We start from the raw sequence: 57671 nt of genomic DNA, 5'->3' as shown, positions 1-57671 counted from the left end.
CTCGCTCTTGATGTTTTTAATAAATAACTTGTCGCTCCGGCCTCAATAACAGGATACAATTTCTCATCATCTAAAAAGCTCGTTACAACTACAATTTTTGCTTCTGGCCATTCTTGAATAATAGCACGTGTTGCTTCAACACCATCCATCTCATCCATGACAAGGTCCATCAAAATAATATCCGGCCTTAATTGCAAAGCTAACTCTGAACCTTTTCTTCCATTTTCAGCTTCTCCAACTACTTCAATATCTGGCTGCGTTGATAAATATGCTGATACACCCATTCGAACCATTTCATGATCATCCACTAGTAATACTTTAATCATGATTCTCCCCCTCTCTCAATCATAATCGGTACTTTTACTTCTATTTGTGTACCTTTATTTGGAAAACTAAGTACCTTTAATGTCCCACCAATTTCATGAACACGCTCTTGTATTGACCTTAATCCGTAAGAACCAGCCTTATTCACTCCTACTTTAAAACCTACACCATCATCAATAATTTTCAATATTGCATATTGATCAATTTTTCGAAGACGCACTTCCGTTTTCTTTGCCTTCGCATGACGTAAAGTGTTAGATAGCGCCTCTTGTACAATGCGGAATAAGTGATCTTCTACACCTTTTTTTAATTGAATCGGTTCAATTAACCATTCAATTTTCATATGTTGCTTTCTAGATAGTTCTGTTAATAATTCTTCTATACCTTCTGTTAGTTTCTTACCTTCTAACTGTACTGGGCGTAAATGAAGAAGCAATGCTCTCATTTCTGACTGTGCATTTACAACCATATTTTCAACGAGCTGTAACTGCTTTTTCGTCGTTTCTGGAAATTCAGCTACTTGTTCATTAATAGCCGACATCATCATCGACATTGCAAAAAGCTGCTGACTTACAGAATCATGCAGCTCCCTCGCCAATCGATGCCTTTCTTGGGAAATCGCTTCTTGTCTCATCTCTTCATTCCAATGAGCTCGTTCATTCGTTACTTTTTGAAAGAGTCCAGCTTGCTCCTCTAATCGACGAGCCAGACCGATTACTTTTCGTTCCACTTCATGAAATTCATCATCTGCAGTAAACGAAACATCGCTTGGAAAATTCCCTCGCTCCACTTCAAATAGAAACGTATTTAACCCTTGTATACGCTGCTCTATATAGTAACCGATTGCATATCCTACAATTCCCCCGATAAGTAAACTTGTAGTCATAATAAACAAGCCAATTGGAACAGAAGCGATGGATTCCTTCCATAATAAATCATATACTTGTTGCTCACTTTTCCATACATATACAATTGTACAAATGAGTGCGATACTAACTGAGGACAACATAGAATAACGAATATACATCCACGAAATATTTTTTTGTTTCTTCATTATACTTTCCTCACTTCCGTATCGCCTACGACAAGCGAAGAAATAATTTTAATACGACGAGGAGCCTCTTTATACTGCTCTGTTCTAAATGTAACATTGCGGTTAAACCCTGTCTCCTCATGACCTGGCAAGAGCACACGTCCGACAATAACAGAATGATTTAAAGACAGTTCAATATCATATGGCACATATAAACGAATATTACCAACGACACCCCGAATAACAATTACCGTTTCTCCTTCTGGAATCATGGCAGTTGTTAAATCTATTTCCACATCACAAGCACCATATTGAACATTTATATCCTCAAGTTCATAAATATGATCCATCATTCGTACATTGCCTACAAACATATTTTTCAAATATGGTTCTGTACGATATATTTGCTTCTCTTCGTCTATAATCCCTTTTTCTTTAATTTCAACCTTCATTGCCTTTTGCTTATGTCCTTGTTGAATCAATTGATAACCAATTAAAGCTAAACAAGCAAATACGACAAGAACAAATGCTGCTGATGAAAATAAGAAGAATAAAAATACGATACCACCAATAAATAAAAATACATTTCCCCGTACATAACGATTCTTTTTACGATAATGTCTTCCAAACATAAGCATAATAAATGCAAAAATGAGACCACCTGGTTCAAAATGTCCAAGTATCATATCAAGAAAAAGACCGAATCCAAATATGATGAGGAGCATCCCCATTAATTGTGTCTTTGAAAAATGTTTCTTCATTTCAGCTCCCCCCTTCTTGTCACATATACATAGAAGAAAAGGCATTGCTTTCCAACACCTTTTCTCCTATCACTATATCATAAGCCTGTTTTATAATATACTACTATTATTTTGTTAACTCTTTCGTTAACGATACATCATTCTTTTCTTTCATTTCACGCTCAAGCTTTGCAATCTTCATATCAAATGTATCACGTTCATGCTCCTCATTCATACGAGTTTCTAAGTCGCGAATATGATCTTCAATTTCTTCAAAGCGTAAGAATGGATTATTTTCATCCATTTTATGCATCGCAGTATTCATACGACGATTTGCATGTGCCATATTTTCACGTGCCATTAATTCCATACGTTTTGCGTGCATTTCTTTTAATTTATTTTTCATTTCAGAAAGACGACGCTCTAACTCATCAATTTGTTCTACAACACCTGTATACATTTCTTCTAATCGAGTTACTTGCCCTTCATAATAAGCTACTTCTTCTAATGCACGCTCATGTAGTTGTAATTCGCCTGCTTCTTGAGCGATGATCGCTTGGTTAGATCTTTTATTCACGAAATAACGTGCTTGCTCAAGCTCACGGGCAAAGTTAGATTTTAATGTTTTATGACGCTGAATTAACTTCTCAATTTTTGTTATTTCACGCTCACTATCACGTAAATATTGGTTTAACATAGCAATTGGATTTTTTCTTTCTTTCTCATCTAACACATTATGAAAATCTGCTAAAATTGCATCGCGTACACGTCCGAATAAAGATTGTTTCATTATAATCTTCCTCTCTTCTACTTTATAAATTTGATTGATTTTATATTAGTTTTTCATTAACTTGTTCCACTCATCTTCAAAGTTGCTATATGGTTTAGAACTTTCTGGAGCAGAATCAACAACTACATCTTTTTCTTTTTTCCACTCACGGTATCCGTAGTATAAAACTACTAATGCTGCAATACCAATTAATGCTGGGGAATGAGAAAGGGCGATGGACAAGCCGATCAAACCAACAATACCCCAAGCTAACTTTCCAAAAAATGATTGTGCTCGCACAAATGATTTATAGCTCCAGTACACAACTCCTGCTCCGATTGCGAATCCTACAATACCAGCAAGACTACCAAGAGCAATTAAAGCTAAAATACCAGCCGCGATAAACGCTAGAAATTGTTTCATCTTGTGCTTGCCTCCCTTCGATTTGATACTCTTATCTTAACTATTTTTTCTTTTTTCCATAACGAGCTTAAGAACCGTTTTTAACTCAGACTTAAGACCGAGTTGCATTCAGCCTTTTGTAAAAACATACGGTAGCATGGGATCATTCACTCTTTTCCCGCACATAAAAAGCCGTACAGAGAACATTCTCTGTACGGCTTTCGTTACTTTTCATACACTTCATTTTCATTATGCTGTTTTATGATACTCTTTCTTTTCCGCTACTTTAGAAAACCTCGGGAAACCAATTAATATAGAAATGATTCCACATACTCCAACTAAGATTGGATAAAACGCATATGGTAACAGTTCAATTGGAGATAACGCCGCAAATCCTGCTGCTGTTAACATTTGCGCACCATACGGAATTAACCCTTGCACACAGCACGAGAAAAGATCTAATACACTCGCTGATTTACGAGGATCAATTTCATATTGATCTGCAATGTTTTTCGCAAGCGGACCTGTAAATATAATAGAAATGGTATTATTCGCTGTACACATATTCGTCATACCTACTAAACCAGCTATACCGAACTCTGCTCCTTTTTTTGAACGAATGTTACGCGTTAAAATATTCATTAAATATTGAATGCCACCATTATATTGAATCAATTCGACCATACCGCCAATTAAAATAGCGAGTAATACTAACTCCATCATACCGCCCATTCCAGTCGTTACACTTTTAAAGAAACTCTCTAACGTATAACTTCCATCTAAAAGACCGATAACCCCAGATAGTACAGTTCCACCAGTTAACACGATAAGTACATTCCAACCAAGTAGCGCTGTAATAAGTACTCCTGCATACGGTAAAATCTTTATCCAGTCAAAGCTATGCGTTTTAATCTGCGTATCACTTCCTAAAGTAATGATTACTAATAGTACGATTGTAATAATAGCCGCTGGTAATACAATTAAAAAGTTCGTTTTAAACTTATCTTTCATTTCTGTTCCTTGTGAACGTACAGCTGCGATTGTTGTATCTGAAATAAATGATAAATTATCACCAAACATCGCTCCGCCAACAACAGTAGCCATCGTAAGTGCAATTGAGATATCAGTTTGCCCACTAATACCTACAGCAATTGGTGCTAATGCAGCAATTGTTCCCATTGAAGTTCCCATCGCTAATGAAATAAATGCTCCTATAACGAAAATGCCAGCTACGATAAATCCTTGTGGTAAAATTGATAGCGCTAAGTTAACTGTAGAATCAACGCCACCCATCCCTTTTGCTGTTTCAGAAAATGCTCCTGCCAGTACAAAAATTAGAACCATAATCATAATGTCTGGGTTCCCTGCACCTTTAGCAAATCGTTCCACTTTTACATGAAAACTTTCTTTACGATTCATTGCTAAAGCGACTCCTACAGCAATTGAAATTGCTACAAGTATCGGCAATTTATAGAAATCACCTGTAATAATTCCAGAACCAATAAATAGCGCCAAAAATATCCCAAGTGGTAATAATGCCAAACCATTTCCTCTCGTTTCTTTCAAAGTACCATCTCTCCCTAGTTTCAACCTTTTTCTAATGAATAACAAAAGACCTCTTCCAACGAGAAGAGGTCTTATACATCTATAAGAAACGCTCTTCTCATCTTTCAAGCATATGCTTGCTGGATTTGGCACAGCACTCTGAAATCGAGTCCGCTGCCGAGGCATCGTAGGGCCAGTCCCTCCGCCTCTCTTTATAAGAAGGTTTCATATTTATTTTTTAATAATAATTTCTTCCCTAACTTTACTCGCTTACAAAACAAAAGTCAATTATTTTTTGTATAGATTTTTTTGGTAATTATACAAAAATTTGAATACAATAATCATTTTAACTTTTTGATTTCTTCTTCCAATATTGAAATCCAATAAAATTCATTATTTTTTATTGCAGCTATAATCCACTTTGTAGTGTACCAAGCTAACTCATACTCTTCTTTTGTAACATCGCCACTTTTATAAGCATCCTCTAACTCATCTTCATCCAATACATAGATTTTACCATTCGGTAATAATACTACATCTAAATATAAATCATCAAAATACGGTAAACCACGCTCGTCTATTTCATAGTCTTTCGCCACATCGATATAATATTGCACTAATTCCTTTTGATCATCTAACATAGCGGTAATCGCAAAGTTTTTCTCGTCTATGAAATATTGAATCCACGTATACTGATTGCCAGCAATACATAGCTCTTTACCGTCATATTCTTTACAACTAGGTTCTCTCACCTTTTTTATTTCCAGTATTCCTAGCATTCCTTCTTCTATTTGCTTAACAGTATAATCCTTCTCTAGTAGTCGCTTCCACGAAGAACCGTCACCATATTTACGTTTCATTACGTCTGCTCCCCTTCTATATAGAAAAGCCCCCACATATTATGTGAGAGCTTGTTCAAATTATAATTAAGCTGCTTGCTTATTAGAAATTTCTTTCAAGTAGGCTTGTCCTTTTTCAGCGTCATATTGACCTTCCCATTTAGACATAACTACAGCTGCTAAAGAGTTACCTACAACGTTAACTGCTGTACGAGCCATATCTAGAATACGGTCAATACCTGCAATAAACGCTAAACCTTCAGGTGGAATACCTACTGTACCAAGTGTCGCTAATAATACAACGAACGATACGCCTGGTACACCTGCGATACCTTTTGATGTAACCATTAATACAAGCAATAATGTAATTTGTTGTGTAATGGATAAATCAATACCGTACATTTGCGCTAAGAAAATAGCCGCAATTGCTTGATATAAAGTTGATCCATCTAAGTTAAATGAATAACCTGTCGGAATAACGAAAGATGTAATTGCTTTCGGACAACCGAACTTCTCCATCTTCTCCATGATTTTCGGTAAAACTGTTTCTGAACTCGCTGTAGAATATGCTAAGATCAGCTCGTCTTTTAAAATCTTAAAGAATTGGAAAATGTTAATTCCAAATATTTTCGCTGTAAGTCCTAAGACAACTACAACGAAGAAAATCATTGCCCCGTATACTACAATTAATAATTTCCCTAATGGAATTAACGAAGCAAGACCAAATGTAGAAACTGTAACTCCAATTAGTGCAAACACACCAAATGGTGCAAATTTCATAACTTGATTTGTTACGTAAAACATCGCATCAGCTACACCTTGGAAAAATTGAAGAACCGGTCTTCCTCTTTCACCAATTGCTGCTACACCTAAACCAAATAATACAGAGAAGAAGATAATAGCAAGCATATCTCCGTCAGCTAATGACTTTACAATGTTTGTTGGAACAATATTTACAAATGTATCTGCAAACGAATGACTTTGTACTTGCTCTGTCGTATGTGTATATTTCGAAATATCTGTCTTTGTTAACTGCTCCATATTTACGCCTTTTCCTGGTTGGAAAATATTCGCAATTAATAGACCGACAATAATTGCAATTGTTGTAATAATTTCAAAGTAAATAATTGTTTTTCCGCCTAGTCGACCTAATTTTTTAACATCGCCAACACCAGCAACCCCAACAACAATACTTGCTACAACAATCGGTACTACAATCATTTTAATTAGTCGGATGAAAATATCACCAATTGGTTGTAAGTAACTCACCACTGCTGGATTGCCAAAGAAAATCGCACCAACCGCAATACCAAGCACAAGTCCTATTAATATTTGCCATGCAAGTCCTATTCTTTTCATATTTGTTGTAACCCCCTCTTCGATGTGTCACTCTACCTCTCATTCTATATCTATAAAACTTGAAATTAAGAGTATTACATATTATTCGACAATTCACTACATTTTGTCCCTGTTAAAAATCATAAATCAAAATTTAAAATCTGACAACAAAATAAGTTTGCCCGAACGCAAATAATTTTCTTGACAAAAATAAAACCCATGTCAGAAAACCTAACATGAGAACGATTCCTTACTAGTATTTTATTGAGTTTCCAAATTAAATTTCACTACATAAAATAGATCTATTTATTCCTTTATTTAACAAAACGCAATCCAGAACACACCTTTGTTACACAAATTAAGAAAGAGAATCACCATTACAATTACCGTAAAAAAATGATAAATTCCGACAAAACTTAGTAATTTTATAAAATTTTCTTTACATTATGGTTACAACGATAGACACTCTTCTTCTTATGATATATAACATTCATAGGGAAAGGAGCCAGACAACCATGAAAAAGAAATTTGTAGCGTTCAGCGTTTTAGCAGCAGGAACGATTTTTGCTTCCCCGTTACTTTCACCCGCATACGCTGAAACGAATCAAGATAAATTATCTAATATTCAATCTGAATTAGAAGGAAAACAAAATGACTTACAAAATAAATCAGCCGAGAAAGAACAAATAGAAAAAGAAATTCAAGAATTACAAAAGAAAATCGACGATTTAACTACTTCTATTAATAAAAACGAAGCTGAATTAAACGATACAAAAAAAGAAATTAGTAAGACACAACAAGTAATTACTGAAAAAAAGAAACATATAGAGCAATTACAAACAAACATAGATACGCGTCAGGAAGTTATTAAGCAACGACTGCAATCTATGCAAGAAAAACCTCGCACAAATATCATTACGGAAGTATTAACAAATTCTGCAAACATTGCTGATCTTGTTGATAATATGTACTCTGTCAGTTTAATTTTAAATAATGATACTGATATTGTGAAAAAACAAACAAATGACCAAGATGCTGTGACGAAAGAAAAAGAGGCTGTTGAGAAAAAAGAGCAACAACTGAAAGAATCCGAGCAAAAATTAGAACAAAAACAACAAGAATTACAAAACAACCAACAACAGCAACAAACTCTTATTAGCGATCTACATACGAAAGTAGCAAAAGTAGATTCAGAGATTGAAGGATTAGAAGAATCTAAAGGTATTTTAGAAAATCAGCGTCAAGCTGTTCAAAAGGCAATTGAAGAAGAAAAACGCGCAGAAGAAGCTCGTAAAGCTGAGGAAGCTCGCAAGGCGGAAGAAGCTCGTAAACAAGCTGCTACATCTGCTCAAACAGCTCAAGCGGCCCCAACACCACACGATACAAACATCGGAGGATTTATTAAACCAGCAGCTGGATCAAAAACTTCTGGTTTTGGCGTACGCTCTATAGATAACCATAAAGGAATCGATATCGCTGCTTCAGGAACTGTTCCAATTATTGCCGCTGCAGATGGCGTTGTTATTCGCTCAGAATTATCATCTAGTTACGGAAATGTTGTGTACTTATCTCACCGTATTAACGGAAAAACATATACAACAGTATATGCTCATATGAGTAGCCGTTCTGTATCAAATGGACAAACTGTAAAACAAGGAACTCAACTTGGATTTATGGGGAATACTGGCCAATCATACGGACAACATTTACACTTCGAACTTCATCTGGGAGAATGGAATGTCGGCAAGACAAACGCAGTTGATCCATCTCCTTATATCGGATTATAAAAAAACTCGGTGCATACCGAGTTCTTTTATTTCCACTTCACACACTATAGGCATTCTACATAGACTATAACTAAATGCCTATAGTTTACGGGGTGAATTATATGAATACACAATTACAGCAAGAAATACAAGAAGCTAGAGAGACTTTTATTGGCCGGATATTTACATTTGGTGGCTCAGTTTTATTTTTAATCGGATCATTCCTCGCAGTCATCACAGCCTACAAAGCATATAATCGCTTACTAAATACACCTACAACATAATAAAAAGACGGAGATTTCTCCGTCTTTTTATTATGCAAACATTTTAAATACACCTATCACATTTAAAAATACAATAATTACAGTTACTGGAATAACATAACGAAGTAAGAAGAACCAAATATTAAATAATGTTTTCCCTTTCGTTTCCGTAACTTCTAATTCTTTCATTAACATTTCTTTACTCATTTTATTTGGTACGAATAGCGAAATAGCTAGTACCCCTAACGGCAGCAATACGTTACTTACTGAGAAGTCGACTAAGTCAAAGAATGTTTTCCCAAATATTTTCACATCACTCATAATACCAAACGATAACGCTGACGGAATTCCAACCGCAAAAATTAGAATACCAATTAATAATGATGCTGACGGACGCTTTTTCTCATTATCTTTCGCAACAGATGCTACTACAATTTCAAGCATGGAAATCGCAGATGTTAGCGTTGCAAAGAAGAATAACACCAAAAACATAATGAAGAAAAATTGTCCAAATGGTATTTTCGCAAATACCGCTGGAAGGACGATAAATAGTAACCCCGGTCCTTCAGTCGGCTTAACACCTAATGCGAAAATCGCTGGAAAAATCGCTAATCCTGCAAGTACTGTAATAAAAACAGTTAAACTTACAATAGATGTTGCTGATTTTGCTAAATGTTCTTCTTTCTTCAAATAAGAACTATACGTGACCATTACCGAGGCCCCAACTGTTAGCGAGAAGAATGATTGTCCCATCGCGTATAAAATCGTATCTGCTGTCAACTTTGAAAAATCTGGTTTTAAGAAGAACTCTACCCCAGCAAAAGCACCATCCAGTGTTAACGCACGAACAATAATTGCAATAAACAAAATAAATAATAGCGGCATCATATACTTACTTGCTTTTTCTATCCCTTTCTCTACACCTTTACTTACAACAAAAATCGTACAAAGCATAAAGACAAATTGCGCTCCAATCGCGCTTACTGGATTTGAAATCGTCTCACCGAATAATTGCCCATAATCAGTCACTCCATTCCAGAAACTTCCTGTCACACTATAGTATAAGTAAAGTAAAATCCATCCACCTACAACACTATAAAAAGATAGTACACTAAAACAAGTAACAACTCCCATACGACCAATCCAAGGATATAACTTGCTATTTGGCACCAATACTTTATACGCTGTAACTGCCTCTTTTTGCGTACTACGTCCAATAACAAATTCAGCTAAAAGGAGTGGCATACCTATAAATAAAGTTAATAGTAAAAATACAAGGAAGAATGCGCCTCCCCCGCCATTACCTGCAACATATGGAAATTTCCATATTGCACCAAGACCTACTGCGGCTCCGGCTGCTGCGAGTACAAAGCCTATTTTCGACGTCCATTGCTGTGTTTCTTTCATCATAAATTCCCCTTTTCTGAATATTTAAACTTTTATCAATTATACACTTTCATTTCATACTCGCACACCTCCTTTAGAAAATAAAAAAGTCCCCTACACGCAAATATGCATGTAGAGGACGATATATGTAATGTTAATACCGTGGTACCACCTCAATTGGATTGATAAATCCCACTTGTTCAAGTACAGGAAAAACTCCGATACTCTATCCTTTTAACGGCGGAACCCGGGTTGCCTACTACAATGTTCAACATACCTCTCGCAAGCCCATTCTGTATATCTTATCGTACCGGGCTCACACCTTACCCCAGCTCTCTGAACGTATCAAATATACATACTCTTCTTGCTCATCGATTTCATCTATTGAAGTTACTTGTGATTATAAATTATATTTTTATAGTTGTAAAGTACAATTTACTCATTATCCTATATGAACTCTTCTCTCTAATTCTTGTAAAAACAATTCTCTTTTTTGTTCATTTTGAACATATATCGACTTCAATACCTCTTGCAACAATATATTTTTCTCTCTTTTCTCTATTTGTAATTCTTTCACCTTTATTCTAACTTCGTATAAAAAATCAAGATACGATTCATACGTCTCATCATATTTATTTGCGATATCATCTCGAATTTTTTTTGCAAGTTTTGGGCTCGCTCCGCCAGTAGAAACAGCCACATTCAGTAATCCACGATGAATCGCTGCCGGAAAATGAACATTACCACTTTCCGGATTCGTAATAACATTTACTAATTGATTCTCTGCGACATCTTCAGCAATTTGTTCATTCAATACAGCATCACTACTCGCTGCAACAACTAAAAAGGCGTCTTTAATATCACTTTTTTCATACTCCCTTTGATACCAACGAATTTTCTTTTCTTCTACAAGTTTCACTAAATTTGCATCCAATTCAGGACTTACCACGACTATATCTGCACCTTGTTTGAGTAAAGGAATAATTTTGAATCCCGCGACTTTCCCTCCACCAATGACAACAACACGTTTCTTCTCAACTCGCACTGTAAGTGGATACATATTGATCTCCCTTCAATAATTTCTTCGTTTTCTGAATTAACATATACTGAAACGCTTCATTCTTCCCTAAATATGGACTTATTTTTATCTCATCTAGCTCATATTGGCGTACTTCTTTTTCAATATGCTTCATAAGCAAACCTGTAAATAACAAGTAAGGCAGTACAACGATATTCTTTTCTTTTCGTTCTACAACTTCCTTTAACTTCTCCTCAAATTTCGGCTCGGCAGCTGCTAAATAACAAACTTCTACTTTTTTAATTTTCTCTTCCGTTTGAAATAAAGAAGCGATCCAGTTTATATCTTTTAGTACTTCAGGATCACTGCTCCCTCTTGCAACGAGAAGTAACGTCACTTCATTCTTATCTTCCTGTTCAATGCCACTTCCGCTATACACCGATTTAACAAGTGTTTCTGATACACCAAACGGATTACCATAGGTCACTTTAACATTCAAAAATTGATTAGTTAACTTTTCCAATTCAAACGGAATATCTTTTTTCACATGACCTGCCGCTAATAAAAAAACTGGAATAACAATAATCTCTGTAGCACCACGCTTCACACATGTACGGAAGCCTTCATCAATAGTTGGACTCGCTAACTCTAAAAAACAAATTTCTTGAATACTTGCCTCTACACGGTTCATACATGACGTAATAAATGCAACCGCTTCTTCTTTCGCTGCTTTCAAGCGACTTCCATGACATATATATAAGATGGCTTTCATTTTATAACACTCCACTTACTTGATACGTACTTTCTGTCTGTTTCTCAAACCAATGAATTTTTTCTCTAAAACGGACGACTTCTCCAATTACAATCATGCTTGGATTTTGGATTTGTTCTTTTTTCGCAACATCTACAATTGTTCCTAACGTCCCAACAACTGTGCGCTGCATAGATGTCGTTCCCCGCTCAATAATAGCAGCAGGCGTACTTTTATCTTTTCCATGCTTTATCAGTTGCTCACATATGTAGGGTAAATTGCTAACCCCCATATATACAGCTAAAGTCTCTACACCTTTCGCTAAATTTTCCCACTTCACTTCCTCTTCAGCATCTTCTTTTCTATGCCCTGTCACAATAGCAAAACTTGCACTTGCATCACGATGTGTCACTGGGATACCCGCATAAGCAGGTGCAGCTATTCCAGCTGAAATACCAGGAACAATTTCAAACGGTACACCTTGCTTTGCTAACGCTTCGGCCTCTTCTCCCCCTCTACCAAATACAAATGGATCCCCACCTTTTAGCCTCGTTACAATTTTTCCTTTTTTCGCATATTTGATAAGAAACGTGTTAATTGTCTCTTGCTTCATCGTGTGATAATTTGGTAGTTTTCCGCAATAAATTAAATCCGCTTCAGGCTTTGCATAAGAAAGCAATTCTTTATTCACGAGACGGTCGTATAAAATAACATCTGCTTTCTCAATGCATTTCAATCCTTTTACAGTAATTAAATCTGGATCACCAGGGCCCGCTCCAACGATATATACTTTTCCCATCATCTCTCCTCATTTCTACTATTAAAGTGAAACTTCCATCCTTATATAGGAATGGAAGTTTTCATTTCTTCATATTTCAATGTTCCTTACTCATGAATAACAAAGGCTGCGCTTTTTCGAATCTTCTTTTTTTCAAATAAAGCAATCTCCTTTACTTCTGGTAACGGTAAAAAATGTTTTTCAAGTTCAATCTCCGCCATCTTAAATGCCTTTTCTTCACTTTCAGCAACAACAACAATTGGAACAATACTATTCTCTAATACAGCTTCAAATCGATATAAATCCATATTGTCCCTCCTAAGACGCTATTACTTCTTCTAACACGTTATTTAACGCTGTTTGTAATGTCTCTACACCAACACGGCCTACAAAATCATAAAACGTTTCAGCTGGTAATTTATTTTCTTTGAAATAACTTATAAATGATGCGAGTACATCAGGTAGATCCTCGCCATCTATTTTTCCTTTTAACTTTTGATTATAAGCACCACCATCTAACAACGTTCCACCTACATATATTTCAAAGGCTTCAACAATTCCTTTTTCCTTCGTTTTCATTTTTACACCTTGTAATCCAATGTCAGCAATTTGACGTTGACCACATGAATTCGGGCATCCTACCATATGAATACGAATCGGAACATCGAGTGCAATTTGCGTATCTAAGTATTCGGCAATTTTTCGTAATCTTTCTTTCGTTTCTACTAAAGCAAGATTGCAATATTCAATACCAGTACAAGAAACCGCGTGACCAATAAACGATTTCGGATTTGCTGATATCGCTTCAAACAACGGCTCATTTAGCAAGCCAGTTACATTTTCTGGCGGAACATTCGGAATAATGAAGTTTTGTGAATTACATGTACGAATTTGTCCATTTCCATATTGTTTAGCAATTCTTGCAATCTCAAACATTTCTTCTGCATGTAGGCGTCCTACCGGCACATTAAAACCTACATATTTTAGTCCCTCTTGTTTTTGGTCTTGGACACCATAAAAGTATCCCGCATTCCAGCCTTTAAGAGCACTTTCTCCTTTACTTTGTAATGGTCCTGTATATTCTACTAGTTTCTCTTTAAACTTCTCTGCTCCCCAGTCTGCAACAAGAAATTTCAAACGAGCTAAATGACGTTTTTCACGATATCCAAAATCACGGAATATCGTAGCAATTGCAATCGCTACCGCTTTGACTTCTTCTGGCAAAACGAATACATCTAATTCATCAGCTAAATATGGACGAGCCGATAACCCACCGCCTACTTTTATATGAAAACCAACTTTTTTCTCACCATCTATTTCTTTCGTAGCAGGTGTAAATGCAACACAGTTAATCTCTGCGTTTGCTGCGTTATAAATGTTAGAACTAATAGACATTTTAAATTTACGTGGTAAGTTAGAAAACTCTTCATTATGTTGGAAGTAGTCATATACCTCTTTCACAATATGCGTTGTATCAAATAATTCATTTGCATCAATGCCAGCAAGTGGATTTCCCGTAATATTACGCGTTATATCACCACACGCCCCAGCTGAAGATAACCCAACTCTTGCTAACCTTTTAAAAATATCTGGAATTTGATGAATTTCTAACCAATGAAACTGAATCGCCTGTCTTGTCGTAATATCGATTACGTCACGTCCATAATCCTCAGCGATAGAAGCAAGCACTTCTGCCTGTGCATTCGTAATAATTCCAGAAGGAATATTTACGCGCATCATAAAATAACCCGCTTCTTTCGGTCTTTGCAAATACAACCCTGCCCATTTGAATGCGTCCCACTCTTCTTTCGGAATAGATTCGAAGCCATTCTCTGCATAGTAAGGAATATCATTAAAGATTTCCAATCCATCTTTTTTTAATTTATTTTTCTCAGTTTGATTTAATTTTTCATTGTTAGCCCATACTTTTTCATAACTCATTTTTTATCCCCCTATATAAAACTACGCTCTTGTAAGTATTTCACGATTTGTTCTGCACATTCTTCAATAGAATACTTATTCGTTTCTACAATTAATTCCGCTTTTTCTGGTTCCTCATACGGTGAATCGATACCTGTAAAGTCTTTAATATCACCTTTTCTTGCTTTTTTATAAAGCCCTTTCGGATCACGTTTCTCACACTCTTCAATTGGACATTTTACAAACACTTCTATAAATTCATCTGCAGCTAATAGATCTCTAACTTGTTTTCGGTCTACTCGAAACGGTGAAATAAACGCTGTAAGAACAACAGTCCCTTGATCTACAAATAACTTCGCCACTTCGCCAATCCGTCTTATATTTTCCATACGATCACTTTCAGAAAAGCCTAAGTCTTTATTTAAACCGTGGCGTATATTATCTCCATCAAGTACATAGTTTCCAATATTCTTTTCAAATAGTTTACGAGCAACCGCGTTCGCTACTGTAGATTTACCCGAAGCTGATAAACCAGTAAACCAAATTACAAAACTATGATGCCCATTCTTCACTCTTCTCTCATCTTTTGAAACAGAAGTTGTATGCCAAGTAATATTCGTATCCATCTCATTCTCTCCCTATTCTGTTACTACTTCTTTTTTCAAACCTTTAATTAGTACCTCTACTACCTCTTTACGACTAAATGTACTTGGCGGAATCTCACCGTTTCTTAATAGTTCTCTTACTTTCGTACCCGATAAAATAACATGATCTTCTTTTCCGTGCGGGCATGTTTTTGTCGAAGCCATCGCTTCACATTTCGTACAGTAAAAACTATGTTCAAAAAATAACGGTGTAATCCCTAACTCTTCCACTGTAAAGTTTGTAAAAATTTCTTGTGCTTCATAAGTTCCGTAATAATCTCCTACCCCAGCATGATCGCGCCCTACGATAAAGTGGGTACATCCAAAATTCTTTCTAACTAACGCATGGAATATTGCTTCCCTCGGTCCTGCGTAACGCATTGCCGCAGGAAATACACTTAAAAAGACACGATCTTTCGGATAATAGTTTTGAAGTAATACTTCATAGCTTTCCATCCTTACATCAGCTGGAATATCATCCGACTTCGTTTCCCCAACGAGTGGATTTAAAAAGAGTCCATCTACAATTTCAAGGGCAGATTTTTGAATGTATTCATGGGCACGATGCACCGGGTTCCTCGTTTGAAATCCTACTACTGTTTTCCAACCACGTTTTTTAAATTCTTCTCTCGTTTCAATTGGGTCTAAATGATAAGCAGGAAACGGATTATTTCCAAAGCGTTTCGTAAGAACAATAGCCCCACCGACATAAACGTTCGGTCGTTCATATAATTTTTTCACTCCCGGATGAGCCTCATCCGTCGTTTTATATACTAGTAACGCTTCTTTTTCCTTATCAGGCACAAAAATATCTTCTATTTGAATGACACCATATACATTTCCACCGTTAACAAGTTTTACTTCCTCTCCAACTTTTAGCGTCTCTGCTACTTCTTCTGTTACTGGTAATGTAATGGGTATACTCCAAATGCTCCCATTAGCTAAACGAAGCGTTTCTACAACCGAATCATAATCTTTCTTTCCTAAAAAACCAGTAAGCGGGCTATATCCCCCTGTCGCTAATAGTTCTAAATCACTTAACGCAATGTTATCTAGCCCAATTTCTTTTTCAATTTGTAATACGTCATATGTCTCGTCTACACGGTTTACTAATTCGTTTACTGTACTCATGTTCTATATCCCCTCTTAGTTTTATTTCAAGATTCATCTTATTGATAATGAAGACCACATTCAGTTTTCACTTTCCCAGCCCATCTACCATCTCTTGAATCGCCACCCTCTCCTACAGGCAACGTACACTTCTCACACCCAATACTTGGATATCCAATATCATGTAATGGGTTATACGGCAAGCTATGCTTGTATACATATCGCCATACCTCTTTCCACGTCCAATGAATGAGCGGACAAACTTTAATAGATTGAAAGCGATGATCTTGATTTATAAACTTTGTATGCTTACGCGTTTCTGATTGTTCCCTCCTCAACCCCGAGATCCACGCTTTTTCATTCGCTAATGATTCTTCTAACGGTAAAATTTTCCTAATCTTACAACAAAGATTAGGATTGCTTTCCCATAGCTTGTTACCATGCAATTTGGCTTGTTCATCAAGTGTAAGTTTTGGCTGTTTTTCTATAATATTTAATGAAGGAAATCGTTCCCGCACTTTTTGAATTAATTCATACGTTTCTTGAAAATGTACGTTAGTATCTAAAAAAACAACTTTAGCAGATGGATTTACTTGGTTAATAAGATGCAGCAGTACCATCCCTTCCACTCCGAAGCTACATGCGTATACAATTTCATTTTCATATTCTTTATACGCCCAACTTAATACTGATAGCGCGCCTTTCGTTTCATCTTCTTCTGAAAATGAAACATCATTTTCTTCCCACGTTTCATACGTCAACATGTTTTTTCCCCCTGTAAAAGCAAAAAGACGGTTTTAACCTAATAAAATAGGTTAAAACCGCCTCTAGTTTTTCTAGTCAGCGCTTTTTACTTTAAACGTACTTTTTCACTTTTCTCTAATTGAATGACTTTTCCATCTTGCACAACAATTGTAATTGAACCATATTTCATATCAGCAAGCATCGCTTCAATTTTCTCAGATACTTCCTCAAAATGTTCCCGTACGCTCACGCGAACAGCCCCCCTTTTTATTCATAAAAAAAATCTTTCCCATTTCGAAAAGACTGTTCGGTAATATATTTTACCTTATCTTTCAAAATGGATTCCATTTTGCTGGATTTAGCACCTTGCTTTCTATAAGCAGGTTGCCGAGCTTCGCCGGGCCAGTTCCCTCCGCTTCTCTTGATAAGCTTTGTATTTGTATTTTATCACAATTCTGATTTTTTTCAATCCTAGTTTTCCGATATATTTTAATTATTTTATTTTACAAAAAAGGAATTGCCCATCCGAACAACTCCTTTTTCCTCATTTAAACAAGTTCTTTAATACGTATGCGATCGTTCCCAATAATATTTTCATATGTTTCGCGCTCTACAACAATTTGTGATGTACCGCCTTTCACGAAGACGACAGCTGGTCTACGAATCCGATTATAATTATTCGCCATCGAGTACCCGTATGCCCCTGTACAAGAAATCGCTAGTAAATCGGCAGAGGCAACTTTCGGTAAAGTAATATCCCAAATTAACATATCTCCACTCTCACAGCATTTCCCTGCAATCGAAACAACTTCCTCGTTCTCATCATTCCCTCGATTCGCTAACATCGCTTCATAACGAGCGTTATATAAAGCAGGTCTTAAATTATCAGTCATCCCACCATCCACTGATACATATTTCCGAATACCCGGAATGTCCTTCACAGATCCGACTGTATAAAGTGTCGTTCCAGCATCACCTACAATGCTACGGCCTGGTTCAACCCATATTTCTGGCAATGGATAATTACATAACGTAAATTGTTCTCTCACCGCACTTGTTACAGCTCGCACATACGTCTCAAGAGTTAATGGTGTATCGGACTCTGTGTAGCGTATTCCGAATCCTCCCCCTACATTTAGCACTTTTACTACATAGTTTGTTCGCTCTCTCACTGCTTCTAAAAATTGACGAAGAACTTCAATCGCTCGCACAAAGCCAGCCGTTTCAAATATTTGTGATCCGATATGTGAATGAATTCCTAACACGTTATAATTTGATTTTTGTAAAGCAAGCTCAATTGCCTGCATCGCTTGACCATTTGACACGCCAAATCCAAATTTTGAATCATCTTGACCTGTTGTAATATATTCATGTGTGTGCGCCTCTACTCCGGGCGTTACACGAATTAATATGTTCACAAATTTCCCATGTTGCACTGCTAAATCATGCAAAATTTCTAATTCTAAGAAGTTATCTACGACAAAACAACCAATATTCGCCTGAAGAGCCATCACAATTTCTTCATCTGTTTTGTTATTTCCATGAAAATGAATGCGCGATGCAGGAAATCCTGCTTGTAGTGCAGTATATAATTCTCCTCCAGAAACAACATCTAATGACATATTCTCTTCACGAGCTACTCGGCACATCTCCATGCACAAGAACGCCTTGCTTGCATATGCTACTTGATAAGAGAACCCACTTTCTTTAAAAGCACGATGAAACGCGCGGCACTTTCCTCGAATCGACTCTTCATCGTATACATAAAGTGGTGTTCCATATTGTTTTGCTAGCTGCGTCGTGTCGCACCCTCCAATTTCTAAGTGTCCTTGCCCATTGATTCGGCTTGTGCCGTGTAAATACATTTGAATTCCTCCCTTATTTCCTCTAAAACTCATAACCCCAATCTTCTATTCATTGCAGCACGCTTTTAGATAGACAAAAAACGCGCGGAACAATGTTCACACGCGTTTCTTATTAGGAAAAATATATATTGAAAAAATAAACGAGTTGTTATCTCCTCAAAATAAGAAACCGCATCAACATCTCCAAATAGCTCTCCATAAAATAAATCTTATGACAGTACTACATTTATTCAATGCAGTCCCAATATATGAATAAGATGGTTATTCTTATATTTCGGCAATAGTCCCTTTCAACCTATGATCACAGATTCCATTAAATCTCCCATAGCTTACTCTTTCCTATCGCGGCCTCTACCTTTGAGAGTAGATGAGGTAAGTCTATTTAATTTTCAAACATCTAATTGTTGCTATTAACAATACCAAAGGACCATTTTATTTGTCAAACAATTTTTTATATTGCTTTTTGACAGTTTAGTTTCGTATCGTTTGGTAAGCGCTTTACTGAAACCTTTGTCACTTCCCATTCACCTTCTTCGTTATTAAATGTAATCGTTACCTTCTCAAATGGTGGCGCAATTTTCCCTGCAACACGTTCATACTTAGTCACTTCAATACTCGCTTGAAATAAATATGTACCGCTATACACTTTTTTTAAACTAATAATTTTCGGGCATTGATAAGGCTTCAAGCTCCCATATTGTTTTTCGATTGCTTTATTTATTTTCGGAAATAACACAGAATAAAGGGCATCTTCCATAAGAGGTGCATCATACTCTGCTACCGACACACTTGGTGAAGCAAAAAGTATAACACTACTGCATACTATAAAATATAATAATTTTCGCATTATAACCTCCGTATTGTTACACGATTCTTTCCGCGCACGATAATAATCATACATAGACACTCCATTTTATTGTCTCCTACTGCCCTTTTTCTACTCAATTGTTATAAAAAAGTCCACAACTCTCTTTTATTTTCGTATAATGATACTCATAGTATAATAAACATAATAATAAAGGACTGTTCGTATATATAAAATGAGGAGCTAATCAAATAGGCCCACAAGAACCGTCATGCTTTTTAGGAGAGGAGTATATTATGCTACAACGTCTGTTTCCAAAACTGCGATTCGCACTCGTTGCAGTCGTTTTATTATGGATAAAAACATATATTGTGTACAAGCTAGCGTTTGATATTAAAATTGATAATTTCTTTGAAGAATTTATGCTTTTTATGAATCCACTAGCTGCGTTACTTTTATTTTTCGGTTTTGCATTATTTGCATCTAAACACCGAAATCGCATTATAGTTGGAATTAGTTTTATACTGTCATTCATTTTATTTGGAAATGCAATGTTTTATGGGTTTTATAACGATTTCGTTACGTTCCCAGTATTATTTCAAACAAATAATATGGCTGATTTAGGGACGAGTATAAAAGAACTCTTTACGTATAAAACATTACTGTTATTCGCAGATGCGATCATCTTAATGTTTCTTTCGCGTAAATTCCCATCATTTTGCGACAAAACGCCGCTTTCTCGCTCTGAGAAGAGAACTTTCTTTAGCGGTGTAACAGCTCTATTAGCACTACAAATTGTTGTTTCTGTTATTTATAAACCACAAATGTTCTCACGCTCATTCGATCGTCAAACTGTCGTGAAAAATTTAGGTTTATACACATATCATCTATTTGATATTACACTGCAATCAAAATCTTCAGCTGAACGTGTATTTGCAAGTGGGGACGGGTTCTCTGAAATTAAAAACTATACAGACTCAAAAGATAAGCAAGTTGATAAGAACTTATTTGGATCTGCAAAAGGTAAAAATGTCATTTTGATTTCAATGGAATCTACACAAAGTTTTGTTATTAATAAAAAAATAAATGGAAAAGAAATTACTCCATTTTTAAACGAATTTATTAAAGATAGTTTTTATTTCGATAACTTCTATCATCAAACAGGACAAGGTAAAACTTCTGATGCTGAATTTATCGTTGAAAATTCACTTTATCCGTTAGATCGCGGTTCTGTATTCTTTACTCACGCAACAAATGAATATACAGCTACACCCGAACAATTAAAAAAATACGGATATTCTTCTGCTGTCTTCCATTCAAACGATAAAGCGTTTTGGAATCGTGATGTAATGTATCCTGCACTTGGATATGATCGTTACTTTAATTTGAATGATTACGTAGGCACAGAACAAATGTCTGTCGGTTGGGGATTAAAAGATAAAGAGTTCTTTGAACAATCTATTCCAAAGTTAAAATCCTTACCACAGCCGTTCTATACAAAATTCATTACTTTAACAAATCATTTTCCATTTCTTCTAAATCCAGAAGATCAATATGTTGATGAGTTTAATTCGGAAAGTGGCGTTGTAAACCGTTACTTCCCAACCGTTCGTTATACGGATGAAGCTCTTAAACAATTTATTAAACAATTAAAAGCAGAAGGACTGTATGACAACTCTGTTATTGTCATTTACGGAGATCATTACGGTATTTCTGAAAACCATAACGCAGCTATGGCTCAGTTCCTTGGGAAAGACGCTATTACACCATTTGATTCTATGCAATTACAACGCGTCCCTCTCATTATTCATGTACCTGGTCAAGAAGGAAAAGTCATTTCTAAAGTGTCTGGTCAAATTGATATTAAACCAACGCTACTTCATTTACTTGGTATTAAAACAAATAAATCAGTTGAATTTGGAACTGACTTATTTATTAAAGAAGAAGATCCACTTATGGTAATGCGTGATGGTAGCTTCGTTTCGGAAGATTATGTGTATACAAAAAACATGTGCTATAAACGAAACACAGGTGAAGAAGCAGACATCTCATTATGTCAACCGAATATTGAAAAAGCAAAAACAGAATTGAAACTTTCCGACAAACTCATTTATGGAGATTTGTTACGTTTCGATCCTAACAATCGGTATAAAACTGGAACTATGATAACGAACTTTGAATAATACAAGAAGAGGCTGTCCCAAAAAGTGCTTTTTAGCCAAAATCGAATAAAAAGTGAAGGGCAGAAATGTTAATTTTATAACGTTTCTGCCTTTTCAATTTCATGTGATCTTACTTCGAAAGAGACTTATGAGACAGCCCCTTCTTTTTTCACTTATTTTTCAAATCATTCTGATATGAAATCTTTCACAAATTGGGAATTTCTTTCGTGTGAAGAAGAAATTTATGGTATGATAAAATAAGTAAACTTTCATACACTAATTAAGAATTTATTACAGAAAGCAAGGGATCAGATTTTGTATAGAGCAGCTATTCCAAACTTATTTACGCTCGGAAATTTATATAGTGGATTCTTGTCAATCGGCTATGCATCTTTAGGATATTATAAATCAGCTGCTATTTTAGTACTTATCGGGATGATGTTAGATAGTCTTGATGGGCGTGTTGCTCGTTTATTACGTGTTGATTCACAAATGGGAAAAGAGCTTGACTCGCTTGCGGATGTCGTAACATTTGGTGCAGCACCTGCTGTTCTCATGTATTACACATCTTTCTCTAATTATGGAATCATCGGACTATACATAGCGGGGCTATTCCCTCTTTTCGGAGCATATCGTTTAGCACGATTTAATGTAACACCATCTTCTACTTCAATGAAATATTTCACTGGGGTACCGATTACAGCAGCGGGAGGGCTTGTTGCTTTCTTAACATTATTTTCACATACCATTCCAAAAATCGTTCTTATTACAGTATTTGTAACGTTCGCATTTTTAATGGTGAGCCGCATTCGTATCCCAAGTTTAAAAGATGTACCAATTCCACGATATAGCATCATTATTACACTATTTTTAGTGGGCATCATTATCACAATGTACCAAACAGGGTTCGGTAATTTTTCTGTTTTCTTATTCATTGCTATTCCACTATATATTTTGTACATGCTATCTCAATTCCTTAGACAAAGACCATCAAAAAGAGCAAATAAAGAAAAATAAAAAGAAACCTTCCGATTCCGGAAGGTTTCTTTTTATTTTGTAACGAATACTTTTTGATTGACAGGCGTTACAGCTTCTTCGCCATTTAATACAGCTAAAATATTTCTTACCGCCGTTTCGGCCATCGCATCACGCGTTTCAAATGTTGCATTTCCTACGTGAGGAGCAAGTACCACATTCTTTAATCCTTTTAGCTCTTCAGTAATTTTCGGCTCAAATTCAAACACGTCAAGAGCTGCCCCTTCAATTTCATTTGTTTTTAAAGCATGAGCAAGTGCCGCTTCATGCATAATTGGTCCACGTGAAGCATTTATAATATACGCTGTTTTCTTCATCATTTTGAACTGTTCTTCATCAATCATATGGTGCAATTTCGGATTATACGCACAGTTAATTGTAATAAAGTCTGCTGTTTGTAATAATTCTTCCAATGTTACATATGTTGCTTCCAGTTCACTTTCAGCTTCAGGCTTTCGATTTGGTCCTGTATATAAAACATTCATTCCAAACGCTTTCGCACGCTTTGCAACTGCCTTTCCGATTTCTCCAAGGCCGATAATTCCAATTGTCTTACCATGTACTTCGCGGCCTAAGAAAAATAACGGTGCCCATCCGTTAAATCCAGTTGTACGACATAGCGTATCACCTTCAGGAATTCTACGTGCCGCTGCTAAAAGAAGTGCAAATGTTAGTTCTGCAGTAGCTTCCGTTGATACTTTTGGTGTATTCGTTACCGCAATCCCTTTTTTTTCGGCATATGAGTAATCAATATTATCGTAACCAGCACCGTAGTTTGCAACAATCTTCAAATTAGGTGCCGCATCAATCACTTCTTTTGTCACCTTTGTAGAAAGTAGGCTTAACAATGCATCTTTGTCTTTTACACGCTCTGTTAATTCATCTAAAGAAATTAACTCCTCTTTATCGTACATTTCTACATCATGATCCTTTAATAGTTCTAATCCGATTGCTGGAATTTTCCCTGCTACTAATATTTTTGCCACTACTAACACCTCTTCTATAGAAAATAAGATCTCTCTTATCTTTCATTGTAAGAAATCCACATATAAAAACCAAGGAATTTGATTATAGTTTTGAAAATCGACACTTTTCCACAAAAAAAGAGGAGATGCAAGTCTCCCCCTCTTCTTATGCTTTTTCTTGCGATTGTTTTCCAAGCTTCACATCGATCGTTCCTTCTGCAACTGTATCACTAATTTGTTCCTCAATAACGGATTGAGATGTAGCATTCGTTTCAGAAGTATACGCTTGTTGCTGTGCACCTTGTACATTTTGTTTATTTTGCTGTTTCGACATTTCTTACCCTCCTTTTTATTCTTTCTTATTTTGAACAAAAAGATGGGTTTTCATCAAAAAATCGTGATCATTTTGAAATTGTTACTTCTTCTAGTAATCTCATCGTTCTAACTCGTTTCGTAAATGTAGCTAAGTGAGCAATATCATGATTACGTAACGTCTTTATATTCTCTTCCACATATTTTCCTAAATCATTCGGATAATGAGCATCTGAAGAGAGTGTAATCGGAACTTCGTGTTTAGCTAATACTTGTAAATATAGCGGACTCGGACACATTTCGCGCACAGGATAGCGATAGTACAATCCCGCATTTATTTCCGTTGCTGTATTTGTTTCTACTAATGCACGCGCAATTTTCTTATAATAAGAAAGTTGTTCATTCTCATCTAATCGATAATTAAATACTTTTATGTTGTCAAGATGAGCAATAATATCAAATAACTCAGAACGAACTGCGCACTCAACCGTTTTGAAAAACGTATCATATAAAACATATAAGTCATGTTCCTTAAAATATTCTTTCGTATCTGGATTATCAAATCCCCAGCCATTTAAAAAATGAACAGAACCAATTACATAATCAAAATCTCCTAATGCGAGTAAAGATTGTAATTGTTGTTCACCACCAATAAAATAATCTGCTTCAATTCCAAGTTTAAGCGTAACACCTCTTTTACTCCACCGTTCTTTCGCCTCTTCAATTGCCTTTGTAAAATCATGTAGTGAAGCTACCCTTACTTGGTCTAACCATTCCTTTTGTAAACGTCCAAGCCCCGAATCACTAATATCAACATATGTTTCATAGTATTCTTTCGCTTCATAAAAACGATATAAATGATCGACAATACCAACTTCTTTTATCCCTTTTCGCAAAGCTTCTTCTAAATATAAATCAATCCATTTCATTGTAAATGGCCCTTCATTCACACGTCTTTGCAGGCGTTCTTGTGTTTTCACAAGCCATTCCATAGAATGTTTTTCTTCTTTTAGCGGTTCATAATGTTGTAATGATTCATTTATTTTAGCTAGCCATCCTATTGAATATGGCCCTTCTTCTAAATGAATGTGATAATCCACCTTCATACATATTCCCCCTATAATGTATCTATTTCTCTTCTGTCCCCTACTCTCGAAAGCTTCCCATTTCTTTCTGTCACTTCCTCCATAATATCTTCTAATGATATATTTTTTTCGGCTAATAAAACGAAGCAGTGATACATTACATCAACCATTTCTTTCACTAGCTCTTCGTTATCATTATTTTTGGATGCAATAATTACTTCCGTACATTCCTCACCAATTTTCTTTAAAATTTTATCTTCTCCTTTTGAAAACAAGTAATTTGTATATGATTCCGAAAGTGGATTTCTCTTTCGTTCTTTAATTGTTTCGAATAGTAATGTAAAGGCGTTTTTCATATGTATCCCCCTATATAATTTTGTAATGAAAACACGTTTTTTCTCCCGTATGGCAAGCAGGCCCTACTTGCTTTACGACAACAACAATTGCATCTTGATCACAATCTAAATAAAGAGATTGCACATGTTGGACATTACCTGATGTTTCTCCTTTATTCCATAACGACCTTCTTGAACGAGAATAAAACCACGTTCTTTTCGTTTCTATTGTTTTTTCATATGCCTCTTCATTCATATAAGCTAGCATTAAAACTTCTTTTGTATCTTCTTCAATTACAACTGCTGGTAATAGTCCTTTTGAAAAGTTAGGTTTCATAGCCGCACCTCAACATTTGCATTTCTTAACTTTCTCTTTACGTCCCCTATTGTCGCCTCACCGTAATGAAAGATTGATGCCGCTAATGCTGCATCAACTGTTGTCTTTTGAAACACTTCTATAATGTGATCAGCATGACCGCATCCACCTGACGCGATGACAGGTACGGAAACACTTTTTGAAATTTCTTCTGTTAAACGAAGGTCATATCCGTTTTTCGTTCCGTCTGCATCCATACTCGTTAATAAAATTTCGCCTGCGCCTAGCTCTGTAACGCGCTTTGCCCACCCGATTGCATCCATTCCCGTATCAACTCTTCCGCCGTTCACATATACATTCCACTTAACCTCTGCTACTTTTCTAGCATCAATTGCTACAACAATACATTGTGAGCCAAAATGCTCTGCCCCTTCTTCGATTAATTTTGAATTTCGCACTGCTGCTGAGTTAATTGAAACTTTATCTGCTCCAGCTCTTAGTAAATTGTACATATCTTTCACACTTGAAATTCCTCCGCCAACTGTAAGAGGAATAAATACTTTTGAAGCCGTTTTTTCTACAACATCTATAATCGTTTTTCGTCCTTCATGCGTTGCCGTAATATCTAAAAATACTATTTCATCTGCTCCCGCATCATTATATAAAGCTGCTATTTCAACAGGATCCCCGACATCTTGTAGTCCTATAAAATTTACACCCTTTACGACTCGCCCTTCTTTCACATCTAGACATGGAATAATGCGTTTCGCTAACATAACTTTGTTACCTCTAGCACTTCTTCTAAATCAATCGTTTTCTCGTAAAGAGCCTTACCAATTATGACGCCGTATATGTTCATATCATTTAACTTTTTCACATCTTGTATAGATGCAATTCCTCCAGAAGCAATCAGTCGAGTAGCAACGTTCTTTTGTAGTAACTCCAATTGCTCTACATTCGGTCCTGCAAGTGTTCCGTCTTTCGAAATGTCTGTAAACACAATCGTTTGAACACCTATCTTCTCCATTTGTTTTGCTAAATCAATGTAAGAAATTTCAGACACATCAAGCCAGCCTCTCGTTGCTACAAAACCATTTTTCGCATCAATTCCGACGATGATTTTTTCTTTATATAGACGAACTGTCTCTTCTAAAAATGGCTTATCATAAAGAGCGGCTGTTCCTAAAATCACTTTATCTACTCCTACTGAAAATAATTTCTCTACGGATACAAGTGATCGAATTCCTCCGCCAACTTGCACTGGAATACGTACTGCCTTGCAAATTCTTTCAATGACGGACAAGTTTAACGACTCACCAGCAACTGCACCATCTAAATCAACAATGTGCAACCGTTTCGCTCCAAATGTTTCAAATATAATCGCTTGCGCAACTGGGTCTTCATTCATTACTGTTTCTTTACTAAATTCTCCTTGATACAGTCTAACGCATCTCCCTTCTTTTAAATCGATAGCTGGGAAGATTTCCATGTTTCTACCACTCCTTTAAAATTTTTCAACATTTGCATGCCAATGTCACCACTTTTTTCAGGATGAAACTGCGCACCGTATATATTTCCTTTTGCTACAAAACCAGGTACTTTCACTCCATATTCACTTATTCCATATACAATTTCATTTGGACAATCTGCGTAATAAGAGTGGACATAATATACGAAAGAACCGTCCTCTACTCCATTCCAAAGCGCTATTTCTCCTTCTTTCTTTAACTCATTCCATCCCATATGAGGAATTTTATAAGGAACCTTTAACTTTCGAATAACGCCTGGCAATAAACTTAACCCGTTACAGTCTTGTAGTTCCTCACTTTTTTCAAATAAAAGCTGCATTCCTAGGCAAATACCTAGAAGTGGTTTTCTGGAACGCCCAATTTCTTGTAACACACGTACTAAATCTTTTTCTTCCAATACATCCATTGCTTTTGGAAATGCACCTACTCCTGGTAAAATCACTCCATCACTTCTAAAAATCTCTTCTTTATCACTCGTTACGATATACGCTGCTCCAATATGCTTTAATGCTTGTTCTACACTACGAATGTTTCCCATTCCATAATCTATAATGGCAATCAATTACAACATCCCTTTCGTTGAATTTACACCAGTAATATTGGCATTTCTTTCGACTGCTTCTCTAAGCGCTCTACCAAACGCTTTAAATAACGCTTCAATTTTGTGATGTGTATTGCTTCCGTATAAAATACGAGCATGTAATGTAATATTGGCAGCATGAGCAACTGCTCTAAAAAATTCTTCCGTTAGTTCTGTATCAAAATCCCCAAGCTTCGGATTCGTTAATTCTCCTTGAAATACAATATATGAGCGTCCACTTATATCAATTGCAACAAAGCCTAAAGACTCATCCATCGGTACATATGCTGAGCCGTACCTGTTAATCCCCTCTTTACTGTGCAATGCTTCTTTCAAACAATTTCCGAGTACAATCCCAACATCCTCAACTGTATGATGTGCATCAACGAATACATCCCCTTCTGCCTCCACTTGCAAACCGAATCTTCCATGCCTTGCAAATAAAGTTAGCATATGATCAAAAAAACCAACTCCCGTTCGTACAGAAACGTTCTTCCCATCATCAAGCTGTAAACTTAATTTTATTTTTGTCTCTGTCGTCTCACGTATTTGACTAGACTCACGCATTATTCTTCCTCCTCAAATCTTATTTGAATTGCTCTCGCATGCGCATGTAACCCTTCTTTATTGGCAAGCTCTACAATATGATGTTGGACATCTCTTAATGCTTCCTCTGTATAAGACAGAAAGCTTGATTTTTTCACAAAATCATCGACTGATAACGGTGAGAAAAACCTTGCCGTTCCACTTGTCGGTAACACGTGATTCGGTCCTGCTAAATAATCCCCGAGCGGTTCTGGTGCATATGGTCCAAGAAAGATAGATCCTGCATGTTTCACATAAGCTAGAGCATTCATCGGTTCTTTTATATGTAACTCTAAATGTTCCGGGGCAATTTCATTCGATAAATTTAGCGCCTCCTCTAAAGAAGGAACGATAAAAATGGCCCCATTTCTCTTTATTGATTCACGTGCAATTTCGCTTCTTGGTAATGTTTCTAACTGCCTTTCTATCTCTTTTTCTACTTCTTTTGCTAACTCTATATTTGTTGTAATACAAATTGCTGTCGCTCTCTCGTCATGTTCTGCTTGTGATAATAAATCAGCAGCAATATATTTTGCATTGCCGGTTTCATCTGCAATAACTACAATTTCTGACGGTCCAGCAATCATATCAATATTTACTATTCCATATACTTCTCGTTTCGCTAGAGCGACGTACAAATTTCCTGGTCCAACTATTTTATCCACTTTCGGAATCGATTCCGTCCCGTATGCTAAAGCAGCAATTGCTTGCGCACCACCTATCGTATAAATTTCATCTACTCCTGCAAGACTTGCAGCAACTAAAATATGTGGATCAATTCCTCCTTCTCTTGGCGGTGTTACCATTACAATCTTTTTCACACCAGCGAGTTTTGCTGGCAATACATTCATTAATACTGACGAAGGATACGAAGCAGTTCCGCCTGGCACATATACGCCTACATTCTCTAATGGCCGAATGATTTGTCCTCTAATGATGCCTTTACTCGCGCAATCGAACATCGATTGTCTTTTTTGCTTTTCATGGTACGAAATAATGTTTTTCTTCGCCTCTTGTAACGCTTCTAAAAATGAATTCTCTACAAACATACTCGCTCGTTTTATTTCTTCTTCACTTACACGAAACTCTTTCATCTTTACACCATCAAACTTTTTTGTATAAAAAGATAAGGCCTCATCCCTACTCTCCCTTACATTTTGAACGATTTCACTTACATTTCTTTGAACAGTTTCTTCTATTATATTAGCGTTTTCTCGTAGCAATTTTATTTTCGATAACGCCTTTTGAAAATCTTCAAAAACGATCTCCATTACAAGTCCCCCTATTTTCCTGACAAAATTTCTTGCTCCATCATATTTATAATACTGAATATTTCGTCTTTTTTAGTTTTTAATGCAGCCTTATTTACAATCATTCGAGCAGATATAGAATACATTTCCTCAAATACAATGAGTCCATTTTCTTGTAATGTTTTTCCTGTTTCAACAATATCAACAATCGCATCTGCCAATCCAAGAATAGGAGCAATTTCTACAGAACCTTCTATTTTAATAATTTCTACATCCTCTCCTTTATCATGAAAATAGTTAGAAGTAATATGTGGATATTTCGTCGCAATGCATTTCTTCCGGTAGCTCTTCGGATTATAAGTAGGAATAGAAGCGACACAAAACTTACACACGCCTACTCCTAAATCTAACATTTCATAAATATCTTTCTCGTTTTCCATTAAAATATCTTTTCCAACGACTCCGATATCCGCTACTCCATGTTCTACATAAGTAGCAACATCTACTGCTTTCACTAAAATAAATGAGATATCCGTATTTTTACTTTGAAAGACAAGTTTTCTTCCTTTATTTTTGAGCTCTGAACAATCAATTCCAATCTGCTCAAAGAGCGGAATCACATGTTTTTCTAATCTCCCTTTCGTTAACGCAATTTGAATGTTACGCATGAAGTTTCTCCTTCTTTCTGGACGACCCATTTCTCTTTCCATACATATTCCACTAATGATTCGTTCTTTGCCTCAACGACCGTTACAATTTGATTTTTTCTAGAAAATTGAAAAGTATCATTTAAATTAGAGAATAAAGATAGCGCTACTTTTTTCCCGTCCTTTTGAAGTAAATTTCGTAATCGTTCCGCTTCTGCTAATCTATTTAACTCGTAATGAATCATAATATCTATTCTCTTTCGTTCATATGGCTCTTGCTGCTCTTGCAGCGCCTTTACAATTTGATTAACTTGCACCGCGAGTCCAACAGCCGGTAACATTTCTCCAAAATTTCCAATTAACTCATCATATCTTCCGCCACTAACAATTTCTTCTCCAATTTCATATATATACCCTTTGAAAATAACACCTGTATAATAGTCCAAATGTTGAATCATTCCTAAATCAATTGATATGTAAGATCCATAGCCTAGTTTTTCAATTGCTTCATATATTTCTTTCACTCTTGTAATAGCCATTTTCATTTCATTACTGGAGGCGAGTTTTTCTGCTTCCTCAATCACTTCTAAATTCCCAAATAACCTCGGTAATTTCTCCAGTAACTTTACTGTTTCATCACATCGATCTAATTTCTTATCTCTAATAAAATTGGATAAAGCGGCATAATTTTTACTTTCAATATATGTTCTAAGAACTTTCTCTTCTTCCTCATGAATGGAGAGCTTTTTGACAATACATTTATATAACTGTACTTGCCCAATCTCTATTGTAAAAGATTGCACCTTCAACTTTTGAAGTGATTGAATGACGCTTATAACACATTCAATTTCAGCTCTTACATTATCAATACCGATAATTTCAATACCACTTTGCACGATCTCATTATATTTTCCAGTAAGGGACTCATTCGCTCGAAATACATTTCCGCTATACGTCACTTTAAGTGGTGTATCACACCTCTGCGTTCCGATCACTCTCGCTAAAGGAATTGTCATATCTGGACGCAATACGATAATCCTTCCCTTTTCATCAAAAAATTTATACATCTTTTCTTCATCTATCGGCCTGCTTTGAAAGGCGAACACATCATAAAATTCAATTGTTGGTGTCCTTATTTCTTCATAACCTCTCTCTAAAAAAGTACGCCTTAATTTTTGCTCCACTTCTTCAATTAACGTACATTCTTCGAATAAATAATCTCTCGTTCCATTTGGATTTGCCCGTTTCCATTTTGTCATCGAAATTCTCACACCTTTCCCTTTCTAATGTATGCTTATTTCATGCACCTAAACCGAAAATAAAAAGAGCCTTGTAGATAAAATATACCTACAAGGCTCTTTAGTAGCGTGTAGGTACAACGGGAATAACCCTTGCACCTACACGTTTTCACGCTAGGTTCAAGGGCTTTATGTATGATGATGTAGTTGTGTAAGCATTTTAATAGATTGCATTGTTTTCATAATACTTACTCCCTTTCTCCTCTAATTTTTACATAGTATATAATACTTAATTCTGAATGTAAATACATTTTAAATATTCCGTTATCTTTTAATATACAGCTATCCTTCTTTCATACTCTTTTATTTCTTGTTCATATTGCATTGTAATACTAATTTCATCTAAACCATTTAATAATTTCTCTTTCCACATTTTCTCGATTGTAAAATGAAACCTGTGCGTACTTGTTGTAATTACTTCATTCTCTAAATCTACTTCTATTGGTTCTCTTGCATCCGTTTGGGCAAGCTTTTCTCGCATTTCTTTATCCATTACAATTGGTAACATACCATTCTTCATACAATTCATATAAAAAATATCTGCAAACCCTCCCGCGATAATTACGCGGAAACCATAATCAGCAAGTGCCCACGGTGCGTGTTCTCTTGAAGAACCACATCCAAAATTATCACCTGTAATTAATATACTTGCTCCTTTTCTATCTGGTGCATTTAGTGGGAAATTAGGGTTTTCGTGTCGTTCATTATCATATCGCCACTCATCAAATAAAAACTTTCCAAACCCAGTTCTTTCAATTCTCTTTAAATATTGCTTCGGAATAATTTGATCCGTATCAATGTTATTATTCATAAGTACTGCGGCAGTACCTTTATGAATACGAAATGGCTCCATCATAACTCTCCTTTCTTGTATCAACAAAATGACCATATAACGCAGCTGCTGCCGCCATTGCTGGGCTAACTAAATGCGTTCGTGCTCCTTTTCCTTGTCTTCCTTCAAAATTACGATTTGAAGTTGAAGCGCAATGCTCTCCTTCAGGTACTTGATCTGGATTCATTCCAAGACACATGGAACATCCAGGTTCTCTCCATTCAAATCCTGCTTCTTCAAATATGTGATGTAGTCCTTTTTGCATCGCCGCGTCCCTTACTCTTTTCGATCCAGGTACAACGAGTGCTCGCACACCTTCTTTTACCTTTCTCCCTTTCACAACAGCTGCAGCAATTTCTAAATCAGAGAGCCTGGAATTTGTACAAGATCCAATGAAAACATGCTGAACTGGAATATCATACGTACTTTGTCCAGGGCTTAATCCCATATAAGAAAATGCTCTTTCGTCATTTACATCATGTTTTTCTGGCAATTTCTCATCAATACGAACTCCCATACTCGGATTTGTTCCCCACGTAACGTACGGCGCTAAATCTGTAACATCTATCGAAATATGTAAATCATAAATTGCATCTGCATCTGTATAAAGTTCAAACCATTTCTTCTCGAAAGTTTCATAGTCTCTCGGTGCATATTTACGTCCTTTTACATAAGCAACTGTTTTTTCATCCGGCGCGATAATACCCGCTTTTGCTCCTCCTTCAATCGCCATATTACAAAGCGTCATTCTCTCTTCCATCTCCATAGCCTGAATCGTCTCTCCGTAAAATTCCATTACGTATCCAGTTCCAACTGCTACACCGTACTTTGAAAGGAGATGCAAAATAATATCTTTTGCGTAAACGCCTTTCTGTAATTTTCCTTTTAACTCAATTCCCATCGCTTTCGGTTTTCTTTGCCATAACGTTTGCGTTGCCAATACATGTTCCACTTCACTCGTACCAATACCAAATGCTAGCGCGCCAAACGCACCGTGCGTTGCTGTATGACTATCACCACAAACAATTGTTTTTCCTGGCTGCGTGAGCCCAAGTTCTGGTCCGATAACATGAACGATCCCTTGCTCTTCATCTCCGATATCTGCTAACGGCACCTGAAATTGTTTACAATTTTCCCGAAGTGTATCTAATTGCTGCTTCGCAATGCGATCGGTAATATTCCAAACATCTTTCGTTGGAATATTATGATCCATCGTTGCGAATGTTAAATCTGGTCTGCGTACCGTTCGATTTGTAAGCCGCAAGCCTTCAAAGGCTTGCGGTGACGTTACTTCATGAACAAGGTGCAGATCGATATATAATAAATCTAATCCATTTTCATTTGTCGCAACTACGTGTCTTTCCCAAAGTTTATCTAGCAACCTTTTCCCCATTATCTTCCTCTCCCTACTAGCGCTTGCTCTTCCATTTCTTGCATTACTGCCTTCGTAAATGAAGTTGTCGTTTCAGTCCCCCCGATATCTGCTGTACATTTTCCTAATTTAAGGACTGCTGAAATCGCTTCTTCAATTGCACACCCTTCTCTCGTTAATCCGAACGATTGTCCAAGCATCATGGCAACAGAGCGCATCATCGCAATTGGATTCGCCTTATTTTTCCCGGCAATATCCGGTGCCGATCCGTGAATAGGCTCGTATAATGAAGGACCCTTTTCCGCGTGACTTGCTGACGGAAGCATTCCTAATGATCCAGCTAATACGGAAGCTTCGTCACTTAAAATATCCCCAAATAAATTTTCTGTTACAATTACATCAAACCGTCCTGGATTCCGAATTAACTCCATAGCAGCTGCATCTACTAAAATATGTTCTAGTTCAACATCTGGATAACGAAGTGCTACTTCTTCTGTTACAGTTCTCCATAGTTTACTAGATTCTAAAACATTCGCCTTATCAATAGATGTTACTTTTTTCTTCCGTTTACTCGCTAATTGAAAAGCATAAGAAACGATACGTTCAATTTCATGGCGATGATACGTAAGTGTATCCGTTGCTACTTCGTCGGTTCGTTCTTTCGGATAAGAAAAATAAATCCCACCTGTTAATTCACGAACGACAACGAAATCAATTTCATCAGCCTTTTTTAATGGCGATAAATGTGCCGTTGCACTTTCTACCGTTACAGGGCGAACGTTCGCAAATACACCGAGCCCTTTTCTTAAAGCTAATAATCCTTTCTCTGGTCTTTCTTTCGCACTATCCCACCTTGGTCCACCAACTGCTCCTAGTAAAACCGCATCACTTGCTAAACAAGCGGCAAGCGTTCGTTGTGGTAATGGTTGCCCATTTAAATCGATAGCACTCCCGCCGAAGTACTCATCTTGCAAATGAAAATGATGTCCATATAGCCTCTCTACCATATGCAATACTTCCTTCGCACTTTCCATAACTTCCGGTCCAACCCCATCACCAGCTAAACAAACGATACGTTTTTCCAATTTCAACACTCCTTTTAACTGAATTTTCAGAACTTTAATTCGATAGGTGAGAATAGCCCCTCTCACCTATCAAACACTTATTTCACCAGCTGGATAAAAGATTTCAATTTCCCCGCTGCGTGGACATATGCTCTCGCCGACGCTTCCAATACGTCTTGCGCAACACCAAAACCTGATACTTGATGTGTTCCTTCTTTTAATTCAACATGAACATGAGCCAGTGCATCTTGACCTTGTGTAATAGATTGTATGCGATAATCCGCCAATTCACATTCTAATCCTAAAATTCTTTGGATTGCATTATAAATTGCTTCAATACTACCAGAGCCAGTAGCTGCATCTTCGAATACATTTCCTTCCTCATCTTTTAGTACAACTGTCGCACATTGTGTACTATTTGATACGAAATGTACTTGCAGTTGCGTAATATTAAATTGCTGAGCCGCAAATGCTGCTTCACCAAGCATAAGTGCTCGTAAATCTTCCTCCGTAATTTCCTTCTTACGATCAGCTAATTTTTTAAACGCTTCAAACACTGCATCTCGTTCTTCCGTTGTAAATTCATAGCCAAGCTCTTTCATTTTTTCTGTAAACGCGTGACGTCCAGAATGTTTTCCAAGTACAAATAGGTTTTGAGATTCGCCTACTAACTCTGGTTCAATAATTTCATACGTTGTCACTTCTTTTAGAACGCCGTCTTGATGAATTCCGGATTCATGAGCGAATGCATTCGCTCCCACGATTGCTTTATTCTTCGGTACAACCATACCTGTTAATCTGCTTACTAATGTACTTGTCGCTTTAATTTCTTTTAGCGTCATAGAAGGCTCTGCTTGATAGAAATCTTTTCTAATATGAAGAGCAACTGCGACTTCTTCTAATGCCGCATTCCCTGCTCTCTCTCCAATTCCATTAATTGTTCCTTCTACTTGCAATGCTCCCCCTTCAACTGCAGCTAACGAATTTGCTACAGCCATTCCAAGGTCATCGTGACAATGACAAGAGAAAATTGCTTTTTCATATGAAGGAACGGATTCTTGTAAGTACTTAAAAAGAGAATAATATTCTTCTGGATTCGTATATCCAACTGTATCTGGAATGTTAATTACATTGGCTCCTGCACGAATCGCAACTTCTACTGCCTCAGCTAAAAAATCTCTTGCTGTTCTTGTCGCATCTTCTGCAGAAAATTGTACTGTTGGAAATAATGATTTTCCAAGTGTAACAGAACGATGAATACTATCTAACACATCCTCTTTTGACATACAAAGTTTATATTTCATATGAATATCACTCGTAGCTAAAAATACGTGTAAACGAGGAGATACCGCACCTTTCACAGCTTCATATGCTCTTCGAATGTCGCTTTCTTTCGCTCTAGCTAAACTCATAACTGTAGCATTTTGAATTGTATTCGCGATGCGTTTTACCGATTGAAAATCCCCTTCGGAAGCTGCTGCAAAGCCAGCTTCCATTACGTTAATACCAAGTCTCTCTAATTGTTTCGCAATTTGCAATTTCTCTTGTTCATTTAAATTCACTCCTGGTGATTGTTCGCCATCACGTAGCGTCGTATCCATGAACAAAATCTGCTTCATATTATTTCATCCCTACCTTTACTCGTGGCTGTACGAAAGGCATCATTTCACGTAATTTACGTCCAACTACTTCGATTTCGTGTTCATTCTCTTTCACATTTGTCGCATGGAAATTCGGTCTTCCTGCTTTATGCTCTGCAATCCAACCTCTTGCAAATGTACCATCTTGAATTTCTGCTAGTACTGTACCCATCGCTTTCTTCGTATCTTCCGTTACAACACGTGGTCCTGATACGAAGTCGCCCCACTGCGCTGTATCTGAAACTGAATATCTCATATTTTCAAGTCCACCTTCATACATAAGGTCAACAATAAGTTTCAGTTCATGTAAACATTCAAAATATGCAAGTTCCGGCTGATATCCGGCATCAACTAACGTTTCAAATCCAGCTTTCACCAGCGCAGTTACTCCGCCGCAAAGTACAGCTTGCTCTCCAAATAAATCTGTTTCCGTTTCTTCTTTAAATGTCGTTTCTAATACACCAGCTCTCGTCGCTCCAATTCCATCAGCATAAGAAAGTGCCTTTTCAGTCGCAACTCCTGTTGCATCTTGGTATACTGCAAATAATGCAGGAACAGCTCCGCCTTCAACAAATGTACGGCGTACAAGATGTCCTGGACCTTTTGGCGCTACTAGAAATACATCTACATTCGCTGGTGGTTTCACTTGATCAAAGTGAACATTAAATCCGTGTGCAAAAACGAGAGAATTTCCTGCCTGTAAATTTGGCGCAATTTCCGCTTCATATACTTCTGGTTGCAGTTCATCTGGCAGCAAAATCATTACTACATCAGCCTGCTTTGCTGCTTCTGCTACTGCATATACAGAAAATCCATCTTCTTTCGCTTTATCCCAAGACTTCCCTTTTCTCAGCCCTACTACTACATCAAATCCGTTATCACGTAAATTTTGCGCATGCGCATGACCTTGCGAGCCATATCCAATGATTGCTACTTTCTTTTCCTTTAATACATTTACCGTTACATCTTTCTCATAATAAACTTTAGCCATTTTCATTTCCCCCTATATTTAAATGATTATTGAATTAACATAACTTGCTTATCTTGTTTTTTCATACTACGCGTAAAGGCTGTTACCCCTGTTCTTGCAATTTCTTTCAAACCGTATGGACGAAGCAATTCAATTAACGCTTCTACTTTCTCCTGCGTACCTGTTACCTGTACCACTATGGAATCCTTCCCAACATCTATTACAGCGGCTCGAAACGGTTCAATTAAACTATATAATTCCGCCCTCGCTACTGAAGTTGCTACTTTAATAAGTGCGAGTTCTCTTGCAATCATCGCTTCTTCTGTAATATCTGATACTTTCAAAACATCAATTTGCTTATGAAGTTGTTTAATTAACTGCTCAACTTGCTGTTCATTTTCAACGTGTACAACAATCGTCATCCGCGATATGTCCGATGATTCCGTATGACCTACTGAAATACTTTCAATATTAAAATGTCTTCGTGTCATAACACCTGTAATTCGGTTTAACACACCACTTTGATTTCGAACTGTTGCTGTAACAATTCTCTTCACCTTTTTTCCACTCCCTCCATTTGGTGAACACCTTTCCCTGGCGCAACCATCGGCATTACCTTTTCTGATTGAAGTACACGGCAATCAATTACAACTGGCTCTTGTAATTGAATTGCATGCTGCAATTGTTTCTTCGCAAGAAGTGGATCATCTATGCGAACCCCTTTTATGCCATACGCATTCGCAAGAGCAACGAAATCTGGTTGACACGATAGTAAAGAGTGCGAATATCTTTTGTTATAAAATTCATCTTGCCATTGTCTTACCATTCCTAAAGCTTCATTATTTAAAATAAATACTTTAACAGGTAAAGAGTGTTCTTTTAACACACTTAATTCTTGCAGAGTCATTTGAAATCCAGCGTCACCAACAATTGCAATAACTAATTCATCAGGCTTTGCAATTTGGGCACCAATTGCTGCTGGAAATCCAAAGCCCATCGTTCCTAGTCCTCCTGAAGTTACCCATTTATCTGGAGTTTTCAGCGGATAATATTGGGCTGCCCACATTTGATGTTGCCCCACATCTGTTGTTACAATCGCTTCTCCCTTCGTAATTTCATATAACATATCAATTGCATATTGAGGCTTAATACTTTCAGAATTTCGTTTATAAGAGAATGGATACTTTTCTTTTCTATTCTTTAATAAAGAGATCCACTCATGATGATTTTCTTTCCTTCCTTCTGGTTGAAGTAATACTTGGAGCGCTTGCTTAGCACTTGCAACAATAGGAATTTCAGTCGGTACATTTTTTCCGATTTCTGCTGGATCAATATCGATATGCGCGACAGTCGCCTCTTTCGCAAAATAAGCTAAATTTCCAGTAAGACGATCATCGAATCTAGCGCCTATATTAATGAGTAAGTCGCATTCATATAACGCCATATTAGCTGTGTAAGAACCATGCATTCCTCCCATCCCTAGAAATAGTTCATCATCTGGTGGAAACCCACCGAGACCAAGTAATGTATGCACAACAGGAATTTCATATTTACGAGCAAAACTTGTTAATTCTTTCGAAGCTTTCGCATGCAATACACCTGCTCCAGCTAAAATTAATGGCTTGTTTGCAACCTGAATTGCTTGTAATAATTTGTTTATTTGCAGTAGATTCGGTTCATAATTAGGGTTGTATCCTGGTAAATCCATTTGCACATCACTACATCGTTCGCCTTGCTCTACTACCATATCTTTCGGAAGATCAATAACGACTGGGCCTGGTCTTCCTGTTCTAGCAATATGAAATGCCTCTTTAATAATTCGAGGTAAATCGGAAGCCTTTCGCACTTGATAGTTATGTTTTGTCACTGGCATCGTAAGCCCCATAATATCCGCTTCTTGGAAAGCATCACTTCCAATTAACGTTGTTGCTACTTGCCCTGTAAATACAACAAGTGGCAATGAATCAATCATCGCATCTGCTAGACCAGTAATCACATTTGTAGCACCTGGTCCACTCGTTGCAATGACAACCCCTGGATTGCCAGTAATTCTGGCATACCCTTCAGCAGCGTGAATAGCACCTTGTTCATGCCTTGTTAAAATATGCGGAATTTCACAGTCATAGAGTGCATCATAAAGAGGTAAAACAGCACCACCAGGATAACCGAAAATCACTTCTACTCCTTCCTTTTCTAGCGCTTCTAACAATAGCTGTGCACCAGTTGCCAGTTTCTCTTCCGTTTTTGAAGACATTGTTCTTATAAGCCCCCTTTTAAAAACTTTTATCAATAAAAAAAATCCTACGTCCACACTCCAGCTATGTGCTGAAGGGACGAAAGATTTCGCGGTACCACCCTTCTTTGCAAGAATACTCTTGCCTCAGTGACCCATAAAATGAGTCTAGCTAATAACGGAGCTACCGTCTAAGCCTAGACAAATGCTTCAGCTTAGCACTCAAGGGCGATGTTCGTCGACGTGAACCATCGGTTTCCAGCAACCACCGACTCTCTGTGAGGCTTCACAATCAACTACTCCTCCCTATCAACGCTTTCTTATGTTATAAAAAGTTGTTATCCAACTTTATTTTCTTCGTAAATTTTCTCTCCATCTTCTATAACTAACTTTCGGAATTCTTCTAATAAACGATTCGTATGTGGACCCGTTTGCCCTAAACCAATCGTTCTACCATCTACTGTCGTAACAGCAATTACTTCCGCTGCTGTTCCTGTTAAAAATACTTCATCAGCTACATATACGTCATGTCTTGTAAATAACTCTTCTCTAACGTCATATCCAAGTTTTTCACCAATTTCTAAAATAGCATTTCGTGTAATGCCTTCTAACGCTCCAGCAGAACTTGGTGGTGTAATTAATTTATTTCCTTTTACAATAAATACGTTATCCCCTGAGCCTTCAGCTACGTATCCTTGATCATTTAACATAAGCGCTTCTTGTACTCCAGCCAATTTCGCTTCGATGCGAACTAAAATATTGTTTAAGTAATTTAAAGATTTTACTTGAGGCGACAATACATCTGGACGGTTTCGGCGCGTTGCAACTGTTACAACTGGAATCCCTTTTTCATAATATTCTTGTGGGAATAAAGATAGTTGCTCTGCAATTACTACTACATTCGGTTTTTTACAAGAATCAGGATCTAACCCAAGATTTCCTGCTCCTCTCGATACAACTAGGCGAATGTATCCATTAGATAATTTATTTTGTCGAATCGTCTCAACAACAATATTCGTTACTTCATCTAAAGAATATGGAATTTCTAACATGATGGATTTTGCTGATTCATATAACCGGACAAGATGCTCTCTCAAACGGAAAACATTACCGCTATAAACTCTAATTCCTTCAAATACTCCATCTCCATATAAATAACCATGATCATATACTGATACTTTTGCCTCGTCTTTTGGAACAAATTCTCCATTTAAGAAAATCCATTGCTCGTTCACTGGAAAGCGCCTCCTATGTTCTATGAATTTTTTATTGTTTCCTAGTTTACTCTCCTTTCTAAATAAATCAAGTGAATTTTTAGAAAATTTATAATTTTTATTCGTACGTACATCTTTAATTATATTGATTTAACAACATTGTTAACGTTTACAAAAAGTCAAAAAAATTTTTTCGTCAATTTCCATTAAAAAAATATTTGTTTAAAAGAAGGATTTTCGTCAATTGATACGAATCTATTGTATTCAATAAACGGACGTCCGTTTTTATAAATTCGGGAATATACAACGACTTTTGCTGAAAAAGGGGGAAAATAATAAAAATAACGCTGTCTAAAAATAACATTCATATTTTTCATTTCGGAATCATAATCCTATTTTTAAAAAACAATTTGTCAAAATGAAGGAGGAAATCAATATGGCGTGTGTACAAATTAAAGGAACGAGACAAGAGGTAGTAGAGATGCTTCAACTATTTGATCTAATGGATACGAAAGGTTTTTGTAAATTTGATAATTATGTAGAGGTAGAACCAAATAATAAAGAATATAACAATTTCATTGCTTCAATCGACATTCATTCAAATACTTCTTCCGCCCAAGATACTCTAAACGATCAATTCGTAAGTCAAATGCTTACTGGTGTATATAACGACTAAATAAAGTCGTACTTTAATCAGGCTACCCGTAAATAACAGATAAATATATGCTTCCTACCGTCTTTATATAAATATATACGATGAACTTGAGCATACTAACAACTAGATGGTAGGAGGTGAGAATTATGGCTAAAATTGGTGTTGAAAATTCGTTAACAGATGTCCAACAAGCTCTTCAGCAACAGGGGCATGAAGTCATTACAATTAACTCGGAACATGACGCACAAGGATGCGACTGTTGCGTTGTAACTGGGCAAGATTCTAATATGATGGGTATTGCAGATACATCAATAAAAGGATCGGTAATTAACGCCCACGGTTTAACAACAGATGAAATTTGCCAGCAAGTTGAGAGCCGCATTTAAATTCAATACAAAAAAGAAAGAGGACTCCTTTTGAAAAGGAGTCCTCTTTTTTATATTCACCTAACGGGAAAGTAACATATACTGGATGAAAGCCCTACCTCTCTCTCATCATTACGGTTCCACTGACCGCTCCTTGATTCACTAGTATACCTATAAAGCCTATAATTATAATTTATAGGGTTTGTTCACAAAAGTTGTTGGTAAAACTACCCGATCTTTCGCAAACTTTTCGTATTATATTTATAAGATTTATTTACTTTACACTAGCTGTAACCGAGACACGAATTAAAATTTTAACATCAATATAGCAACTTGTCAACATTTTTCACAAATTTAAAACAGACAATAACGGTTTGTCTGTTTTAGAATGGAGCTTTTTCTTTTATTACATATACAACAAAACCGCTTACTAACATACATAAGCCAACTACTAAGTTTTTGATATTAATCATAAATTCCTCTCCCTTATTCCACACATCATATATATTTACAGTTCAATTATTCCGATCATCCTAAAGCGCACTTTTTCTAATATATCATAATTCCTAAAAAATGCAAGTTCACCTTTAGCGACCATTTACAAATTTATCTACAGTGCTTGGTACGGTATTTAAAGCTTTTTCAATTAAATGTGTACTACTATTGAGATGCAATACTTGCACACCGTTAGAACCAACTACTAAAAAAGCAACTGGGCTAATAGAAACCCCAGCCCCGCTTCCGCCTCCAAATGGATGACTTTGCTTATTCTCTTTATGCTGCCCTTGTCCATTATTATGTTTTTCGGAAATAAATTCACCTTTAAAGTCACTTCCTCCAGCTCCAAAACCAAAGGCCACTTGAGATACTGTTAATACTACATTTCCGTCAGCTGTTGAAACTGGACTTCCAACAATCGTATTTACATCTACCATCTCTTTTAAATTTGTCATTGCTGTTTTCATTAAATTTTCAATTGGATGTTCCATTATGTATTGCACCCTTTCCTCATTATTCTTTTTTATACTTTCCAAAATAGAGGAAGTCATACTAACTTTTCCTATTTCAAAAAAACAATCTTCACCTTTTAAATGGATATTACTCCCTGTACATACTCGGATAAAAAGGAAAAAGAGATACATACTACTATTGAACCTTGTTATGAAAGGAGTCATGACTTTGACTGAGAAATTTGATGAGTATAAAAAAAGAGATAGAATAGATAGTGATTATAGTGACTATAAAGAAGAATATGCAGCTGAGGTTGCACCACAGCGCATTGATTATGATTACGATGAGAAGGAACATAAAGATGATGTAAGATCGTCCGCTGCTGGATCAACGGCTGGCTTTATCGCTCTTGCCTTATCTATCTTATCACTTTTCACCTTCCCAACATTATTCGGTCTTGTTTCTGTACTACTAGGTATTTACGCTTATAACCGCGGAGCTACTGTAACTGGTGGTATCGCTGCGATTGTCGGTGGAATTGCAGCACTCATTGCAATTTTATTCCGAGTAGCGCTTATCGGCTTATTGTTCTCCCTCTTTTAAAAAGAAAAAGGTATCTCGCTTATGCGGGATACCTTATCCTGTAAATACATCTTCTGACGGATATTTAATTTTTTGTTTTGCTGGTCGCGCTAAAGAAAATACAAGTGTTAACGGTCCGATTAATCCACAAAACATAACAAACATAATCATACATTTTCCAAACGCTGATAACTTTGCAGTAATTCCCATCGTTAATCCTACTGTTCCAAACGCTGAAATTGTTTCAAATAGTAACTGAATAAAACTGAAGTCTTCTGTAAGCATTAACATAAATACTGCTGCAAAAATAAGGATTTGACTAGCAACGGCAATTGCTAATGCTCTCGTTACTGTCGACATTTTAATTGTGCGCTGAAATAATACGATTTCCTCTTTCTTTCTAAAGAAAGAAAGAACAGATGTAACTAAAATAACAAACGTTGTTAATTTAATCCCTCCACCTGTTGATACACTTCCTGCACCAATAAACATTAAAACCATCGTAAATAATATAGATGATTCTTCCATTCCCCCGTAGTCAACTGTATTAAATCCAGCCGTACGAGGAGTAATCCCTTGGAAAAAAGAAGCCCATAACTTTTCATTTAACGGTAAATTCCCTAACGTCTTCACATTATTATATTCCAATACAAAAATCACAATCATCGCTATCACATTTAGCGCTACCGTTCCAATAATCATGATTTTGGAATGAAGCGATAGTTTTCGAAAACTCCGGCTATACCATATATCAATTAGTACGGTAAATCCGAGACCGCCTATTACGATTAAAGAGCAAATCCCAATATTAATAATCGGATCGCCTACATACCTTGTTAAATTATCCGGCCATAGAGCAAATCCAGCATTATTATAAGATGCGATCACGTGAAAAATACTATAGTATACACCTTTTCCAAAGCCAAACTCTGGAATAAAACGAAATGATAAAAAGATGACTCCAATAAACTCAATACAAATTGAAAATATAAAGACACGTTTTACTAATTTTACGAGACCACCTATATTTGTCTGATTAAATGCCTCTCCAATTAATAAGCGATGACGTAATCCGATTTTTTTACCTAATACCCAAACAATTAAAATGGCAATTGTCATAAGACCTAGACCGCCTGTTTGAATTAAAAACATAATTACAATTTCGCCGAACATTGTAAACGTACTTGCAGTATCTACTACTCCCAATCCCGTTACAGTCGCTGCTGACGTTGCGGTAAAGAAAGCATCTACCCAACTAATATGTACTTTCGTTGCGAATGGTAACTTTAATAACAAACCGCCAACCACAATTAAGCAGAAAAAACCTAATGCTAATATTTGTGGTGGATTTAATCGTATAAAACGATTATACAGCCTTTGTCTTTTTGTTACTTCCATATTCACTAACTCCCTTTTTGCCCCTCATAACTAAAGGCTTATAAAAAACCTTAAATAGCAGGATAAACCTTATATTCTTATAATATAGTTGAGCATAATCCTTTTTTTCATAGTTTTCAACTTTTATTTATACTCGAACTTCACTTCATTTTATGACAAGACTCTTTCTATTATATTTATCCTTACTCTACAACTCTCGCAACAATCATTTTATATGTATCATTTCTTAAATCCTCATACCTTTCACTCTATGTTCACATAGGGGTCACATCTATCTTTTATAGTATATGTATCGGAGCTGTTCCTCCCTAATTTATAAGACATTCCCCAGTGTCTTTGAACAGCTTTCCATCCCTAATTAAATTGACATAAATTGTCCCCTTCCTTAGGCCATCATATGTGATGGTCTTATTTTTTGTCTTTCTATCTTCTATTTAAAACTCCCTCTCTCTTTCACTCTATGTTCACACCCCGGTCACATCTATCTTTTATAGTATATGTATCGAAGTTGTTCCTCCCTAATTTATAAGACATTCCCCAGTGTCTTGAACAACTTCCATCCCTAATTAAATTGACATAAATTGTCCCCTTCCTTAGGCCATCATATGTGATGGTCTTATTTTTTGTCTTTCTATCTTCTATTTAAAACTCCCTCTCTCTTTCACTCTATGTTCACACCCCGGTCACATCTATCTTTTATAGTATATGTATCGAAGTTGTTCCTCCCTAATTTATAAGACATTCCCCAGTGTCTTGAACAACTTCCATCCCTAATTAAATTGACATAAATTGTCCCCTTCCCTAGACCATCCTATGTGATGGTCTATTTTGTTTTCTAAATAGTTTATTTAGCTTTTTCTGCTTACTTTAGTAAAAGCAATCTATATTTAAATAGATACTTTTTGTACGAAATATTCAGAAAATATTGTCAAAATAGGTAGTTTTTCGGTACAATTAATGTAGAAAGCTATTTTACAAAAAATAAGGGGGGATTTTATTGAAACAAACAAAAGCAATCTTAATTGCATTATTTCTCGGTTTAGTTGTCGGACTCACTTTAAATTTAGCTGCACCATCCATTTTTGAACCATTAAATCAATATGTGTTCAATCCACTTGGTCAATTGTTTATTCGCCTCATTAAAATGCTAGTTGTCCCTGTTGTATTCATTTCTATCGTACTTGGAGCTGCTGGTCTTGGAGATCCGAAGCAACTTGGAAGAATTGGTTTAAAATCAATTTCATTCTTTCTTGTAACTACAGCCGTTGCCATCTCTATTGCAGTTACATTTGCACTGATTATACAACCAGGATCTGGTGGTAATTTTAAAACCGAAGGGCTTAAATATGAAGGTGCAAAAACCGAAACATCTTTCGTCGATACATTGCTAAATATCGTACCAGATAATCCAGCAAAAGCGATGGCTGATGGAAACATGTTACAAATTATTGCCTTTGCCGTATTAATTGGACTTGGTATAGCTATTTTAGGAAAACGTGTCCAAAGTATTCATTCATTACTTGAACAGGGCAACGAATTAATGATGTATCTCGTTAATCTCGTTATGAAATTAGCTCCAATCGGAACATTTGGGTTGCTTGCTTCATCCGTCGGTAAAATGGGTCTTGCAGGCGTCGCTGCGATGTTCAAGTATATGATTGTCGTTATGCTAGTACTTATTATTCACGGTGTCTTCGTATATGGTGGCTTATTAAAAGTATTGGCAAAAGAAAGCATTGTCCGTTTCTTTAAACATTTCGGACCAGTAATGGCGATTGGATTTAGTACATCTAGCTCTAATGCATCTCTTCCATTTGCAATGAAAACCGCACAAGAGAAGCTTGGTGTTCCAAAAGCAATTAGCTCTTTTGTACAACCACTAGGTGCAACAATTAATATGGATGGTACTGCCATTATGCAAGGTGTAGCAACTGTATTTATCGCTCAAGTATACGGCGTTGAACTTACTATTTCCCAACTAGCTGTAGTCGTATTAACTGCTGTACTAGCTAGTATCGGCACTGCTGGTGTACCAGGTGTTGGGCTTGTAATGCTGACGATGGTTTTAAATCAAGTAAATCTACCGGTAGAAGGTATTGCCTTAATTATCGGTATTGACCGCATTCTAGATATGTCAAGAACAGCTGTAAATATTTCTGGTGATGCAATTTGCGCAATGATTGTCGCAAAATCAGAAGAAAAATATAATACAGATCAATCTGCCGCATCTTAAATCAAAAAAGGAGTGAAATGATTCACTCCTTTTTTGATTTACTTCCCTTTTTCGAACGATATTCTTTTCCTTTATTATCGTTACCAGTTTCAAATTCTGCACTAAACTCTTGTTGAAATTGCCCTGATTTCGGTGAGCCTTGATTTCCGCTCCCTTTACTACCATTTCGATTTGTCATATTTCTGCCCCCTTCCTTTATTAGTAGTATGTTAAATATTTTCTTTTTTATAATCTTTTACATACGAAAAAAGACCTTCCTCATATAAGGAAAGTCTTCTTTTTTGAAGTGTAAGCGTTTTCTTGCTTATAATGACTTAAATAAGTTTTTTAGAAATAGATATCATTATATTCATTTCTTCTTCTGAGAGCGTAGAAAATCTTTCTTGCAAATATTGTTTTTTTGCACCTTCCATTTTTGCAACTAAATCTTTTCCTTGTTCAGTAATCTCCAAATATACAACTCGGCGATCTGACGTAGAACGTGAACGAGTTACAAAACCTTTATTAATTAATTTTTCTGTAACAGCTGTAATATGACTATTCGACACATTTAACTCATTCGCCACACGTGATACCATTTCTTTATTCGTACGATTCAATATTCTAAGGACGATGAACTCATTCCACGGTATGTAACCACCAAATATTTTTCCAATATCATTACGCAACGTGCGGAACATAGCAAAAACATTTGTCGATAGTTCTTCCATTAATTGCTCTCGATTTTGAGACAACTTTGACAGCCCCTTTTATTTCATTTAGTTAAATAAAAACCTTATTAATAATTCTACATGAAATCTTACTTTTTGTCACCTTATTTTCCCATAATTCGTAGTTTTTTAATAGATATTTCATGATAAAATGAAGTTGAATTTCCAAAAAAAGGAGTTGGGATAGTGGGTGAAGAAGACAAATTTTCGAATTTCAATCTAAAAGATAAAACTTTGATCATTGGTTTTGTTATTCTGTTCCTCATTGTAATTTTTGCATTTATATTTTTTATATATGTAGGAATCTTTCATATTACTGGTGTAGAGTATCGATCGCGCACTGCCTTACTTCTATTTTTTTTATTAATTACTTTCTTAGACGGTATTATATTTTTCATCTTCGTTTTCTTCAAGGCACTGCTATATCCAATGACACAAAACATGCCAAATTGGCTTTCTATTACTCTTTTTGCAATCATTGAAATTACGCTAGATTGGTTCGTCATTCATACCGCTGACGATTGGATAGAGAGCGTGCAACTATCCAACATAGCTGAATTATGTGTCGTACTATTCTTTTTCCTATTAAGTAAATTATTAAGTGACAAGAAAGAGTAAGAATACAAGCTTTTCTATATAAAAATTGGTACAATGAAAACAAATCATACTAAAGAGGTGTTACTTATGAACTTACAAAAATGGGCTGATAAAGGTATGTCCTTTGATACATATGTGAATGAAATGAAAGTAAATCAATACGAGCTACTGCACATTTACAATAACTTTTTAATTCCAAATGAATTACTTCCTGTATTAGAAGAACGTCAAAATGATGGCTGGCGTGTTATTGTATTAACAGCTGATTGGTGTGGCGATGCTCTTTTATGCGTACCTGTTATGAAACGAATTTCTGAAGTTGCAAATATTGATATGTCATTATTAATTCGCGATGAAAACTTAGAATTAATGGATCAATATTTAACAAACGGAACAGCACGTGCGATTCCAATCTTTATTTTCATTGATAAAGATGGAAACGAACAAGCCGTTTGGGGACCACGTGCTCCAAAAGTACAAGAGTTAGTAACTTCAATGCGCGCTACATTGCCTGAAAAAGAAGATCCAACATTCGAAGAGAAACAAAAAGAAATGTACGCTAATTTCCGTGCCACATTAGCTGATGACACTTCTCTTTGGGAACATGTAATGGAAAGCATGATGGAAAAAGTAGTAAAATAAAAAAAAAACTGCCGAACTCGGCAGTTTTTTTATTACATAATGAAGAAATAGAATACCGCAGCTAAAATGAAACGGTAGTAAGCAAACGGTGTTAGTTTTACACGAGATAATAATTTTAAGAATGAAACAATTGCAAGCATTGCAACAACGAACGCCGTAATAAATCCTGTTGCAAATAGCGGTATATCAGCCGCACTTAATATATCCCAGCTTTTAATTAAATCTAAGCCACTTGCAGCTACCATCATTGGTACTGCTAAAATGAATGTATATTCAGCTGCCGCTGTATGTGACACGCGAGCTAATAAACCACCACTTATTGTAGAACCAGAACGAGAAAATCCTGGCCAAAGTGCTAAACATTGGAACATTCCGATTGTAAATGCTTGCTTATATGTGATTTCATCTAATGTTCTTGCTGTACTTGGTTTTGAAAACTTCTCAGCAACAATCATTAAAATACCACCAGCCACTAAGCTAATGACAACTGGGCCTGGCCCAAATAAAACTTCTTTAATCGCACTATGGAACAATACGCCAAGTACGCCGGCAGGAATCATTCCGATAATAATATGTAATAAATTTAACGATGGTCCGTCTGTTACTTTCCCTATACCTACTAAAGACCATAGACGCTTCCAAAATATAACTACAACTGCTAAAATCGATCCCAATTGAATAACAACTTCGAAAACTTTCGCTCTCTCATCGTCAAATCCAAGTAAATGACCTGTTAAAATCATATGCCCTGTTGATGAAACTGGTAAAAACTCTGTTAAACCTTCAACAGCACCCATGATTATTCCAATTAACCAATCAGCCACGAGTAGTGCCTCCTTAATAACTAATAATATGTAATTTTTTCATACCTTACCATAATACCTTATCCCCTTTCAAAGTGCATCCTTTTTTATAGTCAAACCGTAGTTTTAATAAGCTTATTCCTTTTCTATTTTTTGATTAAATTGTATGATAGTAAGAGTTTTCTTTTTTACGTAGAAAGGGGATTTTATGAAAGAAACTAGTACATTCTCACAAAAATTAAAGCAATTTGTATTACTATTTTTCCCGATTTTTGTTACGCAAATGTCATTATTTGCAATGAGCTTTTTTGATACAACAATGTCAGGACATGCAAGCCCTATTGATTTAGCAGGGGTTGCTATCGGAACGAGTATATGGATTCCAGTTAGTACGGGATTAACAGGTATTTTGATGGCTACAACTCCAATTGTTGCGCAACTCGTTGGATCCAAGAAAAAAGAAGATGTTCCCCAAGTCATCATACAAGCAGTCTATTTAGCAATTTGCGCTAGCTTCGTCGTTATGCTTATTGGGTTTTTCGCTGTTACACCCATTTTAAATGGCATGCGATTAGAAGAACCGGTAGAACGTATTGCAGCACAATTTTTAAGTATTATTGCAATGGGAATTATTCCTTTATTTACTTACACTGTTTTACGTGGATTTATTGATGCATTAGGAAAAACTCGCACAACGATGATTATTACGTTACTATCATTACCTATTAACGTAATATTAAATTATGTATTAATTTTTGGGCATTTCGGTTTTCCAAAACTCGGTGGTGTCGGAGCAGCAATTGCTTCTACAGCAACCTATTGGTGCATTTTAATTATTACCGTTATGATTATTCGTACGAGAGAGCCTTTTGCATCTTTCCATATTTTTAAACAGTTATATCGCCCTTCTCTTTCTAGTTGGAAAGAGTTCTTAAAACTTGGCGTCCCTATCGGATTTGCTATCTTTTTTGAAACGAGTATTTTCGCTGCAGTAACACTTATGATGAGTAATTTTAGTACGACAACAATCGCAGCTCATCAAGCAGCTATGAACTTCGCTTCCTTGCTATATATGACTCCTTTAAGTTTAGCAATGGCCATGACCATCTCTGTTGGATTTGAAGTTGGAGCGAAACGATATAATAACGCAAAACAATATGGATTTATCGGGATTGGCTTAGCACTTGCATTCGCCCTATTATATTCCATTCTTCTTTACTTCTTTGATGATGAAATTGCTTCTATTTATACGACAGATATACAAGTTCATCATTTAGCAAAAGAATTTCTTATATTTGCGATTTTATTTCAAATCTCAGATGCAATTGCAACTCCTGTACAAGGGGCACTACGTGGTTATAAAGATGTAAATGTCGCCTTAATTATGACATTAATCGCCTATTGGGTAATTGGTCTCCCTCTCGGTTACATATTAGCAACCTATACTGATTGGGCAGCAAAAGGATATTGGATCGGTCTTATTATCGGTCTAGCATTTGGAGCAACCTTCCTCCTTATCCGTCTCTTTCAAGTTCAGAGAAAATATACAACGCAAAACAGCCGCTCATAATATAGCGGTTGTTTTCTTTATGCATATTTTTTCTTGTAACGTATAACATAATGAAAAAGAAAGGTGGATACATATGGACGAAAAAGAAAAAAAGCAATCATTCGACGAAGAATTCGCCCCTGAAATTTCACCTGGATATCGGCAAGATGTACATAAACAACCTAAATATAAAAACACTTCGTTTTTAATGGGGATTACCATTTTTGCCGCTGTATTGCTTGTGCTTATCATTTTCGTTTATTTTTGATGGAAGGTGATTTATTATATGAAGAAACAAAATTCCAATCGTTCAAAAAGAATTGTGAAAACAGAAAAAGGGTATGCAGGTGATTCGGTTCTTACTCAGAAACAAGTCGAGCAAGGAAATTTATATATTGCTCAAAAAGAACTTGGTCAACAAAATGAAAATCTTTAAAATCCCTCAAAGAACTGGGGGATTTTTTATACCGCTATTTATGGTACTGGTTCATATTTCTCTTTATTGTACGTACTGTTTTTGTTCTAATACCTTAAATGTATGATTAACCTTTACAATTTTTATTTTATAATTCAATTTCATTTCGCTTCTCTTACCATTTTCAGTACCCGCCACGTACGCTACAGTTTGATAGAGAAAACTTCCATCCGTCACTTCACGTATCTCCTCGTTTATAAATTTATACTCTAAATCCTGAAAACGATTTGGATAATAATTTTTCATTAATTGTTCATACCCTCTATTTAAAAATAGTTCTTCACCTTTTCGTTTCACATCTTCTTTATTAGTAAACTCAAAAACTGATAGTTGCTCGGTCACAAAATGTTCTCCTACCTTTTTCATTTCATTATGAGTTAAAGTTTCTATACCTTTGTTTTTTAATTCCTTATTTAATCCGTACTGATCAATCGGTTTATAGCCCGCAAAAACCTCTTCTTTATATGACCAAAACAATCCAAAAGCGATACATAGAGAAGTGATTAATAGTCTTTTCTTTATAACACTCCCGCCCCTCTTCATAATGATAATTATATTTTAACATATAGAAAGAAAATTCTGATATCATAGAGTGGAATAACTTAGAAACGAGGAACAATTATGGACTCTTACAAACAATATATAAAAGAAGCTTTGCCTAATCTTTCTATACATTCCTATAAACAAAATGAAGAAGGATGGGATAATGTAGCGATTATAGTAAATGATGAGCTACTGTTTCGTTTCCCGCGAAAACAGGAATATGCAATGCGAATTCCGTTAGAAAAAGAACTGTGCACAATTCTCACTCAATCACTACAAGAAATCGAAGTTCCACAATATCACCTAATTTATACAAATGAATCTGATGAGGTTCCTCTTTGTAGCTACTATACTCTCATTCATGGTGAACCGTTAAAAACAGAAATAGTTGCGAACTTAGATGAAAAAGAACGAAAAATAATTATTACACAATTAGCTACTTTCCTTGCGGCTCTACATAGCATTCCTCTAAAAAGTGTTACAGCGTTAGGGTTCCCTACCGAAAAAACACTTACCTACTGGAAAGAGCTACAAACTAAATTAAATGAGTATGTTACTAACAGTCTAACTTCGTTCCAGAAATCAACCTTAAACCGTTTATTCGAGAATTTCTTTGCCTGTCTAGCTACATCCAAATTTCAAAATACAATCATTCACGCTGATTTTACACATCATCACATTTTATTTGATAAACAAAATAAAACCATTTCAGGAATCATTGATTTTGGTGATGCTCAAATTGGAGATCCTGCCTTTGACTTTGCTGGGCTATATGATGATTTCGGACATGAATTTACTACATCAGTATATGAACAATACTGTACACTTACTTCACACCATGATCCATTACTCACTCACCGTATCACAAATTTTTATCAATACAGTCCTTTACTACATAATATAATTTATAACTTTGAAACAAAGAATGAACTTGAATTTTTAGCTGGTATAGAACAACTGAAAGCAATACTACAGGGATGAGATTACATTCTCTCCCTATATTCTCTCTCCTCATATAACATTAACTTTTTATCCATTTCAACAATGACTTTATACAGTTGAAATGCCTGTAAAATTTGCAGTTGAATTCCAAAAGGGGCATTCTGTTCTTTTAACCATTGAAATACTTTCGTTTCATCTTTCATTGATTATTCCTCCCTTTATTAAAATCTGCTACAAATATACGATACATGATGAAAAGCTTTTCATGTCAACAACAAAAAAGGATGCAAATTTGCATCCTTTAATGTACGATATTTTTCTTCTGTTTCGCTTCTTTCTTTACTTCTTCCCCTTGGCATTCACTACGAAATGCACAACTTATACACTCAGAACGAAAATGACGCTCTGTATAATGCTCAGGTTGCTGTAACATTTCTTTCATTCTAGATAAATGAGCCATTCCAGTTATAATATCTTCCTGTTTCGGAGTGTAGTCATACTTAGTTCCTTCTATTAAATTAATAACTTCAATTTTCCCTGGAAGAATGCCGAAAGCTTTATAACTAAATACTGTCATTAGCTTTTGACAAAGAGCAAGCATTTCCTCATCCGCATCGACAACATACTTTTTAATTACAAACGACTCAGTACTCCACTCACCAACTTCTAATGTCAATGACATGTGGACACCTAACTCTTCCATATATGTTTGAAATTTTTCATATAAAAATAACGGTGGTGTCTGACTATCATCTCTTTCAACAAACTGTAATAAGTGATCCGTTAGCTTCGCTAACACAATGTAATACTCCATCTTCGAAGCAAACATATTAACTCTTACTTTTTTCCAATACTTTTCTATTAATATTAAAAGTACAATTTTCGTTTGTTGGCCTGCCGGTAATGTGTAATATTCGTTAATAATTCGATTCACAATCATTTGTGCGATTTGTTGCCATTCAAACGAAGAAGGTTCTCTTCTTTTGATATGACGAAAATAAAATTTATGTGGACAACGCATAAAATCATACAAATGATAATCTGTCATCGTTTTAATTGCGATTTTCTCATGCACTTGCTCTTCATCTCCCTTCTGCCATTAAGAAAGGTGTTTTACAAATTCAGCTCCAAACTGTAAACATTTTTCTACATCTTCATCTTCTGGCGTTAATTCTACTTTTAATCCTTCTAACACAACTTCTGCCCCGCGTTCTTTTAGCTTTTCTATTAAAATGTCAACTGCCACGCCATATTTTGGATAAGCCGAATCACATGATCCGAATACTGCCGCTTTTTTCCCAGTTAAATCAATAGAATCCATTGCGTCATAAAAATCTAAGAAATCATCCGGAAGGTCACCATCTCCCCAAGTGAATGCACCTAAAATAATTCCATCATACTGTTCTAATATAGAAGCTTCTGGTGAATCCATAATATCAATCACTTCAATTTCATTTTCAGTTTCACGAATCACGCCGGCAATATGATCAGCCATTTCCTCTGTATTTCCACTCATACTTGCAAAAATCATTACTAACTTACTCAACTGAACCTCTCCCCTTACTTTGTATCTCTTTTTCTGTTTGAATGCTCTTCTTCTCATCTACATATTCCGAACGAATTACATTTCGTTGCCATTCCATATGCTGATCAACTTCTTTATTTTTATCTTTTAATCCCCTCCGTAGAAGGTGAAATTTTTTTCTCATTAACATGTCGCATCCATCCCATTGATAATAATTATCAATTTCAACTATTTTTAGATTAATTGATATTGATTATCACTGTCAACAACTTTTTTTAAAAAATGATTAAAATGTACAAGCTTGTCCGTTAGCTATTCATATACTATAAATGAGCATAGTTCTTTCTCAGCCCTCTCTGACGGAAAGAAATAAAAGCAACTGCGATAGAGCGCAGTTGCCTTTTTTTATCCCACTTTAATGGGCAGTAAAACCCCCACTGATTAAAGTTGCACTTTATACTTTTCTATGATTTCAATAATCTCATTGTTGTTTCTAAAAATAATTCCACTCCATAAATGAGAGTTGATTCATCTACATCAAATTTTGGATGATGATGCGGGTAGCAAGTATCTATCTTTTTATTACCAGTCCCTAATTTAATAAAACAACCAGGTGCTTTTCTTAAATATGCCGAAAAATCTTCTCCTCCCATAGAAGGTTCAAGCTTCACAACACGCTCATTTCCAAACAAATGTAGTGCACTTTCTTCTACTACTTTCGTAATATATTCATCATTAATAACCGGATCATATCCATATCGATACGAATATGTATACGACCCTCCATGTGCTTCTGTAATTCCTTTCACGATTTTCTCAATTTTCTCTTCTGCTTCCAACCTTAATGCTTGATTAAATGAACGAACAGTGCCCATTAAAGTTGCTGCACTAGGAATAATATTATCAGCCATTCCCCCATGAAACTGCGTAACTGAAACGACTCTTTGCATGAAAGCACTTGTATTTCTTGATACAATATGTTGTAGATTTGTAATAATCTGCGCTCCGATAGCAATAGGATCTATCGTTTCCTCCGGCCTCGCCGCATGTCCCCCTTTCCCTTGAATTTCAACTGTAAATACGTCTGGTGCCGCCATCATCGGCCCATACGCAATTCCTATCTTTCCGCTCTCAAGTCCTGACATAACATGTAAACCTATTACATAATCAACACCGTCCATTACACCTGCCTCAACCATTTCTTGTCCCCCGCCGGGATATACCTCTTCTGCGTGCTGAAAAAATAGACGAATCTCCCCTGCAAAATCTTCCTTTATATTTGACAGTACTTCTGCTGTCCCCAACAAAATAGCTGCGTGAGCATCATGTCCACATGCATGCATCATTCCTTTATTCACAGACGTATAAGATTTACTCGTCTCCTCTTGAATTGGCAGAGCATCTATATCAGCTCGAATCGCAACTACTTTCCCTTGTTCCGTTCCTCTTTTAATTGCTAGTACACTATACTTCGTCGGTCTCGTTACTTCAAAAGAAGAAAATGTGCATAATGTATCATATATAAATTGTGAAGTTTCTTTTTCATGAAACGATAATTCTGGATACTTATGGAAATATCTTCTCCATTTCACGATATTTTCTTCCGAAATTAGATTCTTCCACACTCTATCCATGATAATTTCCTCCTTTTTAAAAGGGCTAGAAATGTAAAAGTTTACTTTGTCTCGAATGACTCATAAGCACAAATACTATATTTTACGTATTCTTCTAGTCCACTTTTATGTATTCACACAATCCACTTCCTATTTACATATCAAATCCATTACAAATTGATGCTGAATGTAATATAATTGCTAAGTTAGGGATTTTCTTTTTTAGTATTTAGTGCTAATATCAGAAAAGAGCCTTTTGACTTATTTTTACCTAAAATGTGGAATTTTGTTTTTTTCACAATAATGTAGGACATGATACCTACAAAGAGCTATTATTTCATTAAGAGAGGGAAAGACATGGAAAGATTAAAAGAGATATGGTCTCGACCACTCACACAATGGGTTGCAAAGACGGTTTATTACCTTGCAATTTTATTTGCATTACTTTGGTTGTATGGATTCCATGATACAAACACAAGTACATTTATTTACAATGAATTCTAGGGTGGGAACGTTATGAAGTTATTAGAACAAATTGAAAAGTGGGCTATTGAAACGCCTGATCAAACTGCTTTTGTTTGGCGAGATGCGAAAATTACGTACAAACAATTAAAGGAAGATTCT

At 36.0% G+C, this 57671-nt stretch carries 67 protein-coding genes, 3 riboswitches and 2 other annotated features (1 of these 72 running past the window's edge); of the genes, 15 read left to right on the top strand and 52 right to left on the bottom strand.

The window, feature by feature from the left end; genetic code table 11:
- The 8 genes from PDQ40_RS00335 to gltP form a co-directional block, all read right to left on the bottom strand.
- A protein-coding gene (locus PDQ40_RS00335; protein ID WP_000598709.1) for a response regulator crosses the window boundary here: on the bottom strand, window positions 1-326 show its 5' portion. 307 nt of this gene lie to the left of the window's left edge; only the first 326 of its 633 coding nucleotides appear in the window; the start codon lies at window positions 324-326; its stop codon lies off the left edge, out of view.
- Window positions 323-1378 carry a sensor histidine kinase gene (locus PDQ40_RS00330; RefSeq protein ID WP_000744320.1) on the bottom strand — a complete coding sequence of 352 codons (1056 nt, stop codon included), beginning with the start codon at window positions 1376-1378 and terminating at the stop codon, window positions 323-325. The genes PDQ40_RS00335 and PDQ40_RS00330 overlap by 4 nt, the downstream gene beginning before the upstream one ends.
- Window positions 1378-2118 carry a cell wall-active antibiotics response protein LiaF gene (gene liaF, locus PDQ40_RS00325; protein WP_000716087.1) on the bottom strand — a complete coding sequence of 247 codons (741 nt, stop codon included), beginning with the start codon at window positions 2116-2118 and terminating at the stop codon, window positions 1378-1380. Before liaF ends, PDQ40_RS00330 begins: the two co-directional genes overlap by 1 nt.
- A gap of 106 nt (window positions 2119-2224) precedes the next feature.
- Window positions 2225-2887: a PspA/IM30 family protein gene (locus PDQ40_RS00320; protein ID WP_270691164.1), complete on the bottom strand. Its 663-nt coding sequence runs from the start codon at window positions 2885-2887 to the stop codon at window positions 2225-2227.
- Between the two features lie 45 nt (window positions 2888-2932).
- A complete protein-coding gene (locus tag PDQ40_RS00315; protein ID WP_000808648.1) occupies window positions 2933-3289 on the bottom strand; it encodes a lmo0954 family membrane protein in 357 nt (118 codons plus the stop codon).
- Between the two features lie 228 nt (window positions 3290-3517).
- Window positions 3518-4834, bottom strand: a complete 1317-nt coding sequence (locus PDQ40_RS00310; protein WP_000665478.1) for a Na+/H+ antiporter NhaC family protein — start codon at window positions 4832-4834, stop codon at window positions 3518-3520.
- A 94-nt stretch (window positions 4835-4928) separates the two neighbouring features.
- A riboswitch (SAM riboswitch) is annotated at window positions 4929-5034 on the bottom strand.
- A gap of 120 nt (window positions 5035-5154) precedes the next feature.
- Window positions 5155-5673 (bottom strand): DUF402 domain-containing protein, encoded by a 519-nt coding sequence (locus tag PDQ40_RS00305; RefSeq protein ID WP_000824677.1) that lies wholly within the window; start codon window positions 5671-5673, stop codon window positions 5155-5157.
- 66 nt (window positions 5674-5739) lie between these two features.
- Window positions 5740-7011, bottom strand: a complete 1272-nt coding sequence (gene gltP / locus PDQ40_RS00300) for a glutamate/aspartate:proton symporter GltP (RefSeq protein ID WP_000821149.1) — start codon at window positions 7009-7011, stop codon at window positions 5740-5742.
- Between the two features lie 494 nt (window positions 7012-7505).
- Between gltP and PDQ40_RS00295 the strand changes: the two genes are divergently transcribed.
- Window positions 7506-8777: a murein hydrolase activator EnvC family protein gene (locus PDQ40_RS00295; protein ID WP_000726431.1), complete on the top strand. Its 1272-nt coding sequence runs from the start codon at window positions 7506-7508 to the stop codon at window positions 8775-8777.
- Between the two features lie 101 nt (window positions 8778-8878).
- Window positions 8879-9040 (top strand): hypothetical protein, encoded by a 162-nt coding sequence (locus PDQ40_RS00290; protein WP_001095993.1) that lies wholly within the window; start codon window positions 8879-8881, stop codon window positions 9038-9040.
- 30 nt (window positions 9041-9070) lie between these two features.
- On the opposite strand, the gene PDQ40_RS00285 is transcribed toward PDQ40_RS00290, so the two are convergent.
- The 12 genes from PDQ40_RS00285 to PDQ40_RS00230 form a co-directional block, all read right to left on the bottom strand.
- Complete coding sequence (locus PDQ40_RS00285; RefSeq protein ID WP_000665448.1) at window positions 9071-10426, bottom strand: sodium-dependent transporter; 1356 nt, start codon at window positions 10424-10426, stop codon at window positions 9071-9073.
- 111 nt (window positions 10427-10537) lie between these two features.
- Window positions 10538-10786: a binding site (T-box leader), on the bottom strand.
- 61 nt (window positions 10787-10847) lie between these two features.
- Complete coding sequence (locus tag PDQ40_RS00280; RefSeq protein ID WP_000283343.1) at window positions 10848-11465, bottom strand: NAD(P)-binding protein; 618 nt, start codon at window positions 11463-11465, stop codon at window positions 10848-10850.
- Window positions 11440-12195: a sirohydrochlorin chelatase gene (locus PDQ40_RS00275; protein WP_000644366.1), complete on the bottom strand. Its 756-nt coding sequence runs from the start codon at window positions 12193-12195 to the stop codon at window positions 11440-11442. Before PDQ40_RS00275 ends, PDQ40_RS00280 begins: the two co-directional genes overlap by 26 nt.
- A gap of 1 nt (window position 12196) precedes the next feature.
- Entirely contained in the window at window positions 12197-12973 is a 777-nt protein-coding gene (gene cobA / locus PDQ40_RS00270) for a uroporphyrinogen-III C-methyltransferase (protein WP_000521270.1), read from the bottom strand.
- Window positions 12974-13059: 86 nt separating this feature from the next.
- On the bottom strand, window positions 13060-13260 hold the full coding sequence (locus PDQ40_RS00265) for a DUF3906 family protein (RefSeq protein ID WP_000366909.1): 201 nt from the start codon (window positions 13258-13260) through the stop codon (window positions 13060-13062).
- A gap of 10 nt (window positions 13261-13270) precedes the next feature.
- A complete protein-coding gene (locus PDQ40_RS00260) occupies window positions 13271-14893 on the bottom strand; it encodes a nitrite/sulfite reductase (RefSeq protein WP_214328707.1) in 1623 nt (540 codons plus the stop codon).
- An 11-nt stretch (window positions 14894-14904) separates the two neighbouring features.
- On the bottom strand, window positions 14905-15498 hold the full coding sequence (cysC, locus tag PDQ40_RS00255) for an adenylyl-sulfate kinase (RefSeq protein ID WP_000380525.1): 594 nt from the start codon (window positions 15496-15498) through the stop codon (window positions 14905-14907).
- A 12-nt stretch (window positions 15499-15510) separates the two neighbouring features.
- A complete protein-coding gene (gene sat / locus PDQ40_RS00250; RefSeq protein ID WP_000108786.1) occupies window positions 15511-16647 on the bottom strand; it encodes a sulfate adenylyltransferase in 1137 nt (378 codons plus the stop codon).
- A gap of 38 nt (window positions 16648-16685) precedes the next feature.
- Window positions 16686-17390: a phosphoadenylyl-sulfate reductase gene (cysH, locus tag PDQ40_RS00245; RefSeq protein WP_000958985.1), complete on the bottom strand. Its 705-nt coding sequence runs from the start codon at window positions 17388-17390 to the stop codon at window positions 16686-16688.
- Window positions 17391-17476: 86 nt separating this feature from the next.
- Window positions 17477-17620 (bottom strand): YezD family protein, encoded by a 144-nt coding sequence (locus tag PDQ40_RS00240; RefSeq protein WP_000116161.1) that lies wholly within the window; start codon window positions 17618-17620, stop codon window positions 17477-17479.
- 72 nt (window positions 17621-17692) lie between these two features.
- Window positions 17693-17801: riboswitch (SAM riboswitch) on the bottom strand.
- A gap of 117 nt (window positions 17802-17918) precedes the next feature.
- A complete protein-coding gene (gene lysA, locus PDQ40_RS00235; protein WP_000280639.1) occupies window positions 17919-19235 on the bottom strand; it encodes a diaminopimelate decarboxylase in 1317 nt (438 codons plus the stop codon).
- 180 nt (window positions 19236-19415) lie between these two features.
- Window positions 19416-19597: riboswitch (Lysine riboswitch) on the bottom strand.
- 89 nt (window positions 19598-19686) lie between these two features.
- Window positions 19687-20136 carry a DUF3888 domain-containing protein gene (locus PDQ40_RS00230; RefSeq protein WP_002091837.1) on the bottom strand — a complete coding sequence of 150 codons (450 nt, stop codon included), beginning with the start codon at window positions 20134-20136 and terminating at the stop codon, window positions 19687-19689.
- Window positions 20137-20336: 200 nt separating this feature from the next.
- Here PDQ40_RS00230 and PDQ40_RS00225 point away from each other — a divergent pair, with 200 nt between their 5' ends.
- Together PDQ40_RS00225 and pssA are read left to right on the top strand one after the other, a co-directional pair.
- Window positions 20337-22223, top strand: a complete 1887-nt coding sequence (locus tag PDQ40_RS00225; protein ID WP_000941733.1) for an LTA synthase family protein — start codon at window positions 20337-20339, stop codon at window positions 22221-22223.
- Window positions 22224-22517: 294 nt separating this feature from the next.
- Window positions 22518-23219: a CDP-diacylglycerol--serine O-phosphatidyltransferase gene (gene pssA, locus PDQ40_RS00220; RefSeq protein ID WP_000285422.1), complete on the top strand. Its 702-nt coding sequence runs from the start codon at window positions 22518-22520 to the stop codon at window positions 23217-23219.
- A gap of 32 nt (window positions 23220-23251) precedes the next feature.
- Here pssA and PDQ40_RS00215 read toward each other — a convergent pair whose 3' ends face one another.
- From PDQ40_RS00215 to ilvE, 20 genes are all read right to left on the bottom strand, one after another.
- Entirely contained in the window at window positions 23252-24223 is a 972-nt protein-coding gene (locus PDQ40_RS00215; RefSeq protein ID WP_001062823.1) for an NAD(P)-dependent oxidoreductase, read from the bottom strand.
- A 145-nt stretch (window positions 24224-24368) separates the two neighbouring features.
- Complete coding sequence (locus PDQ40_RS00210; RefSeq protein ID WP_000043572.1) at window positions 24369-24536, bottom strand: YozQ family protein; 168 nt, start codon at window positions 24534-24536, stop codon at window positions 24369-24371.
- 67 nt (window positions 24537-24603) lie between these two features.
- The gene (locus tag PDQ40_RS00205; RefSeq protein ID WP_061185661.1) at window positions 24604-25620 is read right to left on the bottom strand and encodes a histidinol phosphate phosphatase domain-containing protein; all 1017 of its coding nucleotides are present in this window, start codon (window positions 25618-25620) and stop codon (window positions 24604-24606) included.
- Window positions 25621-25631: 11 nt separating this feature from the next.
- Window positions 25632-25955 (bottom strand): phosphoribosyl-ATP diphosphatase, encoded by a 324-nt coding sequence (hisE, locus tag PDQ40_RS00200; protein ID WP_000786132.1) that lies wholly within the window; start codon window positions 25953-25955, stop codon window positions 25632-25634.
- A 10-nt stretch (window positions 25956-25965) separates the two neighbouring features.
- Window positions 25966-26271, bottom strand: a complete 306-nt coding sequence (gene hisI / locus PDQ40_RS00195; protein ID WP_000803968.1) for a phosphoribosyl-AMP cyclohydrolase — start codon at window positions 26269-26271, stop codon at window positions 25966-25968.
- Window positions 26268-27026, bottom strand: a complete 759-nt coding sequence (gene hisF, locus PDQ40_RS00190; RefSeq protein ID WP_214328706.1) for an imidazoleglycerol phosphate synthase cyclase subunit — start codon at window positions 27024-27026, stop codon at window positions 26268-26270. The genes hisI and hisF overlap by 4 nt, the downstream gene beginning before the upstream one ends.
- A complete protein-coding gene (gene hisA, locus PDQ40_RS00185; RefSeq protein ID WP_000402310.1) occupies window positions 27020-27739 on the bottom strand; it encodes a 1-(5-phosphoribosyl)-5-[(5-phosphoribosylamino)methylideneamino]imidazole-4-carboxamide isomerase in 720 nt (239 codons plus the stop codon). The genes hisF and hisA overlap by 7 nt, the downstream gene beginning before the upstream one ends.
- Window positions 27712-28341, bottom strand: coding sequence for an imidazole glycerol phosphate synthase subunit HisH (gene hisH / locus PDQ40_RS00180; RefSeq protein ID WP_000560333.1), 630 nt, complete (start codon window positions 28339-28341; stop codon window positions 27712-27714). The genes hisA and hisH overlap by 28 nt, the downstream gene beginning before the upstream one ends.
- A complete protein-coding gene (hisB, locus tag PDQ40_RS00175) occupies window positions 28342-28926 on the bottom strand; it encodes an imidazoleglycerol-phosphate dehydratase HisB (protein ID WP_001209290.1) in 585 nt (194 codons plus the stop codon).
- Window positions 28926-30215 (bottom strand): histidinol dehydrogenase, encoded by a 1290-nt coding sequence (gene hisD / locus PDQ40_RS00170; RefSeq protein WP_000407007.1) that lies wholly within the window; start codon window positions 30213-30215, stop codon window positions 28926-28928. The genes hisB and hisD overlap by 1 nt, the downstream gene beginning before the upstream one ends.
- Before the next feature lie 11 nt (window positions 30216-30226).
- Window positions 30227-30862: an ATP phosphoribosyltransferase gene (hisG, locus tag PDQ40_RS00165; protein WP_001244470.1), complete on the bottom strand. Its 636-nt coding sequence runs from the start codon at window positions 30860-30862 to the stop codon at window positions 30227-30229.
- The gene (hisZ, locus tag PDQ40_RS00160; protein WP_214328705.1) at window positions 30838-32100 is read right to left on the bottom strand and encodes an ATP phosphoribosyltransferase regulatory subunit; all 1263 of its coding nucleotides are present in this window, start codon (window positions 32098-32100) and stop codon (window positions 30838-30840) included. Before hisZ ends, hisG begins: the two co-directional genes overlap by 25 nt.
- Window positions 32101-32410: 310 nt before the next feature.
- Window positions 32411-32992, bottom strand: coding sequence for a 3-isopropylmalate dehydratase small subunit (gene leuD / locus PDQ40_RS00155; RefSeq protein ID WP_000433211.1), 582 nt, complete (start codon window positions 32990-32992; stop codon window positions 32411-32413).
- Window positions 32970-34364: a 3-isopropylmalate dehydratase large subunit gene (gene leuC / locus PDQ40_RS00150; protein WP_000518108.1), complete on the bottom strand. Its 1395-nt coding sequence runs from the start codon at window positions 34362-34364 to the stop codon at window positions 32970-32972. Before leuC ends, leuD begins: the two co-directional genes overlap by 23 nt.
- Window positions 34364-35428: a 3-isopropylmalate dehydrogenase gene (gene leuB / locus PDQ40_RS00145; RefSeq protein ID WP_000415369.1), complete on the bottom strand. Its 1065-nt coding sequence runs from the start codon at window positions 35426-35428 to the stop codon at window positions 34364-34366. Before leuB ends, leuC begins: the two co-directional genes overlap by 1 nt.
- Before the next feature lie 77 nt (window positions 35429-35505).
- Window positions 35506-37026, bottom strand: coding sequence for a 2-isopropylmalate synthase (gene leuA, locus PDQ40_RS00140; protein WP_074543507.1), 1521 nt, complete (start codon window positions 37024-37026; stop codon window positions 35506-35508).
- Between the two features lies 1 nt (window position 37027).
- A complete protein-coding gene (gene ilvC, locus PDQ40_RS00135) occupies window positions 37028-38038 on the bottom strand; it encodes a ketol-acid reductoisomerase (RefSeq protein WP_095842683.1) in 1011 nt (336 codons plus the stop codon).
- Window positions 38039-38064: 26 nt separating this feature from the next.
- Entirely contained in the window at window positions 38065-38574 is a 510-nt protein-coding gene (ilvN, locus tag PDQ40_RS00130) for an acetolactate synthase small subunit (RefSeq protein WP_000822948.1), read from the bottom strand.
- Window positions 38571-40271: an acetolactate synthase large subunit gene (gene ilvB / locus PDQ40_RS00125; protein ID WP_000095855.1), complete on the bottom strand. Its 1701-nt coding sequence runs from the start codon at window positions 40269-40271 to the stop codon at window positions 38571-38573. Before ilvB ends, ilvN begins: the two co-directional genes overlap by 4 nt.
- A 72-nt stretch (window positions 40272-40343) precedes the next feature.
- Window positions 40344-40572: a binding site (T-box leader), on the bottom strand.
- Between the two features lie 16 nt (window positions 40573-40588).
- Window positions 40589-41485, bottom strand: a complete 897-nt coding sequence (gene ilvE / locus PDQ40_RS00120; RefSeq protein WP_001005497.1) for a branched-chain-amino-acid transaminase — start codon at window positions 41483-41485, stop codon at window positions 40589-40591.
- A gap of 415 nt (window positions 41486-41900) precedes the next feature.
- Between ilvE and PDQ40_RS00115 the strand changes: the two genes are divergently transcribed.
- Together PDQ40_RS00115 and PDQ40_RS00110 are read left to right on the top strand one after the other, a co-directional pair.
- Complete coding sequence (locus PDQ40_RS00115) at window positions 41901-42140, top strand: DUF3911 family protein (RefSeq protein WP_000752508.1); 240 nt, start codon at window positions 41901-41903, stop codon at window positions 42138-42140.
- A gap of 125 nt (window positions 42141-42265) precedes the next feature.
- Entirely contained in the window at window positions 42266-42505 is a 240-nt protein-coding gene (locus PDQ40_RS00110) for a YkuS family protein (protein WP_001062580.1), read from the top strand.
- 362 nt (window positions 42506-42867) lie between these two features.
- On the opposite strand, the gene PDQ40_RS00105 is transcribed toward PDQ40_RS00110, so the two are convergent.
- A complete protein-coding gene (locus PDQ40_RS00105; RefSeq protein WP_000608225.1) occupies window positions 42868-42957 on the bottom strand; it encodes a hypothetical protein in 90 nt (29 codons plus the stop codon).
- A 114-nt stretch (window positions 42958-43071) separates the two neighbouring features.
- Window positions 43072-43533, bottom strand: coding sequence for a GerW family sporulation protein (gene ytfJ, locus PDQ40_RS00100; protein ID WP_001997038.1), 462 nt, complete (start codon window positions 43531-43533; stop codon window positions 43072-43074).
- Window positions 43534-43645: 112 nt separating this feature from the next.
- Between ytfJ and PDQ40_RS00095 the strand changes: the two genes are divergently transcribed.
- Window positions 43646-44038: an imidazole glycerol phosphate synthase gene (locus tag PDQ40_RS00095; RefSeq protein WP_001997037.1), complete on the top strand. Its 393-nt coding sequence runs from the start codon at window positions 43646-43648 to the stop codon at window positions 44036-44038.
- Between the two features lie 33 nt (window positions 44039-44071).
- On the opposite strand, the gene PDQ40_RS00090 is transcribed toward PDQ40_RS00095, so the two are convergent.
- Window positions 44072-45415: a TrkH family potassium uptake protein gene (locus PDQ40_RS00090; protein ID WP_000454130.1), complete on the bottom strand. Its 1344-nt coding sequence runs from the start codon at window positions 45413-45415 to the stop codon at window positions 44072-44074.
- Window positions 45416-46412: 997 nt separating this feature from the next.
- Between PDQ40_RS00090 and PDQ40_RS00085 the strand changes: the two genes are divergently transcribed.
- The gene (locus PDQ40_RS00085; RefSeq protein WP_000814819.1) at window positions 46413-47648 is read left to right on the top strand and encodes a dicarboxylate/amino acid:cation symporter; all 1236 of its coding nucleotides are present in this window, start codon (window positions 46413-46415) and stop codon (window positions 47646-47648) included.
- Between the two features lie 22 nt (window positions 47649-47670).
- On the opposite strand, the gene PDQ40_RS00080 is transcribed toward PDQ40_RS00085, so the two are convergent.
- Window positions 47671-47826 (bottom strand): hypothetical protein, encoded by a 156-nt coding sequence (locus PDQ40_RS00080; protein ID WP_000184931.1) that lies wholly within the window; start codon window positions 47824-47826, stop codon window positions 47671-47673.
- Between the two features lie 136 nt (window positions 47827-47962).
- Entirely contained in the window at window positions 47963-48382 is a 420-nt protein-coding gene (locus tag PDQ40_RS00075) for a MarR family winged helix-turn-helix transcriptional regulator (RefSeq protein ID WP_000081439.1), read from the bottom strand.
- Window positions 48383-48544: 162 nt separating this feature from the next.
- Here PDQ40_RS00075 and PDQ40_RS00070 point away from each other — a divergent pair, with 162 nt between their 5' ends.
- Together PDQ40_RS00070 and PDQ40_RS00065 are read left to right on the top strand one after the other, a co-directional pair.
- Window positions 48545-48976: a YrvL family regulatory protein gene (locus PDQ40_RS00070; protein ID WP_000503434.1), complete on the top strand. Its 432-nt coding sequence runs from the start codon at window positions 48545-48547 to the stop codon at window positions 48974-48976.
- A gap of 33 nt (window positions 48977-49009) precedes the next feature.
- On the top strand, window positions 49010-49597 hold the full coding sequence (locus PDQ40_RS00065) for a thioredoxin family protein (RefSeq protein WP_001997033.1): 588 nt from the start codon (window positions 49010-49012) through the stop codon (window positions 49595-49597).
- Between the two features lie 32 nt (window positions 49598-49629).
- On the opposite strand, the gene uppP is transcribed toward PDQ40_RS00065, so the two are convergent.
- Window positions 49630-50421 (bottom strand): bacitracin resistance undecaprenyl-diphosphatase, encoded by a 792-nt coding sequence (gene uppP / locus PDQ40_RS00060; protein ID WP_000796248.1) that lies wholly within the window; start codon window positions 50419-50421, stop codon window positions 49630-49632.
- Between the two features lie 187 nt (window positions 50422-50608).
- Between uppP and PDQ40_RS00055 the strand changes: the two genes are divergently transcribed.
- The 3 genes from PDQ40_RS00055 to PDQ40_RS00045 all read left to right on the top strand — a co-directional run bounded on the left by PDQ40_RS00055 (window position 50609) and on the right by PDQ40_RS00045 (window position 52385).
- Complete coding sequence (locus tag PDQ40_RS00055) at window positions 50609-51970, top strand: MATE family efflux transporter (RefSeq protein ID WP_061131215.1); 1362 nt, start codon at window positions 50609-50611, stop codon at window positions 51968-51970.
- Window positions 51971-52043: 73 nt separating this feature from the next.
- Complete coding sequence (locus PDQ40_RS00050) at window positions 52044-52217, top strand: hypothetical protein (RefSeq protein WP_000343560.1); 174 nt, start codon at window positions 52044-52046, stop codon at window positions 52215-52217.
- Window positions 52218-52235: 18 nt separating this feature from the next.
- Window positions 52236-52385 carry a hypothetical protein gene (locus PDQ40_RS00045; protein ID WP_000744620.1) on the top strand — a complete coding sequence of 50 codons (150 nt, stop codon included), beginning with the start codon at window positions 52236-52238 and terminating at the stop codon, window positions 52383-52385.
- A 63-nt stretch (window positions 52386-52448) separates the two neighbouring features.
- On the opposite strand, the gene PDQ40_RS00040 is transcribed toward PDQ40_RS00045, so the two are convergent.
- The gene (locus PDQ40_RS00040; RefSeq protein ID WP_142385811.1) at window positions 52449-52967 is read right to left on the bottom strand and encodes a biotin transporter BioY; all 519 of its coding nucleotides are present in this window, start codon (window positions 52965-52967) and stop codon (window positions 52449-52451) included.
- A 78-nt stretch (window positions 52968-53045) separates the two neighbouring features.
- Here PDQ40_RS00040 and PDQ40_RS00035 point away from each other — a divergent pair, with 78 nt between their 5' ends.
- Window positions 53046-53948 (top strand): aminoglycoside phosphotransferase family protein, encoded by a 903-nt coding sequence (locus tag PDQ40_RS00035; RefSeq protein WP_000378999.1) that lies wholly within the window; start codon window positions 53046-53048, stop codon window positions 53946-53948.
- Between the two features lie 2 nt (window positions 53949-53950).
- On the opposite strand, the gene PDQ40_RS00030 is transcribed toward PDQ40_RS00035, so the two are convergent.
- From PDQ40_RS00030 to amaA, 5 genes are all read right to left on the bottom strand, one after another.
- On the bottom strand, window positions 53951-54112 hold the full coding sequence (locus PDQ40_RS00030; protein ID WP_000651089.1) for a hypothetical protein: 162 nt from the start codon (window positions 54110-54112) through the stop codon (window positions 53951-53953).
- A gap of 98 nt (window positions 54113-54210) precedes the next feature.
- Window positions 54211-54984: a hypothetical protein gene (locus PDQ40_RS00025; protein WP_000544556.1), complete on the bottom strand. Its 774-nt coding sequence runs from the start codon at window positions 54982-54984 to the stop codon at window positions 54211-54213.
- 24 nt (window positions 54985-55008) lie between these two features.
- A complete protein-coding gene (locus PDQ40_RS00020) occupies window positions 55009-55455 on the bottom strand; it encodes a flavodoxin (protein ID WP_270691163.1) in 447 nt (148 codons plus the stop codon).
- Window positions 55448-55618, bottom strand: coding sequence for a hypothetical protein (locus PDQ40_RS00015; RefSeq protein WP_164083067.1), 171 nt, complete (start codon window positions 55616-55618; stop codon window positions 55448-55450). Before PDQ40_RS00015 ends, PDQ40_RS00020 begins: the two co-directional genes overlap by 8 nt.
- 280 nt (window positions 55619-55898) lie before the next feature.
- Window positions 55899-57068 carry an N-acyl-aliphatic-L-amino acid amidohydrolase gene (amaA, locus tag PDQ40_RS00010; protein ID WP_103141839.1) on the bottom strand — a complete coding sequence of 390 codons (1170 nt, stop codon included), beginning with the start codon at window positions 57066-57068 and terminating at the stop codon, window positions 55899-55901.
- A gap of 336 nt (window positions 57069-57404) precedes the next feature.
- Here amaA and PDQ40_RS00005 point away from each other — a divergent pair, with 336 nt between their 5' ends.
- Window positions 57405-57551: a teichoic acid D-Ala incorporation-associated protein DltX gene (locus PDQ40_RS00005; RefSeq protein ID WP_000440293.1), complete on the top strand. Its 147-nt coding sequence runs from the start codon at window positions 57405-57407 to the stop codon at window positions 57549-57551.
- Window positions 57552-57671: the final 120 nt, after the last annotated feature.

The sequence above is a fragment of the Bacillus cereus group sp. Bc061 genome, from assembly GCF_027715825.1.
GTDB classification, from domain to species: Bacteria; Bacillota; Bacilli; order Bacillales; family Bacillaceae_G; genus Bacillus_A; species Bacillus_A paranthracis.
The sequence above is the reverse complement of the archived record's forward strand: the minus strand, read 5'-3'. Positions and strand labels throughout refer to the sequence as shown.

Coding starts and splice junctions, on each gene's coding strand:
- PDQ40_RS00330 (WP_000744320.1), bottom strand. CDS start 1,378: ATGAAGAAACAAAAAAATATTTCGTGGATGTATATTCGTTATTCTATG.
- liaF (WP_000716087.1), bottom strand. CDS start 2,118: ATGAAGAAACATTTTTCAAAGACACAATTAATGGGGATGCTCCTCATC.
- PDQ40_RS00320 (WP_270691164.1), bottom strand. CDS start 2,887: ATGAAACAATCTTTATTCGGACGTGTACGCGATGCAATTTTAGCAGAT.
- PDQ40_RS00315 (WP_000808648.1), bottom strand. CDS start 3,289: ATGAAACAATTTCTAGCGTTTATCGCGGCTGGTATTTTAGCTTTAATT.
- PDQ40_RS00305 (WP_000824677.1), bottom strand. CDS start 5,673: ATGAAACGTAAATATGGTGACGGTTCTTCGTGGAAGCGACTACTAGAG.
- gltP (WP_000821149.1), bottom strand. CDS start 7,011: ATGAAAAGAATAGGACTTGCATGGCAAATATTAATAGGACTTGTGCTT.
- PDQ40_RS00295 (WP_000726431.1), top strand. CDS start 7,506: ATGAAAAAGAAATTTGTAGCGTTCAGCGTTTTAGCAGCAGGAACGATT.
- PDQ40_RS00290 (WP_001095993.1), top strand. CDS start 8,879: ATGAATACACAATTACAGCAAGAAATACAAGAAGCTAGAGAGACTTTT.
- PDQ40_RS00285 (WP_000665448.1), bottom strand. CDS start 10,426: ATGAAAGAAACACAGCAATGGACGTCGAAAATAGGCTTTGTACTCGCA.
- PDQ40_RS00280 (WP_000283343.1), bottom strand. CDS start 11,465: ATGTATCCACTTACAGTGCGAGTTGAGAAGAAACGTGTTGTTGTCATT.
- PDQ40_RS00275 (WP_000644366.1), bottom strand. CDS start 12,195: ATGAAAGCCATCTTATATATATGTCATGGAAGTCGCTTGAAAGCAGCG.
- cobA (WP_000521270.1), bottom strand. CDS start 12,973: ATGGGAAAAGTATATATCGTTGGAGCGGGCCCTGGTGATCCAGATTTA.
- PDQ40_RS00265 (WP_000366909.1), bottom strand. CDS start 13,260: ATGGATTTATATCGATTTGAAGCTGTATTAGAGAATAGTATTGTTCCA.
- PDQ40_RS00260 (WP_214328707.1), bottom strand. CDS start 14,893: ATGAGTTATGAAAAAGTATGGGCTAACAATGAAAAATTAAATCAAACT.
- cysC (WP_000380525.1), bottom strand. CDS start 15,498: ATGGATACGAATATTACTTGGCATACAACTTCTGTTTCAAAAGATGAG.
- sat (WP_000108786.1), bottom strand. CDS start 16,647: ATGAGTACAGTAAACGAATTAGTAAACCGTGTAGACGAGACATATGAC.
- cysH (WP_000958985.1), bottom strand. CDS start 17,390: ATGTTGACGTATGAAACGTGGGAAGAAAATGATGTTTCATTTTCAGAA.
- lysA (WP_000280639.1), bottom strand. CDS start 19,235: ATGTATTTACACGGCACAAGCCGAATCAATGGGCAAGGACACTTAGAA.
- PDQ40_RS00230 (WP_002091837.1), bottom strand. CDS start 20,136: ATGTATGATTATTATCGTGCGCGGAAAGAATCGTGTAACAATACGGAG.
- PDQ40_RS00225 (WP_000941733.1), top strand. CDS start 20,337: ATGCTACAACGTCTGTTTCCAAAACTGCGATTCGCACTCGTTGCAGTC.
- PDQ40_RS00210 (WP_000043572.1), bottom strand. CDS start 24,536: ATGTCGAAACAGCAAAATAAACAAAATGTACAAGGTGCACAGCAACAA.
- PDQ40_RS00205 (WP_061185661.1), bottom strand. CDS start 25,620: ATGAAGGTGGATTATCACATTCATTTAGAAGAAGGGCCATATTCAATA.
- hisE (WP_000786132.1), bottom strand. CDS start 25,955: ATGAAAAACGCCTTTACATTACTATTCGAAACAATTAAAGAACGAAAG.
- hisI (WP_000803968.1), bottom strand. CDS start 26,271: ATGAAACCTAACTTTTCAAAAGGACTATTACCAGCAGTTGTAATTGAA.
- hisF (WP_214328706.1), bottom strand. CDS start 27,026: ATGTTAGCGAAACGCATTATTCCATGTCTAGATGTGAAAGAAGGGCGA.
- hisA (WP_000402310.1), bottom strand. CDS start 27,739: ATGGAAATCTTCCCAGCTATCGATTTAAAAGAAGGGAGATGCGTTAGA.
- hisB (WP_001209290.1), bottom strand. CDS start 28,926: ATGCGTGAGTCTAGTCAAATACGTGAGACGACAGAGACAAAAATAAAA.
- hisD (WP_000407007.1), bottom strand. CDS start 30,215: ATGGAGATCGTTTTTGAAGATTTTCAAAAGGCGTTATCGAAAATAAAA.
- hisG (WP_001244470.1), bottom strand. CDS start 30,862: ATGCGTAACATTCAAATTGCGTTAACGAAAGGGAGATTAGAAAAACAT.
- hisZ (WP_214328705.1), bottom strand. CDS start 32,100: ATGACAAAATGGAAACGGGCAAATCCAAATGGAACGAGAGATTATTTA.
- leuD (WP_000433211.1), bottom strand. CDS start 32,992: ATGGAGCCATTTCGTATTCATAAAGGTACTGCCGCAGTACTTATGAAT.
- leuC (WP_000518108.1), bottom strand. CDS start 34,364: ATGGGGAAAAGGTTGCTAGATAAACTTTGGGAAAGACACGTAGTTGCG.
- leuA (WP_074543507.1), bottom strand. CDS start 37,026: ATGAAGCAGATTTTGTTCATGGATACGACGCTACGTGATGGCGAACAA.
- ilvC (WP_095842683.1), bottom strand. CDS start 38,038: ATGGCTAAAGTTTATTATGAGAAAGATGTAACGGTAAATGTATTAAAG.
- ilvB (WP_000095855.1), bottom strand. CDS start 40,271: ATGTCTTCAAAAACGGAAGAGAAACTGGCAACTGGTGCACAGCTATTG.
- PDQ40_RS00115 (WP_000752508.1), top strand. CDS start 41,901: ATGGCGTGTGTACAAATTAAAGGAACGAGACAAGAGGTAGTAGAGATG.
- PDQ40_RS00110 (WP_001062580.1), top strand. CDS start 42,266: ATGGCTAAAATTGGTGTTGAAAATTCGTTAACAGATGTCCAACAAGCT.
- PDQ40_RS00105 (WP_000608225.1), bottom strand. CDS start 42,957: ATGATTAATATCAAAAACTTAGTAGTTGGCTTATGTATGTTAGTAAGC.
- ytfJ (WP_001997038.1), bottom strand. CDS start 43,533: ATGACTTCCTCTATTTTGGAAAGTATAAAAAAGAATAATGAGGAAAGG.
- PDQ40_RS00095 (WP_001997037.1), top strand. CDS start 43,646: ATGAAAGGAGTCATGACTTTGACTGAGAAATTTGATGAGTATAAAAAA.
- PDQ40_RS00090 (WP_000454130.1), bottom strand. CDS start 45,415: ATGGAAGTAACAAAAAGACAAAGGCTGTATAATCGTTTTATACGATTA.
- PDQ40_RS00080 (WP_000184931.1), bottom strand. CDS start 47,826: ATGACAAATCGAAATGGTAGTAAAGGGAGCGGAAATCAAGGCTCACCG.
- PDQ40_RS00065 (WP_001997033.1), top strand. CDS start 49,010: ATGAAAACAAATCATACTAAAGAGGTGTTACTTATGAACTTACAAAAA.
- PDQ40_RS00055 (WP_061131215.1), top strand. CDS start 50,609: ATGAAAGAAACTAGTACATTCTCACAAAAATTAAAGCAATTTGTATTA.
- PDQ40_RS00050 (WP_000343560.1), top strand. CDS start 52,044: ATGGACGAAAAAGAAAAAAAGCAATCATTCGACGAAGAATTCGCCCCT.
- PDQ40_RS00045 (WP_000744620.1), top strand. CDS start 52,236: ATGAAGAAACAAAATTCCAATCGTTCAAAAAGAATTGTGAAAACAGAA.
- PDQ40_RS00040 (WP_142385811.1), bottom strand. CDS start 52,967: ATGAAGAGGGGCGGGAGTGTTATAAAGAAAAGACTATTAATCACTTCT.
- PDQ40_RS00035 (WP_000378999.1), top strand. CDS start 53,046: ATGGACTCTTACAAACAATATATAAAAGAAGCTTTGCCTAATCTTTCT.
- PDQ40_RS00030 (WP_000651089.1), bottom strand. CDS start 54,112: ATGAAAGATGAAACGAAAGTATTTCAATGGTTAAAAGAACAGAATGCC.
- PDQ40_RS00015 (WP_164083067.1), bottom strand. CDS start 55,618: ATGAGAAAAAAATTTCACCTTCTACGGAGGGGATTAAAAGATAAAAAT.
- amaA (WP_103141839.1), bottom strand. CDS start 57,068: ATGGATAGAGTGTGGAAGAATCTAATTTCGGAAGAAAATATCGTGAAA.
- PDQ40_RS00005 (WP_000440293.1), top strand. CDS start 57,405: ATGGAAAGATTAAAAGAGATATGGTCTCGACCACTCACACAATGGGTT.